The organism is uncultured Roseobacter sp., assembly GCF_947492555.1.
Classification (GTDB): Bacteria; Pseudomonadota; Alphaproteobacteria; order Rhodobacterales; family Rhodobacteraceae; genus Roseobacter.
In genome coordinates this window covers 1,186,104-1,240,845 of record NZ_CANLNE010000001.1, presented here as the reverse complement: position 1 = coordinate 1,240,845, position 54,742 = coordinate 1,186,104, and the positions used below count along the sequence as shown (strand labels likewise).

58 protein-coding genes and 1 tRNA gene (2 of these 59 only partly in view) are annotated in these 54,742 nt (G+C 59.2%); 31 read left to right on the top strand and 28 right to left on the bottom strand.

All coding sequences use genetic code 11. The features are described 5' to 3' along the window. From Q1A07_RS06050 to Q1A07_RS06040, 3 genes are all read right to left on the bottom strand, one after another. Positions 1 to 1,364 carry the 5' portion of a TRAP transporter fused permease subunit gene (locus Q1A07_RS06050; RefSeq protein ID WP_299778709.1) on the bottom strand. Its footprint begins 394 nt before the window's first position, so the window shows 1,364 of its 1,758 coding nt (coding positions 1-1,364); its start codon is at positions 1,362 to 1,364; its stop codon lies beyond the left edge, outside the window. A gap of 96 nt (positions 1,365 to 1,460) precedes the next feature. After that, complete coding sequence (locus Q1A07_RS06045; RefSeq protein WP_299778707.1) at positions 1,461 to 2,411, bottom strand: TAXI family TRAP transporter solute-binding subunit; 951 nt, start codon at positions 2,409 to 2,411, stop codon at positions 1,461 to 1,463. Positions 2,412 to 2,620: 209 nt separating this feature from the next. Beyond that, positions 2,621 to 3,430 carry a formylglycine-generating enzyme family protein gene (locus tag Q1A07_RS06040; protein ID WP_299778704.1) on the bottom strand — a complete coding sequence of 270 codons (810 nt, stop codon included), beginning with the start codon at positions 3,428 to 3,430 and terminating at the stop codon, positions 2,621 to 2,623. On the opposite strand from Q1A07_RS06040, the gene Q1A07_RS06035 reads away from it, so the two are divergent. After that, the gene (locus Q1A07_RS06035) at positions 3,429 to 3,638 is read left to right on the top strand and encodes a hypothetical protein (RefSeq protein WP_299778702.1); all 210 of its coding nucleotides are present in this window, start codon (positions 3,429 to 3,431) and stop codon (positions 3,636 to 3,638) included. The genes Q1A07_RS06040 and Q1A07_RS06035 overlap by 2 nt on opposite strands. Before the next feature lie 86 nt (positions 3,639 to 3,724). Here the strand turns inward: Q1A07_RS06035 and Q1A07_RS06030 are convergent, their stop codons facing one another. Beyond that, complete coding sequence (locus Q1A07_RS06030) at positions 3,725 to 4,624, bottom strand: hypothetical protein (protein WP_299778700.1); 900 nt, start codon at positions 4,622 to 4,624, stop codon at positions 3,725 to 3,727. Between the two features lie 337 nt (positions 4,625 to 4,961). Between Q1A07_RS06030 and Q1A07_RS06025 the strand changes: the two genes are divergently transcribed. The 9 genes from Q1A07_RS06025 (at position 4,962) to Q1A07_RS05985 (ending at position 12,158) form a co-directional block, all read left to right on the top strand. Further along, positions 4,962 to 5,660 carry a hypothetical protein gene (locus Q1A07_RS06025; RefSeq protein WP_299778698.1) on the top strand — a complete coding sequence of 233 codons (699 nt, stop codon included), beginning with the start codon at positions 4,962 to 4,964 and terminating at the stop codon, positions 5,658 to 5,660. Between the two features lie 73 nt (positions 5,661 to 5,733). After that, positions 5,734 to 7,053, top strand: a complete 1,320-nt coding sequence (locus Q1A07_RS06020; RefSeq protein ID WP_299778696.1) for a sulfatase-like hydrolase/transferase — start codon at positions 5,734 to 5,736, stop codon at positions 7,051 to 7,053. A gap of 40 nt (positions 7,054 to 7,093) precedes the next feature. Next, positions 7,094 to 7,987, top strand: coding sequence for a glycosyltransferase family 2 protein (locus Q1A07_RS06015; protein ID WP_299778694.1), 894 nt, complete (start codon positions 7,094 to 7,096; stop codon positions 7,985 to 7,987). A 151-nt stretch (positions 7,988 to 8,138) separates the two neighbouring features. Beyond that, a complete protein-coding gene (locus Q1A07_RS06010) occupies positions 8,139 to 8,525 on the top strand; it encodes a transcriptional repressor (protein ID WP_299778692.1) in 387 nt (128 codons plus the stop codon). A 33-nt stretch (positions 8,526 to 8,558) separates the two neighbouring features. Then, positions 8,559 to 9,191, top strand: coding sequence for a DUF2796 domain-containing protein (locus Q1A07_RS06005; RefSeq protein ID WP_299778690.1), 633 nt, complete (start codon positions 8,559 to 8,561; stop codon positions 9,189 to 9,191). A gap of 1 nt (position 9,192) precedes the next feature. After that, positions 9,193 to 9,888, top strand: coding sequence for an ABC transporter ATP-binding protein (locus Q1A07_RS06000; protein WP_299778688.1), 696 nt, complete (start codon positions 9,193 to 9,195; stop codon positions 9,886 to 9,888). Continuing rightward, the gene (locus Q1A07_RS05995) at positions 9,885 to 11,135 is read left to right on the top strand and encodes an ABC transporter permease (RefSeq protein WP_299778686.1); all 1,251 of its coding nucleotides are present in this window, start codon (positions 9,885 to 9,887) and stop codon (positions 11,133 to 11,135) included. Before Q1A07_RS06000 ends, Q1A07_RS05995 begins: the two co-directional genes overlap by 4 nt. Positions 11,136 to 11,154: 19 nt before the next feature. Continuing rightward, positions 11,155 to 11,655 carry a DUF3299 domain-containing protein gene (locus Q1A07_RS05990; protein ID WP_299778684.1) on the top strand — a complete coding sequence of 167 codons (501 nt, stop codon included), beginning with the start codon at positions 11,155 to 11,157 and terminating at the stop codon, positions 11,653 to 11,655. Beyond that, a complete protein-coding gene (locus tag Q1A07_RS05985; protein ID WP_299778682.1) occupies positions 11,649 to 12,158 on the top strand; it encodes a DUF3299 domain-containing protein in 510 nt (169 codons plus the stop codon). Before Q1A07_RS05990 ends, Q1A07_RS05985 begins: the two co-directional genes overlap by 7 nt. Before the next feature lie 16 nt (positions 12,159 to 12,174). Here the strand turns inward: Q1A07_RS05985 and Q1A07_RS05980 are convergent, their stop codons facing one another. The 4 genes from Q1A07_RS05980 to Q1A07_RS05965 all read right to left on the bottom strand — a co-directional run bounded on the left by Q1A07_RS05980 (position 12,175) and on the right by Q1A07_RS05965 (position 15,414). Continuing rightward, positions 12,175 to 12,753: a dihydrofolate reductase family protein gene (locus Q1A07_RS05980; protein WP_299778681.1), complete on the bottom strand. Its 579-nt coding sequence runs from the start codon at positions 12,751 to 12,753 to the stop codon at positions 12,175 to 12,177. A 163-nt stretch (positions 12,754 to 12,916) separates the two neighbouring features. After that, on the bottom strand, positions 12,917 to 13,402 hold the full coding sequence (locus Q1A07_RS05975; protein ID WP_299778679.1) for an SRPBCC domain-containing protein: 486 nt from the start codon (positions 13,400 to 13,402) through the stop codon (positions 12,917 to 12,919). Then, positions 13,395 to 13,733: a metalloregulator ArsR/SmtB family transcription factor gene (locus Q1A07_RS05970; protein ID WP_299778677.1), complete on the bottom strand. Its 339-nt coding sequence runs from the start codon at positions 13,731 to 13,733 to the stop codon at positions 13,395 to 13,397. Before Q1A07_RS05970 ends, Q1A07_RS05975 begins: the two co-directional genes overlap by 8 nt. Before the next feature lie 208 nt (positions 13,734 to 13,941). Further along, a complete protein-coding gene (locus Q1A07_RS05965) occupies positions 13,942 to 15,414 on the bottom strand; it encodes a hypothetical protein (protein ID WP_299778675.1) in 1,473 nt (490 codons plus the stop codon). Positions 15,415 to 15,946: 532 nt separating this feature from the next. Here Q1A07_RS05965 and Q1A07_RS05960 point away from each other — a divergent pair. After that, entirely contained in the window at positions 15,947 to 16,999 is a 1,053-nt protein-coding gene (locus tag Q1A07_RS05960; RefSeq protein WP_299778673.1) for an alpha/beta fold hydrolase, read from the top strand. A gap of 319 nt (positions 17,000 to 17,318) precedes the next feature. Here Q1A07_RS05960 and Q1A07_RS05955 read toward each other — a convergent pair. Continuing rightward, a tRNA-Thr gene (locus tag Q1A07_RS05955) sits at positions 17,319 to 17,393 on the bottom strand. A gap of 232 nt (positions 17,394 to 17,625) precedes the next feature. Between Q1A07_RS05955 and Q1A07_RS05950 the strand changes: the two genes are divergently transcribed. The 8 genes from Q1A07_RS05950 to Q1A07_RS05915 all read left to right on the top strand — a co-directional run bounded on the left by Q1A07_RS05950 (position 17,626) and on the right by Q1A07_RS05915 (position 22,931). Beyond that, positions 17,626 to 17,805, top strand: a complete 180-nt coding sequence (locus Q1A07_RS05950; RefSeq protein WP_299778671.1) for a hypothetical protein — start codon at positions 17,626 to 17,628, stop codon at positions 17,803 to 17,805. Between the two features lie 4 nt (positions 17,806 to 17,809). Next, complete coding sequence (murA, locus tag Q1A07_RS05945; RefSeq protein ID WP_299778669.1) at positions 17,810 to 19,078, top strand: UDP-N-acetylglucosamine 1-carboxyvinyltransferase; 1,269 nt, start codon at positions 17,810 to 17,812, stop codon at positions 19,076 to 19,078. Then, positions 19,075 to 19,542: a DUF2948 family protein gene (locus Q1A07_RS05940; RefSeq protein WP_299778667.1), complete on the top strand. Its 468-nt coding sequence runs from the start codon at positions 19,075 to 19,077 to the stop codon at positions 19,540 to 19,542. Before murA ends, Q1A07_RS05940 begins: the two co-directional genes overlap by 4 nt. Before the next feature lie 72 nt (positions 19,543 to 19,614). Further along, a complete protein-coding gene (gene hisD, locus Q1A07_RS05935) occupies positions 19,615 to 20,916 on the top strand; it encodes a histidinol dehydrogenase (RefSeq protein ID WP_299778665.1) in 1,302 nt (433 codons plus the stop codon). A gap of 81 nt (positions 20,917 to 20,997) precedes the next feature. After that, entirely contained in the window at positions 20,998 to 21,477 is a 480-nt protein-coding gene (locus Q1A07_RS05930; RefSeq protein WP_195819790.1) for a UPF0262 family protein, read from the top strand. After that, positions 21,478 to 21,939 carry a low molecular weight phosphatase family protein gene (locus Q1A07_RS05925; protein ID WP_195819791.1) on the top strand — a complete coding sequence of 154 codons (462 nt, stop codon included), beginning with the start codon at positions 21,478 to 21,480 and terminating at the stop codon, positions 21,937 to 21,939. Between the two features lie 9 nt (positions 21,940 to 21,948). After that, on the top strand, positions 21,949 to 22,341 hold the full coding sequence (locus tag Q1A07_RS05920; RefSeq protein WP_299778661.1) for a ketosteroid isomerase-related protein: 393 nt from the start codon (positions 21,949 to 21,951) through the stop codon (positions 22,339 to 22,341). A 2-nt stretch (positions 22,342 to 22,343) separates the two neighbouring features. Continuing rightward, positions 22,344 to 22,931 carry a GNAT family N-acetyltransferase gene (locus Q1A07_RS05915; protein WP_299778659.1) on the top strand — a complete coding sequence of 196 codons (588 nt, stop codon included), beginning with the start codon at positions 22,344 to 22,346 and terminating at the stop codon, positions 22,929 to 22,931. Positions 22,932 to 22,972: 41 nt separating this feature from the next. Here Q1A07_RS05915 and Q1A07_RS05910 read toward each other — a convergent pair whose 3' ends face one another. Both Q1A07_RS05910 and Q1A07_RS05905 read right to left on the bottom strand, forming a co-directional pair. Then, a complete protein-coding gene (locus Q1A07_RS05910; RefSeq protein WP_299778657.1) occupies positions 22,973 to 23,353 on the bottom strand; it encodes a hypothetical protein in 381 nt (126 codons plus the stop codon). Positions 23,354 to 23,437: 84 nt separating this feature from the next. Further along, the gene (locus Q1A07_RS05905; protein ID WP_299778656.1) at positions 23,438 to 24,535 is read right to left on the bottom strand and encodes a porin; all 1,098 of its coding nucleotides are present in this window, start codon (positions 24,533 to 24,535) and stop codon (positions 23,438 to 23,440) included. Positions 24,536 to 25,122: 587 nt separating this feature from the next. Between Q1A07_RS05905 and Q1A07_RS05900 the strand changes: the two genes are divergently transcribed. The 6 genes from Q1A07_RS05900 to Q1A07_RS05875 all read left to right on the top strand — a co-directional run bounded on the left by Q1A07_RS05900 (position 25,123) and on the right by Q1A07_RS05875 (position 31,020). Next, a complete protein-coding gene (locus Q1A07_RS05900; RefSeq protein ID WP_299778654.1) occupies positions 25,123 to 25,419 on the top strand; it encodes a hypothetical protein in 297 nt (98 codons plus the stop codon). A 3-nt stretch (positions 25,420 to 25,422) separates the two neighbouring features. After that, positions 25,423 to 26,019 carry a helix-turn-helix transcriptional regulator gene (locus Q1A07_RS05895; protein WP_299778652.1) on the top strand — a complete coding sequence of 199 codons (597 nt, stop codon included), beginning with the start codon at positions 25,423 to 25,425 and terminating at the stop codon, positions 26,017 to 26,019. 298 nt (positions 26,020 to 26,317) lie between these two features. After that, positions 26,318 to 28,117 carry a translation elongation factor 4 gene (gene lepA, locus Q1A07_RS05890; RefSeq protein ID WP_299778650.1) on the top strand — a complete coding sequence of 600 codons (1,800 nt, stop codon included), beginning with the start codon at positions 26,318 to 26,320 and terminating at the stop codon, positions 28,115 to 28,117. Between the two features lie 11 nt (positions 28,118 to 28,128). Next, positions 28,129 to 29,544: a hypothetical protein gene (locus tag Q1A07_RS05885; protein ID WP_299778648.1), complete on the top strand. Its 1,416-nt coding sequence runs from the start codon at positions 28,129 to 28,131 to the stop codon at positions 29,542 to 29,544. A 961-nt stretch (positions 29,545 to 30,505) separates the two neighbouring features. Further along, on the top strand, positions 30,506 to 30,829 hold the full coding sequence (locus Q1A07_RS05880; protein ID WP_299778646.1) for a TraR/DksA C4-type zinc finger protein: 324 nt from the start codon (positions 30,506 to 30,508) through the stop codon (positions 30,827 to 30,829). An 11-nt stretch (positions 30,830 to 30,840) separates the two neighbouring features. Next, entirely contained in the window at positions 30,841 to 31,020 is a 180-nt protein-coding gene (locus tag Q1A07_RS05875; protein WP_299778644.1) for a CTP synthetase, read from the top strand. Positions 31,021 to 31,026: 6 nt separating this feature from the next. On the opposite strand, the gene Q1A07_RS05870 is transcribed toward Q1A07_RS05875, so the two are convergent. The 9 genes from Q1A07_RS05870 to Q1A07_RS05830 all read right to left on the bottom strand — a co-directional run bounded on the left by Q1A07_RS05870 (position 31,027) and on the right by Q1A07_RS05830 (position 37,924). After that, positions 31,027 to 31,143: an entericidin, EcnA/B family gene (locus Q1A07_RS05870; protein WP_299778642.1), complete on the bottom strand. Its 117-nt coding sequence runs from the start codon at positions 31,141 to 31,143 to the stop codon at positions 31,027 to 31,029. Positions 31,144 to 31,261: 118 nt separating this feature from the next. Continuing rightward, a complete protein-coding gene (locus Q1A07_RS05865; protein ID WP_299778640.1) occupies positions 31,262 to 31,381 on the bottom strand; it encodes an entericidin A/B family lipoprotein in 120 nt (39 codons plus the stop codon). 64 nt (positions 31,382 to 31,445) lie between these two features. Continuing rightward, the gene (locus tag Q1A07_RS05860) at positions 31,446 to 31,925 is read right to left on the bottom strand and encodes a class I SAM-dependent methyltransferase (RefSeq protein WP_299778638.1); all 480 of its coding nucleotides are present in this window, start codon (positions 31,923 to 31,925) and stop codon (positions 31,446 to 31,448) included. Further along, positions 31,922 to 32,683 (bottom strand): polysaccharide deacetylase family protein, encoded by a 762-nt coding sequence (locus Q1A07_RS05855; protein WP_299778637.1) that lies wholly within the window; start codon positions 32,681 to 32,683, stop codon positions 31,922 to 31,924. The genes Q1A07_RS05860 and Q1A07_RS05855 overlap by 4 nt, the downstream gene beginning before the upstream one ends. After that, the gene (locus tag Q1A07_RS05850; protein ID WP_299778635.1) at positions 32,673 to 33,818 is read right to left on the bottom strand and encodes a glycosyltransferase; all 1,146 of its coding nucleotides are present in this window, start codon (positions 33,816 to 33,818) and stop codon (positions 32,673 to 32,675) included. Before Q1A07_RS05850 ends, Q1A07_RS05855 begins: the two co-directional genes overlap by 11 nt. Continuing rightward, positions 33,815 to 34,399, bottom strand: a complete 585-nt coding sequence (locus Q1A07_RS05845) for a histidine phosphatase family protein (protein ID WP_299778633.1) — start codon at positions 34,397 to 34,399, stop codon at positions 33,815 to 33,817. The genes Q1A07_RS05850 and Q1A07_RS05845 overlap by 4 nt, the downstream gene beginning before the upstream one ends. Further along, positions 34,396 to 35,469, bottom strand: a complete 1,074-nt coding sequence (locus Q1A07_RS05840) for a glycosyltransferase family 4 protein (RefSeq protein ID WP_299778631.1) — start codon at positions 35,467 to 35,469, stop codon at positions 34,396 to 34,398. Before Q1A07_RS05840 ends, Q1A07_RS05845 begins: the two co-directional genes overlap by 4 nt. Further along, positions 35,466 to 36,713: a glycosyltransferase family 4 protein gene (locus Q1A07_RS05835; protein WP_299778629.1), complete on the bottom strand. Its 1,248-nt coding sequence runs from the start codon at positions 36,711 to 36,713 to the stop codon at positions 35,466 to 35,468. The genes Q1A07_RS05840 and Q1A07_RS05835 overlap by 4 nt, the downstream gene beginning before the upstream one ends. Next, positions 36,710 to 37,924, bottom strand: a complete 1,215-nt coding sequence (locus Q1A07_RS05830; protein ID WP_299779200.1) for a glycosyltransferase — start codon at positions 37,922 to 37,924, stop codon at positions 36,710 to 36,712. Before Q1A07_RS05830 ends, Q1A07_RS05835 begins: the two co-directional genes overlap by 4 nt. Before the next feature lie 346 nt (positions 37,925 to 38,270). Between Q1A07_RS05830 and Q1A07_RS05825 the strand changes: the two genes are divergently transcribed. Next, positions 38,271 to 40,574 (top strand): mechanosensitive ion channel family protein, encoded by a 2,304-nt coding sequence (locus Q1A07_RS05825; RefSeq protein ID WP_366944026.1) that lies wholly within the window; start codon positions 38,271 to 38,273, stop codon positions 40,572 to 40,574. A gap of 66 nt (positions 40,575 to 40,640) precedes the next feature. Here the strand turns inward: Q1A07_RS05825 and Q1A07_RS05820 are convergent, their stop codons facing one another. Together Q1A07_RS05820 and Q1A07_RS05815 are read right to left on the bottom strand one after the other, a co-directional pair. Continuing rightward, positions 40,641 to 40,964 (bottom strand): LysR family transcriptional regulator, encoded by a 324-nt coding sequence (locus tag Q1A07_RS05820; RefSeq protein WP_299778625.1) that lies wholly within the window; start codon positions 40,962 to 40,964, stop codon positions 40,641 to 40,643. Between the two features lie 408 nt (positions 40,965 to 41,372). Continuing rightward, positions 41,373 to 42,179: a helix-turn-helix domain-containing protein gene (locus tag Q1A07_RS05815; RefSeq protein WP_299778623.1), complete on the bottom strand. Its 807-nt coding sequence runs from the start codon at positions 42,177 to 42,179 to the stop codon at positions 41,373 to 41,375. A gap of 111 nt (positions 42,180 to 42,290) precedes the next feature. Between Q1A07_RS05815 and Q1A07_RS05810 the strand changes: the two genes are divergently transcribed. Both Q1A07_RS05810 and Q1A07_RS05805 read left to right on the top strand, forming a co-directional pair. After that, positions 42,291 to 43,181, top strand: a complete 891-nt coding sequence (locus tag Q1A07_RS05810) for an SRPBCC family protein (protein ID WP_299778621.1) — start codon at positions 42,291 to 42,293, stop codon at positions 43,179 to 43,181. Between the two features lie 156 nt (positions 43,182 to 43,337). Continuing rightward, entirely contained in the window at positions 43,338 to 43,811 is a 474-nt protein-coding gene (locus Q1A07_RS05805; protein ID WP_299778619.1) for a GNAT family N-acetyltransferase, read from the top strand. A 37-nt stretch (positions 43,812 to 43,848) separates the two neighbouring features. Here Q1A07_RS05805 and Q1A07_RS05800 read toward each other — a convergent pair whose 3' ends face one another. The 5 genes from Q1A07_RS05800 to Q1A07_RS05780 form a co-directional block, all read right to left on the bottom strand. After that, positions 43,849 to 45,024: an MFS transporter gene (locus tag Q1A07_RS05800; RefSeq protein WP_299778617.1), complete on the bottom strand. Its 1,176-nt coding sequence runs from the start codon at positions 45,022 to 45,024 to the stop codon at positions 43,849 to 43,851. A 144-nt stretch (positions 45,025 to 45,168) separates the two neighbouring features. Next, positions 45,169 to 46,323, bottom strand: coding sequence for an ABC transporter permease (locus Q1A07_RS05795; protein WP_299778615.1), 1,155 nt, complete (start codon positions 46,321 to 46,323; stop codon positions 45,169 to 45,171). Then, positions 46,320 to 47,348, bottom strand: a complete 1,029-nt coding sequence (locus tag Q1A07_RS05790) for an ABC transporter permease (RefSeq protein WP_299778613.1) — start codon at positions 47,346 to 47,348, stop codon at positions 46,320 to 46,322. The genes Q1A07_RS05795 and Q1A07_RS05790 overlap by 4 nt, the downstream gene beginning before the upstream one ends. After that, a complete protein-coding gene (locus Q1A07_RS05785; RefSeq protein WP_299778611.1) occupies positions 47,345 to 49,264 on the bottom strand; it encodes an ABC transporter substrate-binding protein in 1,920 nt (639 codons plus the stop codon). Before Q1A07_RS05785 ends, Q1A07_RS05790 begins: the two co-directional genes overlap by 4 nt. Next, complete coding sequence (locus tag Q1A07_RS05780) at positions 49,257 to 51,029, bottom strand: ABC transporter ATP-binding protein (RefSeq protein ID WP_299778609.1); 1,773 nt, start codon at positions 51,027 to 51,029, stop codon at positions 49,257 to 49,259. The genes Q1A07_RS05785 and Q1A07_RS05780 overlap by 8 nt, the downstream gene beginning before the upstream one ends. A gap of 172 nt (positions 51,030 to 51,201) precedes the next feature. On the opposite strand from Q1A07_RS05780, the gene Q1A07_RS05775 reads away from it, so the two are divergent. Then, positions 51,202 to 51,687, top strand: a complete 486-nt coding sequence (locus Q1A07_RS05775) for a class I SAM-dependent methyltransferase (RefSeq protein ID WP_299778607.1) — start codon at positions 51,202 to 51,204, stop codon at positions 51,685 to 51,687. A gap of 105 nt (positions 51,688 to 51,792) precedes the next feature. Then, positions 51,793 to 53,883: a 3-hydroxyacyl-CoA dehydrogenase NAD-binding domain-containing protein gene (locus Q1A07_RS05770; RefSeq protein WP_299778605.1), complete on the top strand. Its 2,091-nt coding sequence runs from the start codon at positions 51,793 to 51,795 to the stop codon at positions 53,881 to 53,883. 14 nt (positions 53,884 to 53,897) lie between these two features. Here Q1A07_RS05770 and rpe read toward each other — a convergent pair whose 3' ends face one another. Further along, positions 53,898 to 54,587, bottom strand: a complete 690-nt coding sequence (gene rpe / locus Q1A07_RS05765; protein ID WP_299779198.1) for a ribulose-phosphate 3-epimerase — start codon at positions 54,585 to 54,587, stop codon at positions 53,898 to 53,900. 153 nt (positions 54,588 to 54,740) lie between these two features. Between rpe and Q1A07_RS05760 the strand changes: the two genes are divergently transcribed. Then, a protein-coding gene (locus Q1A07_RS05760) for an ABC transporter substrate-binding protein (protein WP_299778603.1) crosses the window boundary here: on the top strand, positions 54,741 to 54,742 show a 2-nt sliver of it. Its footprint extends 1,018 nt past the window's final position; only 2 of the gene's 1,020 nt are visible here; the start codon is cut by the window's right edge — 2 of its three bases fall inside, at positions 54,741 to 54,742; its stop codon lies off the right edge, out of view.

The following is a 54,742-nucleotide window of genomic DNA, read 5'->3' as shown; positions in this document are numbered from 1 at the left end:
ACGCAGATCACGTAGGCCGCGGTGGTGGGCACCTCCATGCCGAGGATCAGGCAGGCGAGCGCCGTCAGTAACAGTGCAGGCCACAATCTGCCGCCTGACCCCGAGAGGATCAGGGATGTGATCTTGACCCCCAACCCGGTGATTGACAGAACGCCGATGATGATAGAGGCGCAGATGATGATGGCGGCGATCAATGACACCTGACGCGCGGCATTCAGGGCCGCAGTTTCGATGCGGTCCCGCGTTTCCGGCCACGATCCCAGGCCTTTGGTGTTGAAAAACAGCAGCAGAACGCCCGTGAGAATGGCGAGGCTTGCCGCGTATTGCGGCGTCACCTTGATCCAGAACATGCCCACCAGCAGAACGGTGAAGGGCACGGCAAAAAACGCGGATGTGATGATCACATCCCGTGCGGGCGGTTGATCCCTTTTGTCGATGCCAGAGAGGTGTTCGCGCGCGGCATAGGCATCCACACCCACCCAGACGGCCAGAAAGTAGAGCACGGCCGGGAGCAGCGCCGCCGCCATGATGGAAGTGTAGGGAACGCCTGTCAGTTCGACCATGACAAAGGCGCCAGCGCCCATCAGGGGCGGCATGATCTGTCCGCCAGAGGACGCAACGGCTTCAACCGCTGCTGCCAGTCGCTTGGGGTATCCCAAACGTGTCATCGCGGGTAGGGTGATCGCCCCGGTGGAGGCAACGTTGGCGGAGGCGGACCCGGAGATCGAGCCGAAAAACGCGGAGGAGAGCACGGAGACTTTTGCCGCCCCGCCCTTGAGCCGGCCTGCAGCGGCAGAGGCGACGTTCATGAACCCTTGCCCGGCCTCCCCGGCATTCAGCACGGCGCCGAAAATCACGAAGATCGCGACCACGTTTACCGAGACGCCCGTCAGGCTGCCCCAGATGCCGCCCTCTGCGATGGTCAGCGTGCCCAGAAAGCTGGGCAGCGGCGTGCCAGAATGACCGAACTCGCCTGGAATGTACTGGCCAAACAAGCCGTAGAGCAGGGCGGTCAGCGCAACCATCGGCAGGGGCCAGCCAATCGCGCGCCGCGCAGCCTCCAGCACGACGACCAGCAGTGTCACGGCGATCACCGTCTGAAAGCTGCCCTCCAGAAACCCGTATTGATCGGACAGCGCGTCATGCGACCAGGCCACCCAAAGGGACGCACCAACGCCTGCAATGGCGAGAGCTGCCCCGCTAAGGCGCATGATGCGGGACTGCGCCCCAGCCAGCAGTATCCATGGCAACGCCAACGCCAGGTGAATAGGGCGGCTGACAAGGTTCGGGACCAGACCGGAAAAGATTAATGCCAGGTGAAATGCTACCAGACCGAACGCGGCGGCAAAGATGATGAGGCGCATGGCAAAACCCTTGTGGCCCAGGCGATTGGAGCCGCAGCACTAAAGAGGAAAGCCGCAGGCATGCCCGGGCTTCCCTGATGTTTCATCGCTGGTGGATCACATCTGCGCCTCGGTGAGCGCGTATCCGATTTCCTTATAGTAGCGGATGGCACCGGGGTGGAGCTTGCTTGTAATGCTGCTCATCAGACCTTCATTCACACCATTCCACCAGGGTGCGGCTTCCCCCATCTTTCCACGCTGCTCCCAGAAGGTTTTGGTCAGCTGATAGGCGACATCATCGCTCATCGCGGTTGTGGTAAAGGCCGCCACGGGCAGGGAGGTCGTGGTGATGTCGCCATCTTGACCGGCGTAGGTGCCTGCGGGGATCACCAGCTTGGTGCGCTTTGTCTGGCCGATCTGGTCGTCATCCAGCGACAGGACCGTCACACCGGTGGTTGCCGCCGCTTCGATGACATTCGGGGCGGGGTAGGACCCGGCAGTCACAAAGCCGTCGATCTGACCGTTCTTGAGTGCGGCGACCGCGTTGGAAAGTTCCACATCGGCAAGATCGACCTTCCCCTCAAGTCCGAACAGCCCGAGATATTTTTCACCCTCACGCGCGCCAAAGGATCCCTTGCCAAGCAGGATGGTCTTGCCTTCCAACCCGCTGAAATCGGTGACGCCACTCGCGTCGGATACCACGAAATGCATGGTCAGCGAGGGGATCGGAAACAGGGCGCGAATGGTGTCAAAGGCCGGATCGCTCTTGCCGTCGAACATCGCCTTGCCCTGCTGCGCAAGACCGATCAGCGCCGGGGGTGTGGTGAAGACATAATCCGCGCCCCTTGCGCGCACTTCCATGACGTTCTGGACAGAACCTTGGCTTTCCTCGACTGTCACGATCACGCCACCGTCCGTGCCTTCTTTCATCGCCTCGGCAATCTGCACGCCCATCTGGTAGTAGGACGACGTTGATTTGGCCGACTTGTAGGTCACGCGCTCTTGCGCGGTGGCAAAGCTCGCCGTCACAGCCACGGCGGCGCTCAAAAGAATGGTTGCAAATTTCATTTTTCCCTCCCTTGGAATTTCGATTTTTGTTTCGGTACCGTCGGTCTCCGGCCTTTTGAGACGGGTGACACAGGTTTTGATCGTACATCTGGTCGCATGTTCTGGAGAGCGAAAACAACCTGCTTTTGCCTGCTTGATCAGAATGATGCTTTGTCACAGGTCTCACTTTGAGCATGGATTGAACGCAGAGACACACGCGGATCTGCGGATCAAAGCGCGACACGGAACCCGGTATGGCCCGTGGTACTGTCCGGCGTATTCCAGGTCCGCGAATGCACAAAATACCGTTCGCAATAGGACGCATGGCAAAGATACGATCCTCCTCGGATCACGCGGCCCGGCCCTGTTGGTAAACCCTTCGGGTCATGCGGGGGGCGCGCTTTGGGGCCGTCGGGCAACGCGCCAAACCAATCGGCACACCACTCCCAGACGTTGCCCGTCATATTGAAAAGCCCAAATTCATTGGGTTGGTATGTTTCTGCCGGGGCAGTCCCGCAATAGCCATCAAGCGCGAGATCCGTTGCAGGGAAATCTCCTTGCCAAACGTTTTGAGCATGACCGGAAGAGGGGACCAGGGTGTTTCCCCAAGGATGCCGCGCGCCGCGCAAACCGCCGCGCGCGGCATACTCCCATTCCGCTTCGGTTGGCAGGCGGGTGCCTGAGTATTGGCAAAAGGCCATGGCATCATCCCAACTGATATGGGTGGCTGGATGATCCATACGGTTGGCGATATTGCTTTCCGGACCTTCAGGGTGAGACCAGCAGGCCCCGTCCACCCGACGCCACCACGGCGTTCCAGCCGCATGATCGGAATAGTCTTCCCTGGGATTCAGAAAACCTTCGAACACATAGGACCATCCTTCACGCTCCGCCGTGGTCTCGTAGCTCGTCTCTTGAGCAAAAGCTTGAAATACGGCGTTTGTGATCGTTGTGCGGGAGAGTTGAAACCCGGAAATTTTCACCTTTCGCTGAGGGCTGTCCAAGTCGGCTGCGTATTGCGATTTTCGCGCACCCATCATGAAAAACCCACCTTTGAGGGTCACCATGTTGCGCATGAGTGTTGTTGTTAAGGGCTCAGACGCGCCTCCGGCGGTGACGGCTTGCGCGCTGCTTTGTGCCGAGACAGTTTGCCTGCCCGGCGCGCAGCAGGATTTTTCGGCGGCTGAAGATGCATCGCTGGTCAATTCAAACTTCCAAGATCAGTGGCGACAATACTCGCAGCGATGAGCCGATTGATCGGTGCGCTGTCCGACAGGGGTTATTCATGACGCTTGCATCCCGTCCCATCCAAGAGCTCTGACATCGTTATAGGATCAGTAGTCCGGGTTCGGTGTAATTCCATCTGGTAGGGCCTTGTCTCGAATATTGCTGACCCGGCGGGCGCCCACCTGCCGTCGCAACCCCTTGTAGCCACGCTCCGACAGTTCGTTTTCCTTGAGCACTTCCCACTTGCGATAGTGGACCGTGAAGATCTCGCGCTCCTTGGGAAAGGGTTTGCCGCGCAATCGTCCGCCCAGAATGTAATGCTGTTCTTCCGGGAGCTCATTCCACGCCAGACCAGAGCGTTGAATGGCCAATGGCAGGCTCATTTGGTCTAGATAAGGCCGCTTGCAGTGCAACCCCTCTATAGCGTCAATCCGCTGAGCCGTATCCATCCAGACCTGCGGAAAGCTCAAACCATCGGCGGTGCGATGGGCCTCGGGAAATAAAACAAAACCCGAGCTGTAGTAGGGCATCACGGGGGCGCGTTTGTCGCGCATCATGGTGACACGCTCCTCAGGAAGCTCCATGCCCAGCGCACCGTAAATAGTCGTCCAGACGGATTGTGGTGCCCAGTGCATAGAGGCGGCGACCGAAGCCGATACATGGTCGGGCTTCACGAGGTTTTCGATGCTGTTTTCCCGGATCATCAGAACGTCGGAATCCATAAAGCCGGAGTATTCCGTGTCGCGAGGTTCAAGACAGGCCAGAAGCTTGTTGCCATGCGGATAGGCGGGATCAAACCGGTCATCAGCATCAATGGGGCGGACCTCACAGCGCATCCGCCGCAAGGCTTCGACGGCATTCGGATCGACCTCCGTCATGCGGTGGGCGGGACAGTACCCAACCAGTTTCACATCCTGTGGCATGTTTTCCCGGATCGAAGCCGCCAGATAGCATGCCAGATACTGGTAAGCGGGTGGCTCGACGATGAAAAACAAGGTGAGTGACATCAGAGAACTCTCTATCGCCTAAAATCTGTCAGGGAGAGCAGGAAAAGCAAACCGGATCAACGTGATGCGGGCCTTGAACTTCTGTGCATTTTGAATTCCTGCAGGGCTGGTTCTCTGTCGCCACGCTAGCATCAGCAATAAGCTGATCGCAACTTGTTCTTCGCTGCAGAGCTCTTTCGATCTCTATGGCCATTTTACCGCGTTGAGCGATTTTCTTGAGGGCGCCCTTGTCGCGCGGCGCAGGCCGTATGAAAAGAATTTGTGCACCAGGGCAAGATGAGCCTTGCTGTGCGCGACCGAAGCCAGTTTTGCGCCAACAACCGGAATAGAATGTGCCATGGGCATCAGCATAAATATCGCCACGCAACTCGCCCGGATTGCGCCCCTGCTATCCGAGTGCCGGAATGGTGTCATGCTCGGGCGGCAAAAGATGCACTTTAACCCGCGTGGCTGGACGCCGCGGCTGATCGGAAACCTCGATAGGCTAGGGATCAATGCAACCCCTGAAAATATCTTTCAGCCGGATGGTTTTTGCGAAACCTATCTGGAAACGATTGGCTGGCCAAAATTGGAAAGCCTCGATTTCACGGATGCCGAAGGCGCGGAATACATTCACGATCTGAGCCTGCCCCTCGGGGATGATCTGAAATGTCGGTTCGATCTGGTCTATGACGGTGGCACAACCGAGCATGTCTTCGATATCGCTCAGTCCTTTCGCAATGTGGATCAGCTGCTGGCAGAGAACGGCATCTTCATTTCTTGCGTCGGCTCTGATGGGTGGTTTGGCCATGGCTTCTACCAGATTGGTCCGGATATTCCGTGGCGGTACTGGGTGGCGAGCATGGGGTACAAGATGCTCGGGTGCTGGACTTTTGATCGTGCGGGCAGGGAGCCGCCGAGGGTAATCGAAGACCCCACCAGCCGGTCGAGGGGCGGGGAGCATCGCTATCAGAACCCTCAGTTCATCTTCTACGTGGTTCAAAAGCAGGCGCGCGCGGGAGACTCGCTGCCGGTGGTCCAAAGTCACTATGTTTAGACGGATGATGGAGTAGTCTTGTGGCGGCGCAGTTCGCATACGGCCTTGGGCACTGGTACTGGATTGTCTTACGATGACGCAAACGACGCGGAAAAACATCCTGCTGATCAGCTTTGACGACTGCTTTGCCTATCATCACTATCGCTCGGTCTTTGGTGAGCCACTTCAGGTTCCGAACCTGGACCGGATCGCCGGGGCGGCGACGCAGTTTAAATCCGCATATTGTCAGGCCCCGATATGTGGTCCTTCCCGTGCCAGCCTGATGAGCGCACGTACCCCCCATCAACTGGGCCTTTTCAACAACGACATCGATGTGTTTCAAAAGGTGGGCCCAAAGGACATCTGGTCCTACAAACTGAAGGAAAACGGATATTTCTGCTCGTCGGGCGGGAAAGTGCACCACGGGTATGGCCCGCTGCCGAAACCTATCCATGACGTGCTGTACTCCGATGAGCGCAAACGTTTTGGCAGTGATTTTTCCTTGCCACCTGACGTCGCCAAACGACGCTACCAAGGAATCCGTGGCGGATGGTCAACAACCGACCCAAAAGACGACGACATCTACTACGATGCCAAATCCGCCAATGCCGCCATTGAGTTTCTGCACTCCTTTGAAGGTGACGAACCCTTTTACCGGGAAGTCGGTTTCTTTAGCCCGCACGGCCCTCGTTTTACGCCCGCCCGTTTCAAGGACATGTACGATGTCAACAATTTTGACCAGCCGGAGGCTTGGCGCGATGGGTTTGATGATCACGCCTATACGGATGAAAACTGGCCGCAGACGCCCGCCCTGGTGTCGGGAGACGAAGACTGGTGGCGATACAACGTGCGCAATTACTTTTCCGGCCTCAGTCACGGAGACTACCATCTTGGTCGGGTCTGGGATGCGCTTCAGGCCTCCAGATTTGCGGAAAACACGGTCGTCGTCATTCTGACAGACCACGGCTTTCTTCTCGGCGCGCGCAACCGATTCTACAAAAGCACCATTTGGGAGCAATCCGCCGGTATTCCGCTGATCATTTACGACCCGGATAGCGACGGGCCAAGGGTTGTCGACGATCCGGTCGCATTGCTCGATGTGGGGCCAACCGTTCTGGATTACGCCGGTGTCGCGCCGCTGACAAACACGGTTGGACGATCGTTGCGCGAACAGGTGCTGGGGGCGGCCGGTCCAGACCGCGCAATTCCCACGTTTCGGTATGACAATGTGTCGATCCGGAAGAACAACTACAGGTTCGCGCGGTACATGGACGGCAGCACACAACTCTTCGATCTGACGGATGATATCTGGAACCTGAAGGATCTCGGGCCGGAGCATCCGGCGTTTCCAGAAATGCAGGACGCGTGGATTTCATGTACGGCGGAGTATGGGATGGAATATGAACTGGAATAGGCCGCTGATCGGCCAGTGCGGCAAAGCCTGAGGGATCGGTATGGACAGCTCGAAACGTCCGCTGGGTGTCGTTGGGATGGTCTTTGGAGACTATGCCATGTTGAAACGGTGGTACGACTACTACGGAGCGCAGGTTGGGGTCGAAAACCTTTTCCTTTTCAGTCACGGGAACGATCCCCGGCATCATGAAATAGCCAAGGGCGCAAATGTCATCGGGGTTCCGCGTGACGCGGAAATTGTGAAGTTCGATGCGCGTAGGTGGCGAATGATGAGCCATTTCGCCAGCGGCTACCTGAACTACTATAATTGGATGCTGGTCACTGACATCGACGAGATGGTGGTCGTGGACCCGGATGTGGCGCCCTCCCTCGTCCGCTATCTCGATCAGAAGTACCCGGATATCTCCGCGGCTCCGACCAGTATCAGCCCGCTCGGGCTGAACATCGTGCACGTGCCCGAGGAAGAAAAACTACCCATTCTGGGCGATGAAACGATTTTGTCACGGCGGCGCTATTTTTATCCCAGCAGAGTGTACAGCAAACCGATTCTGGTGCGCGCACCAGTTTTCTTTGGTCCGGGCGGGCATCGCAACAACCTTGGACTGCGTACGTTGTCCGATGATCTCTATCTGGTGCATCTCAAGTTTTGCGACATGACCGATATCATCGCCAGAACGCAGCAGCAGAATGGCCTGATGGATGACGCAGCCCCGCAGGACCCTGATAACATCGATACCATCCGCCGGAACAAAACGCTTGCCTCCTACCAGTCCCTGCGCGACGAATTTGCCCTTGCGGACGAAGATATCCGACTGCCCGAGTTCCGCGCGAACATGTTGCGGCAACGCGAGAAATACACCGACAGTTACATCTGGGGTAAGGCCCGAACAACGAAGCTCTACCAGATGCCCAGCCGGTTCGCTGGGTTGGTTTAACGTCGAATATCTGCATGCCTTGGCCCATCAGGAGGGCGGTTCATCAGGGGCGTTTCGGGCGTGTCTGCGGTGATCAGCCGATCGCAGAATTTGCCCGTTGCGTCTTGTTACTTTATAAAATAACAAAATTGGAAACACCGGAGAGGTTCTGATGAGAAAGCGGGCAACGGCGCGGCAGGATGACGTTCTCACCGTCTTGCGCGGTTGTGAAAAGCCAATGACGGCCTACCAGATCCTTGAAACGTTGCAGGCGGATGAACCGGACATCGCGCCGCCGACAGTGTATCGTACCTTGTCGGCGCTGACAGATCAGGGGCGCGCGCACCGCCTTGAATCCATCAAGGCATTTGTGCCCTGTCGCTGCGACCATGTTGAAAGCGTACCGGTGCTTGCGATCTGTGAAGACTGTGGATCGGTCGAAGAGCATGACGGCAGCGACCTCTTGCCAAAACTGACAGTGCTCACCGCATCCAGCGCTTTTCATCCGGAACGGCACATCGTTGAAATTCACGGGCGATGCAGCACCTGTGCCATCTGATCACCTCTCAAACCAGTAACAGCGGAGAATGACATGAAACGGACACTCCTTTTGCTTCTTGCGGTGAATGCCGCCCCCGCTCTGGCGGAAGACACGCGCCAGCTCGACGCCCATGAACACGGGGTCGGCGCTCTGAACATCGCGATTGACGGCACAACCGTTGCGATGGAGTTTCATGCGCCCGGAGCAGATATCGTAGGGTTTGAGTATGCTGCGGAAAGCGAAGCGGATCGTGCCGCCGTTGATGCCGCCGTCGCAACGCTTGCCCGGCCGCTTGATCTTTTTGTTTTGCCCGCCGCGGCAGCCTGTTCGGTGACGCAGGCAAGCGCGGAGCTCGAAAGTGAGCACGCCCACGACGACCATAATGATCACGAACACGCCGCGCATAAGGATCACGACGACCACGCGGAGCATTCCGACCACGAGGAGCACGCGGAGCACTCGGATCATGCTAAACACGCAGAAGAGGCCGGCCACTCGGAGTTCCATGCGGAATACACGCTGACCTGCGCGAATCCGACGGCGCTGACGGAAATCACATTTGCCTATTTCGACACCTTCGAGAACGCTCGCGAAGTGGAGGTGCAGATCGTTGCAGGTTCCGGTGCGCAGGCCTTCGAGGTCGAGCGCGACGCGCCGACACTGGACCTGCGGAGCCTGTTTTGATGTGACGGATGCCATCCTGCATCTTGCGACTGTCGATTTTCGCTGGCGCGGTCGGTCGGGATTTTCCTTGTCCGTGCCGGATTTCGCAATGGATGCGGGCGAAACGGTGCTGCTCTTGGGCGAAAGCGGGTCCGGTAAATCCACGCTCCTGTCGCTGATCTGCGGCACGATGCTGTCGGATACCGGGCGGGTAAACATTGCGGGCCAGGATTTGGCTACGCTGTCGAGCAGCGCGCGCGACAGATTCCGGGCGGAGCAGATTGGTGTGATTTTTCAGCAGTTCAACCTGCTGCCGTTTGGTACTGTGGTCGACAACATCCTGTTGCCACTCCGGTTCGCGCCCGAGCGACGCAAGCGGGCTGGGGATGCGAGGGCCACTGCGGCCACACTCTGCACAGCGCTCGGCTTGCCAGCAGAGATCCTCGCCCACCGCGCCAACACGCTGAGTGTCGGGCAGCAGCAGCGCGTTGCTGTGGCACGGGCGCTGATCGGTCAGCCGCCGCTGATCATCGCGGATGAACCCACATCGGCGCTGGATGCCGACAGCCAGGCGGCATTCCTCGATCTGCTGTTTCAGCAAACTGCCGCGAACGAGGCTTCGCTGCTGATGGTCAGCCATGATCCGCGTCTGGCAGAGCGGTTTGACCGGGTGGTGCGCATGGAAGATATCGCCCGCATTGATCGGGCTGCTGCATGATTCTGCGACTGGCCATCGCCTCGCTCTTCGCGCGGGCTCTGACCGTGGGGATGACGATCCTTGCGATCGCCCTTTCCGTGGCCCTCTTTCTGGGCGTGGAAAAGGTGCGGACCGGCGCCAAGGAAAGTTTTGCCGATACGATCTCCGGCACCGACCTGATCGTCGGGGCCCGGTCCGGATCCGTGCAACTGCTGCTCTACTCGGTGTTCCGCATCGGCAACGCGACGAACAACGTGAGCTGGGAAAGCTATCAGGACATCGCGGCGCGCCCGGATGTAGAGTGGATCGTGCCGATCTCGCTGGGCGACAGTCACCGGCAGTTCCGGGTAATGGGCACGACGCGGGCTTTTTTTGACCACTACAAATACCGTCAGGGCAGATCGCTGGAGACGGCGGATGGCGTCATCATGGATGATCTTTTCGACACGGTCATCGGGGCCGATGTGGCAGCGACCCTTGGCTACAGCGTCGGCGACCCCATCGTGGTTGCGCATGGTCTTGCCTCCTTCTCCGAGCACAAAAATCAGCCTTTCCGCATCTCTGGCATCCTCGCCAAAACCGGCACGCCGGTAGACCGCACGGTGATCGTCAGCGTGGAAGCGATTGAGGCCATTCATGTGGATTGGCGCAGCGGCGCGCAGATCCCCGGTCAGGTCACCCCGGTCGATGTCATCCGGCAGATGGATCTGACGCCCAAGGCCATTACGGCCGCGCTCGTGGGGGTCGAAAGCCCGCTGCAGACCTTTGCTCTGCAACGGGCGATCAACGAATACCGGCAAGAACCGTTGCTGGCTGTGCTGCCCGGTGTGGCGCTGCAGGAGCTATGGGGGATTGTGGGCATTGCCGAGACCGCCTTGCTCGCCGTCTCTGCGATGGTCGTGGTTACGGCGTTGATCGGCATGATGGCGACGATCTTTTCCAGCCTGAACGAACGCCGCCGCGAGATGGCGATTTTCCGGGCGATGGGCGCGCGGCCCACAACGATCCTGGGGTTGCTGGTGCTGGAGGCGATGCTGATGGCGGCCCTTGGCGCGCTTCTTGGTCTTGCGCTGCTCTACGCGGGTCTGAGCGTCGCGCAACCGATGATCGACAGCGCCTTTGGGCTGTGGCTTCCTGTTACCGCGCCGTCGCTGCAGGAGCTGTGGGTGATACTGGTGGTTGTCGGTGCTGGCGCGATTGTGAGCATGGTTCCGGCCCTGCGCGCCTACCGCATGTCGCTGGCAGATGGTATGATGGTGAGATCGTGACGCATGAAGTGAGGTTGAAATGCTGAGCCGCAGGTCTGCCCTTACCCTTTTCTCGGCTTCTGCCCTTGTGCCGACATCGGCGGTTGCCGCCGCACCCAGAGAGGTGATGTGGGATGATCTGATCCCGCCCGGCATCCCCTATTCCGAGATCATCGGGGAGGGGGAGATCGACGAGATCAATGACACGTGGAACCCGATCTACGACGCCAATTCGACAAAGCTGAACGAGACGCTGAATGGCGCCTATGTGCGGATGCCCGGCTACATCATCCCGCTTGATTTCAGTGCCAAGGGTGTGAAGGATTTCATCCTGGTGCCCTATGTCGGGGCTTGTATTCACACGCCGCCGCCGCCCGCCAATCAACTGGTGATGGTCAATGCAGACAGCTATTGGCCGGGGAACCAGCTTTGGGACGCGGTCTGGGTGACGGGCACCATGCACACGCAGCTGCAATCCACTGAGTTGGGGCAGACGGGCTATGCCATCGTGGCCGATGAGATGGAGGCCTATGAATGGTGAGGGGGCTGCTGCAAAGGCGCACGGTTCTCGCGGGTCTCGCAGCCGGTGTCTGCCTGCCGCAGGCTGCGGTGGCTGAGGATTTTGTTGATCTGGACTGGGTCGATCTGTTGCCCGAGAATGAAACGGCCATTCCAACCTTCCTGCGCGGCATTGTGGATCATGACGCAGCACCCCTTGCCAGTCAGCAACCCGCCTCCAGCGGTGTCAGAACCGATTGGAACGGTCAGATCGTGCGTCTGCCGGGGTTCATGGTTCCGATTGAACATCGCGGAACCGGCGTCGTGGCCTTCATCCTGGTGCCTTATGTTGGGGCCTGCGTGCACGTGCCGCCACCGCCTGCCAATCAGTTGGTGTTCGTCACCACGCAGCAGCCCTACGAAAGCGCGGGCCTCTTCGAGGCCATCAATGTGACTGGCATGTTCGGCGTGTCCTCCGTTTCCACACAACTGGCTGAAATCGGCTACGCGCTGTCGGCGGACAGGATCGAGCCGTTTCGGGCATAACCCTACGCGCGGGGCGCTAAGCACGTCTCAGCGTTTGCCCAACTACGCCGTTGCTGAGGGGTTCTGAACTCACAAGCGTCAGCGTCGCCGGTTTTGTCCCTGTTTCAAACAGTCTTTTGCCTGTGCCCACGACGACCGGAAACGTCCATAGTCGAAACTCGTCGATCAGGTCATTTGCCAGCAGCGTCTGGATCAACTGCGCGCTGCCATGCACCTGCAAAAGCGGGCCGTCTTGGCGCTTCAGTTCCTGAATAGCCTCTACGACATTGCCCGTGATCGGATGGGAGTTCTGCCAGGTCAGAGGGTCCAGATGTGACGTCACAACATGCTTTTGCGCCTGGTTCAGCCGGTCCGACTGATCCGATTTGGGCGCATTTGGCCAATGCCCGGCAAAGATGTCATAGGTTTTTCGACCGAACAGGATGTCGTAGGGTGCCGCCATGGCGGTCGCTGCAACGCGCGGCATGGTCTCTTCCCAAAAGGGTGCGGCCCAGCCGCCATGTGCAAAGCCATTGCTAGGGTCTTCCTCAGCCATGCTGGGGGACTGCATGACCCCGTCGAGCGTTACGAAAGTCAAGATTGCAAGATCACGCATGATAGTCTCCTGATTGTTTCTTGTCCGTGAATGCCACGCCGGATCAGACTCGCCCGGACCGAAACGCCGCAGCATCCAGATCGTTGATCGTTTGGACGCCGTGGCCTTGGATTTTCTCAAACGAAACGAATACCCCACAAGAACCGCAAGGCGTGCGCCCTGATCAGCCCGCTGTGCCGATCAAATCCTCAAGCTTGTCGAAGGCCTGGTGCCATCCGCCCGCGCCTGCCGTGCCTTCTTCGACGCCGACATGCACCATGACCATGCGGGTTTTGCCACCGATTTCCGTCAACTCCACAATCACTTCGGTGATGTCAGGAAAGGTGTCAGGCATGCCCATGCTTTGCGGCGGAATGATCGTGCCCTCCGCGTCGCACATGCTTTCCGTGTAGACGAGCCGGTGGGGCGGATCGATTTCCTTGTAGACGCCGGTGAACCACATTGTCATCGACCGCTCGGGGCTCTGCATGGCCATGCAGATTTTCCGCGTGCCGCCGGGGGTCACATTCATTTCTGCGGTCGGAACGGACATGCCTTTAGGACCATACCATTGTTTGAACAGTTCCGGGTCTGTCCACATCCGCCAGACCTGTTCGACCGGGGCGTCAAAGTCCCGTTCAATACGAACCCATTCCTGTTGATCAGTCATTTGGTGTATCCTTCAAGTCATTCAGTAGCTTGCCCATCATGTCAAAACGCCTTTCCCAGATGTGCCTGTATTGATCGGTCCAGCTGGAAACAGCTTCGAGGGGCTTTGTGTCGAGCGTGCAGGGGCGGAACTGGGCATCCCGACCGCGCTTGATCAGGCCCGCTTCTTCCAGCACTTTGATGTGCTTTGAGACTGCTGGCAGAGACATATGGAAGGGTTCAGCCAGGTCGTTGACCGTCGCTTTGCCCTGCACCAGCCGCGCAAGGATCGCGCGCCGCGTCGGGTGGGCCAATGCAGCAAATGCCGCGTCGAGTTGGTCGCTATCGGTCATGGGCCTTTATTTAACTGCTAAGTTAATTAGTCAAGTAGTTAAATACATGATTTCAACACCCCACTCGGAAGTGGAGATCTTGGTGATTTCCCTTATGGCAACAGGTCGATTGCATTCCTCCAGTCTTTTCCCGCGAGGGGTGAGCCAAGAGCAAAACCGTCCGGTTCTGTCGGTGACGCTGAGGGGGGCTGCCACAAGGGCGCCGCTATTAATCAGTCCAACCACAAACGTTCTGCGCGAATGCATCTGCGTCTTCACGCATGTCAAATGGCGCAAGCGCATTGGCTGTTGTCAGAAATTCCGCCACCGATCCATACGGGCGGTCGCATGAAGTCTCACCGTCCAAATAGAGCTTCTCATCCAGGACATCCAACCAGAAGCCCCAGGCTTGGGGGTCCTGCGGTGCATCCTTGGCCCACAGCTTGGCGTCCGCCAAGGCGTCGTCGATGTTCTGATCCGTGGCGTGGTAGCGCAGCAGAAATGGATCATCAGGTGCAAGGCTTTTGGCGATCCTGAAATTCTCCGCCGCCTCATCCGGTGCGTCGGCCGCCAGCAATGCACGGCCCAATTCGCTCCACGCGTAGGGGTCGAGTTTGTCCACTTCCACGGCCATTTGATAAAAGGCAATGGCGTCGTCGTATTGTTCGAGGTCCTCCATGGTGCGGGCCTGCGCCGTCCGGATAAACCCGTAGTCAGGCGCGAGCGCCGCCGCTTGCTCAAAGAGATCCATCGCCTGCAGTTGCATCTCATCGTGCTCAAAAAAGTATCCTTTTTCCGAGAGGACCTGCCCTTTCAGCAAAAGAGACTGCGCTCTGACTGCCTTCCAGTCATCCTTTCTGCGTGACCAGAAGCCTTGCTGCTGTCGTGCCTCATCTCCAACGGCAATCGCCGCTTCGCTGTATGCCAGGGCCTGATCGTACTCCTGCCGGTCCAGCGCGGCAAATCCCAGGAGGGTTGCGGCTTCTTCAGCGGTCTCCCCCCGCTGCAGCAACAGCTCGGTGGAGATTTTGACGGCGTAGGCGCTCCAGTCGTCCGAAGTGTCGAAATAGTAAAACCGCGCCGCGACCAGAGGATCGATCTCCTCTTCCAGCAAGTGCAGGGCGGTGTCATGGAAATATTCCTCCATTGTCCGGCCATCTATGGCTCCGGCGGAGATGACACGCGTGCCGTCACCTGAAAAAATCCGAATTCTGAGAGACATGTCGTCATGGGCACAAGTGCTTTCCAGGCAGACAAACTCCCCGGCGATGCGCGTTTGCGGCAGGTTGAAAAGCGACCGCAATACCTTTGTTATGCGTTGCAGGGACAAGCCTGAACCCGGCTCAACCACGTCCAGCTGGCGTGATGCCGTCTGGATGCGTACGTTCTGCTTGCTGTCGCCGGTAAAGCTCCTGATCTCTTCGATGGCGTCCCAAAGCATGTTCGAGGCGACAAGTCCCGTGTACCCCTCTTGGCTCAGGGAGGTCGTAACTCCGATCTCTTCTAGAACAATCGGCGCGCGGGTCAGGTCTCGAATGGCGACAACCAGCATGGCGACGACCGCCAGAACGGCAACCGCGCTCAGCAGCCCGGATCTTAGAAACGCCAGATTTGTCAGAATGCGTTCTCTGCGCGAAGGTCCCTTGGCCGGATCGGAACTTTGATCCGCATTGGCAGCGATTTCTTCGTTTCCATCTGGCATATTCGCATCCTGAGGTGAGATTCCCGTCGCTGGAAGGCACCCAAATACTGGACGTCTCCATGGGCTTGGTGTCGCCGCTGGATTTGACCATAGACCACGTTAGTCGTGCGCGCCAAGTCTTGTGCCTCCAGACCTCGGGAGCGCTCCACCCGCCCCAAATGAAGTGTTGGGATCAGTGGCACGCCGAGCTTTGATCCAATGTTGCCTTTGCCGTCCGGTTGCGGCTTCTCGCTGTCATCGACCCACAAAGCTGCTGATCCGGTACCAAGGCCCGCTTGGCTCGAGTTGCCGGGGATATGCTTGCGATATCGACGTCGCCTGTCACGAAAAGCATCAGGTCTGTTGCGTTTCAACCAGAAGAAGCAAAAATTGCGGGATACCCTATACAAATTTTGTTCGCAGCAGGGCGTACGAAGCAGGCGTCCAATTTAGTGGACCATCGGCCATCGCTTGCGTCGGTGCTGATTGATCTCTATATGTTAAAAAGATTTACATGGAGGCTGGTGCAATGCTCAGGTCACTTCTCTGGCGTATGCTTTCGATCCTCATACTGTCGTCGAATCCCGGTCATCTCGTCGCTCAACCCAGCACATTTGACGGCGGGCGCGTCGTCGAACTAGAGGTGCCCGCGCCTGCGTTGAAGGGCAACCTTCTTGACACTCCCAGCATTCAGAGAGCGGCGATTTATCTCCCGCCTAGCTACGATCAGGAGCCGGATCGCAGCTTCCCGGTTTTGTATCTTCTTCACGGCATTTTCGATGAATATGATGTTTGGATCGAGCACTTCGAAGTTCCAAAAATACTCGACCGGCTAATTGAAAATGAAAACCTGCCTGAACTGATCGTCGTGATGCCAAATGCTGGCAACGTTTACGGAGGAGGGTACTACCGGAATTCGCCAGCAAGCGGAAACTGGGCGGATTACATCGCGGACGATCTCGTTGAGTTTGTCGATGCGCAGTTTCGTACTCTTAAACATGCCGAAAGCCGTGCCGTTGTTGGCCATTCTATGGGAGGCTATGGAGCCCTGAACCTGGCAATGAGCAAATCGGGCGTTTTCTCCGTGGTATGGGCGCTCAGCCCATGTTGCCTCGCTCCAATCGAAGACCTCGGTTTTGGTAACCAAGCATGGCGGCGCGCTTTCGCGGTCACGGAACCGGGCGACCTTAGAGACTTGGTGGATGGTCGGGATTTCTATACGCTCGCTATCCTGGGAATTGTGACTGCCTTCAGCCCCGATCGCAATGCGCCGCCGACCTACGGCAGCTTTCCTTTTGATATTGTGCGTGGAGAGGTTGTTCTTGATGACGCGGCTTTCGATCAGTTCAGGGACGCGTTCCCGGTGCGACAAGTGCGCGACGCTCGCGATTCACTCCGCGATCTTCGAGGCCTCGGCTTGGGCGTCGGCCTGGGCGACCAGTTTTCGCATATTCCAGCCGGTACGCTGGAGTTTTCGCAACTGCTCGGCAGCGAACGCATACCTCATCGATTGGATTTCTATGTCGGAGACCATCGCCAAGAGGTCGGCGAGCGCCTGGAGACTATTGTGTTCCCATGGGTGGTCGAGCGGTTGATTGCTAAGTAATACATCACCGTCAGAGGATTCCGCTATGTTTGTCAAATATCACGGTGGTGGCTAGCACTGACAGACCTGCAATTGTCTCTTTGGGCGTCCAACCGCAGGCTAGCCACGGCCCATGGCTTTGGCCCGAAGCAATGCCGTGATCGTGTGCACCATCAAGAGTACCTATTGAATTCGCGAATGCAGCGAACGGCAGGTTTGGCGGGCCGCACCGCAGCGACGAAATCCTTAGGTCAACGGCAGCTGTGCGCCGGTTGCTGCCTAAATTGCGATGGATAATCACCAAGCTTCAGTGTGAAAAAACTGCGGCATGGTCGCTTGATGGTGCTGCCGCGGAGATTTGAACTCCGGACCTCTCCCTTACCAAGGGAGTGCTCTACCCCTGAGCTACGGCAGCCTATCATTTTTCGAGCTTGCGAGCATATGCCCTACTAATGCCCTACTAGTTTTTCCTCCACGCCGCTAACTCAATGTTCGAGCACTCAATTTTGGAATGGACCCACCCATTACCAAGGGAGTGCTCTACCTCTGAGCTACAGCAGCGCCGATCGATGGGGTGATTAGACCCAAACCCTCAGCGGCGCAAGCCCAATCTGGACGCTTTGTGCCACCTGCGATAGACAGGCGCCATGGCACAGAAAGCAGACCCGAAAGAATCCGCCAAAGCGAATGAAGCGCGCGCAGATCGGCTCAAGGCAGCGCTGAAGGCGAACCTTGCCCGGCGAAAGGCACAAGCCCGCGCCCGTGCACAGGATCAAGGGGCAAAAACAGGCACTTCGGCTCTGGCCGGACCAAAAAAGGACGCATAAGCGCATGGACTCCATTCTTGTTAAAGGCGGCGGCCCGTTGAGCGGGCAAATCCCCATTGCAGGGGCAAAAAACGCTTGCCTCACCCTGATGCCCGCGACCCTACTGACCGAAGAGCCACTGACCCTAATCAATGCGCCGCGTCTCAGTGATATCCAAACGATGACGCAGCTCTTGCAATCTTTGGGGGCAGAGGTCACTTCCTTGCAGGGCGGGCAGGTGATCGCCCTCTCCAGCCACGACATCAACAACCACACCGCGCATTACGATATCGTGCGCAAGATGCGCGCCTCCATCCTGGTGTTGGGGCCTATGCTGGCGCGTATGGGCCATGCGGTCGTGTCGCTGCCCGGCGGCTGTGCCATCGGGGCGCGGCCGGTCGATCTGCACCTCAAGGCGCTTGAGGCGATGGGGGCGGAGCTTGAACTGAAAGACGGGTACGTGCACGCCAAGGCGGCCAAGGGCTTGAAAGGCGGTACAGTTGACTTCGAATTCGCCTCCGTTGGCGCCACCGAGAACGCGCTGATGGCGGCGACACTGGCCAAGGGTACAACCGTGATCAACAATGCCGCACGGGAGCCGGAAATCGTTGATCTGGCTCAGTGTTTGCGCGCGATGGGCGCGCGCATTGCGGGAGAAGGCACGTCCATCATCACCATCGAAGGGGTCGATCGGCTGGGCGGGGCGACACATACCGTGGTCACGGACCGGATCGAACTGGGTACCTACATGCTGGCTCCGGCAATCTGTGGCGGCGAAGTGGAGCTTTTGGGTGGCCGGCTCAACCTTGTCGAGGCGTTTTGCGAAAAACTCGACGCTGCCGGGATCGACGTGACCGAAACAAAAGGCGGCCTGTCCGTCAAGAGGCGCGGGGAGGGCATTTACGCCGTTGACGTTACGACAGAGCCTTTCCCCGGGTTTCCCACCGATCTGCAGGCGCAGATGATGGCACTCCTCTGCACGGCCAAGGGCACATCGGTTCTGGAAGAAAAGATATTTGAAAACCGGTTCATGCACGCACCGGAGTTGATGCGCATGGGTGCGGACATCGAGGTGCACGGCGGTACGGCAACTGTCACGGGCGTGGAAAAGCTCAAGGGCGCGCCTGTGATGGCGACCGATCTGCGCGCTTCGGTATCGCTCATTCTGGCGGGGCTGGCCGCTGAAGGTGAAACCCGGGTTGGCCGCGTCTACCACCTTGATCGGGGGTATGAGCATGTGGTGGCCAAGCTCTCCGGCGTGGGTGCAAACATCGAACGGATATCAGAAACATGACCGACGCGCGTTTTGAAGACGGCCGCGAAGCACCGCTCAATCTGGGCGCAATGGATGTGGATGACCTTTCGGTCATTTCCGCGCTGACCCAGGATGCGGTTTTCCCGGCGCAGGAAATGCGCTGGGACCGGCAGGCCAACCGGTTTGCGGTGCTTCTGAACCGCTTCCGCTGGGAAGAGGGACCCGCCAGAGAGACAGCGCCGGAACGGGTGCAATCCCTGCTGGTGTTCGAGACGGTCACAGGTGTGGCCAGCAACGGCATCGACCGCAAGGATGCCGAAACTGTTTTGTCGCTGTTGTCCGTTACGTTCTCTGAAACCGACGCGCCGGCGGGCCATGTCGAACTCACGCTCGCGGGCGATGGAGCCATTCGTCTCAGTGTCGAGGCGCTGGAGGTCACTTTGAAAGATGTGACGAAACCCTATATGGCCCCGTCAAAGAAGACGCCCGATCATCCGGCCTGACGGATTTCAACATCAGACAAACATTTGCCGAAAGCCAAACAGCTTTCGGCCTGACCCTCAAAGGTTCCTGCAATGCCCGTGTTCCTGAACGCTACCGACGCCGATTTCGAGGATGATTTTCAAAGGCTGTTGACCGCAAAGCGTGAAGACAGTCCGGACGTCGACGACACCGTGGCGAACATCATCGCGCAGGTCCGCGCTGACGGGGATACCGCAGTGATCGCCCTGACCGAGAAATTCGACCGGCTGACACTCACCGCTGATACCCTGCGTATCTCGCAGGCGGAGGTGACAGAGGCTGCGGCGAGTGTTCCGGCCGATCAGCGGGCAGCATTGACGCTCGCGGCAGAGCGAATCCGTGCCTATCACGAACGTCAGCGTCCCGAGAACGCGGAGTGGACGGATGAGTCCGGGGCGACCCTCGGATGGCGGTGGACCCCGGTTGCCGCTGCCGGGCTTTATGTGCCGGGAGGGCTGGCATCCTACCCATCGTCGGTCCTGATGAATGCGATCCCCGCCAAGGTTGCCGGTGTACCGCGTCTGGCCATGGTGGTGCCGACGCCTGATGGCGTGCTGAACCCGCTGGTGCTGGCGGCGGCAGAGCTTGCCGGTGTTGATGAGATTTACCGCATCGGCGGGGCGCAGGCCGTCGCGGCCCTGGCCTATGGGACCGAAACCATTGCGCCCGTGGATAAAATCACCGGGCCGGGCAATGCCTTTGTCGCCGCTGCCAAGCGCCGCGTCTTTGGTAAAGTCGGTATCGATATGATCGCCGGGCCTTCGGAGATTCTGGTGATCGCGGATGGTGACAATGATCCTGATTGGATCGCCCTTGATCTGCTCAGCCAGGCGGAACATGACGAAAGCGCGCAATCGATCCTGATCACCACCGATGCGTCTTTTGGTCAGGCCGTGGCGGCCGCAGTGGATGCGCGGCTGGAAACGCTGGAACGGCGTGCCATTGCAGGTGCCAGCTGGCGCGATTTCGGGGCGGTGATAACGGTGCCTGATCTGGAAACTGCGGCCTCCCTCAGCGACCGCATCGCGCCCGAGCATCTGGAGCTTTGCGTGGCGGACCCGGAGGCATTGAGTGCCCGGATCACCCATGCGGGCGCCATTTTTCTTGGTCAGTGGACACCGGAGGCAATCGGCGACTACGTGGGTGGTCCGAACCATGTGCTGCCGACCGCCCGATCCGCCCGGTTTTCCTCCGGTCTCTCGGTGCTGGATTTCATGAAGCGCACGACGCTTGCCCGCATGACGCCCGGCGCCCTGCGCAGCATCGGTCCCGCAGCGGAAACGCTTGCGCAGACGGAAAGCCTTGAAGCGCACGGGTTATCGGTGACGGCGCGGTTGCAGAAGCTGAATGACTGACGTCGCCTCTTGCGTGTTGCCCTTGGCGGCGAACCTGCGCTAAGCATCTCCAGTTGTTTGTTCGTGTAAAGAATCCGTATCATGTCCCGCATTTCACACATCGTCCTTGATGATGCCGGGTTGCCCCCGGCCACCCCCGAGATCGAACAGGAGCGTCGCGTGGCGATGTTCGATCTGTTGGAAGACAACAGCTTTGTGCTGCCGCAGCGCGACGGGCGCGCGGTGCCCGACGGGCCGTATCACGTGGGGCTTGCCATTCGGGAAAAGCGGCTGGTCTTTGATGTGAATACCGAAGGGGCCGAAAAGGCGGCGGAATTTCATCTGTCGCTCGGACCCTTTCGGCAGGTCGTCAAAGACTACTTCCAGATTTGTGAAAGCTATTTCGAGGCGGTGAAGAAACTGCCGCCGAGCCAGATTGAAACCATCGACATGGCCCGGCGCGGCATCCACAATGAAGGCAGTCGGGTGCTGCAGGAACGTCTGGAGGGCAAGGTCGAGGTGGACAGCGACACCGCCCGCCGTCTCTTTACGCTGATCTGCGTGCTGCATTTCGGAGGCTGAATGGACGACGAGTTGCCAGGGTCGGTTCTGTTTTGTTGCGACCACAATGCTGTGCGCTCTCCTATGGCCGAAGGGATCATGAAAAAGCTCTATGGCACGGGCACCTACGTGCAGTCCGCCGGGGTGACCAATGATATGGAGATAGACGGGTTTTCCATCGCGGTCTGCCAGGAGTTGGATGTCGAACTGTCCCGCCACCGCAGCCGCAGTTTCGACGAGATGGAAAACTGGGGCGATGATCTGGGGTCCTTTGATCTTGTCATCGCCCTTAGCCCCGCCTCGCAACGTCGGGCATTGGATTTGACGCGGTTTTACCACCTCAAGGTCGAATATTGGCCGATCCTCGATCCTACAGGTCTGGGGGAAGGGCGCGAGGCGAAACTCGCCAGCTACCGGCAGGCGCGTGATCAGATCATGGAACGCCTGATCAACCGGTTCGGCCCCCCAACGGAAATCATTTGAGGCGCTGCCATGTCTAATGTCATTAAGATCTACTTCGACGCTTTCAACGCCAAGGATATCCAGGCCATGCTGGCCTGCCTGTCAGACGATGTGGCGCACCATGTGAATGAAGGGGATGTGCGCATCGGCAAGACGGCATTTGCGGATTTCTGCGCGCATATGAGCCGCTGCTACGACGAGACACTGGTGAACATGGTGATTTTCGACGCGCCCGATCACGGGCGGGCGGCTGCAGAATATGTGGTCAACGGTCGGTATCTCCAGACCGATGCGGGGTTGCCCGAGGCGCACGGTCAGCGCTACACGCTGCCTGCCGGATCGTTCTTTGATGTCTCGGACGGGCTGATCACGCGGATCACGACGCGCTACAATCTGAATGACTGGATCAAGCAGGTTTCCTGATCGTGGCGCTGGAGTTCCATGTTCTGACCGGTGACGCTCTGACCGACGCCCTGGATGATGTGGCGCGGCTGCGGATCGAGGTCTTCCGGGATTGGCCATACCTCTATGAGGGCGATCTGGCGTATGAGCGCCGCTATCTGGCACCCTATGCAGAGAGCGATCAGGCGCTGATTGTCGGTGCTTTCGCCGAGGGCCGTCTTGTCGGGGCATCAACCGGCGCGCCGTTGAGCGAGCATGCTGCGGATTTTGCAGCGGCCTTTGAAGAGACTGGCATCGATTTGGCACAGGTCTTTTACTGTGCCGAAAGCGTCTTGTTACCAGACTGGCGTGGCCACGGGGCAGGGCATCGTTTCTTTAATTTGCGCGAAGCGCATGCGCGGCGGCTGGGATTTCGAAAGATTTGTTTTTGTGCCGTGATCAGAGATACCAATCATCCCCATTGTCCCGCCGACTACCGCCCTCTCGACAGGTTCTGGCGGCGGCGCGGCTATGAACCTTTGCCCGGCGTAATCGCCTCTTTTTCATGGAAGGATGTTGGTGCGTCGGAAGAGATAGCCAAATCTCTGCAGTTCTGGATGAGAGACCTGTGATCCGTCTCAAGTTGGCCTGAAGCCCAACCTACCTGCCGGTATCAGACCCGCCCACAGAGTTTCTCTGCCGTTTCTGCAAACTGCTTCCATGCCTCCCAAAACCGTTCATTGGCGGGCGCATCCGATTGCCGCACATCCTGCAGGCGGCCGGGTTCGCTGAAAAACAACGTGCTGCGTTTCTGCTGTGATTGGCTCAGCGTGTTGTTGGCGGCGGCCTGGATGCAGCTACAGCGTGCCGGGGTGGCGCGCGGGCGCTGGTGCGCAAGACAGGCGGTACTGATTGGACCTGCGGCAAACTGCGGCGCGTCGTCCGAAACAGGCAGTGTCGGCGGTCTGACGTTGGCCTGTTGTCGGGGCGCATCCCGCCCGCCACAGGCGGAAACGGCAAGCAAAAGACAAAAGAAAACCGAAAGACGCGCCATAAACAGATATCTCAATCCAGATTTATCTGTTTATGGCGTATTCTCCGGAGCACTTCAATTGTGCGCCCGCGGTCATTCGCGGTGTCAGAACCGCCAGCGGGCCCCCACGAAGGTCACGTCCTGATCCAGCAGGTTGGCGCCGGTGCCGTCGAAGTCAAACGTCCGGTAGCTGGCGTAGAGTTCCGTGTTCCAGGCATCAACTTTCTGTACCACGGCGATGCCGACAGATTCGGAGTCCGACCCCGTTACGCCGAAGTCCTCGCCCGAGTAGTAATCAACCGAAAAGCGGGTTTCTCCGAGGGCAAACCAGTCGCGCTTGATCCCGCCCTTGATGTAGACATAGCTGTCATCACCTTCCTGCTGGCGCCCGGTCGCGACGGCGAGGTTCAGGCCGGTGGCATTGTGCAGCACGGCAACGGACCCCAGCAGCAGTTCCTCATCGGAATCGCGGATCGAGAGACCGACCCGCGCGGCCACCTGATAGGCACCATAGTCCTGATCATACTTCAGGCCGATGTCGTAGAACTCATCGTCGTTTCCGCTTGTCAGAACCTCTTCACCCGCACTGACCGCCAGCGAAAAGCCCATGTAGGTCGGCGTGTCATAGCGGATGCGGAAACGCCGCCCGCCGTCGAAGGCGTTGAAAGCGTCGCCCACGTCAAACCCCGATGCGCCGCCGCCGGCAAGCTGGAACACCTGGCTGCCCGCTTGATCCTGAAGGCTGGAATAGGCGATCACCGAGGTGCCCGAGAAGTCGGCCTCTGCCGTGCCATCCGTCGCAATGCTGCCTTGCCCGAACGACAGGGTGCCCCATGTGGGCGACCGGTAGATCGCCTCGAACTTGCGCAACTCCGTCCGGCGGTAGTTGAGCTCCAACCCGTTGTCGTCCCCATTGATGCTGGACGACCCGGTGAAGCCCAGAGCGGTCTCGAAATGCAGGCGGAACTCGCCGCCATTGCTCAGCCCCTGCTTGTAGATCAGCCCGATGCGGCTGTTGGAGTTGTCGTTATCCGTGAGCGCGGTTTCGCTATCGGCACCGTTGTCCACGTTGATGATGCCGAGGTTGATGTGACCGTAGAAATCAACCTCCGGTCCGGTCTGCTGGGCGGTGGCAACTGCAGGCAGGCCAAGGGCGAGGAGCCCGGCGGCAGGGAGGATGCGGGAACGGGGAATACATGTCATGGGAATGCCTTTCGGGAAGCGGCGCCGAAGCAGCGTCTGCTTACACTTTACGCGTGTATCGCGACATGTAAAACTCACGAACGGGGGAGAGAGGTGCGCAGGTGCACAGGGGGACGTGCGGAATTGTGGACCATTCGGTCTCTAAGTTGAGCGCCGCGCGCTGCGTCTCAGGACCGCGCGCGACGTGCGATGTGGTTCCGGACTGGCATAGGCGTCCGAACCGGAGGGTAGCGGCGCCTTGGACACTGTCCAGATTTTCTTTAGCCGCCCACGGGCGGAGCCCAGGGGAAGCAAGAACTACACGATATGCTTTTAGTATGGCAGCGCGCTCGAACCGAGGGGTGGACGCGAAGCGCCCGCGTCACGCCGCAGGCGTGCCTTGGGCACGACGGGGGCGGTTCGGGCGCTGCCCAATCGCAGATTGGGCATCCTTCATATCATTGGATTTTGCGCAACAAAGTCTTAAGGCCTTTACACTACATATCGCGCCTAGTTCTTGTAGACATACATGAAAAATTGATCCATAGTCAACTTTATTGGGGCAGTTGTCTGCAAAGTTGAAATCGCTCGCGCAAGGAAAGCGAAATATGGAACGCACGAAATATAAAGATGAGCAGCTATGGTTGCACGAGTATTTTGACTACATCGGCATCCTCGACGTCGACTTAGATGCTCAAATACAAATGACCCATTCCGGAACTTCACTGCCAGAAGTTTTGGATGTTCTTAGAAACGGGACCGTTGTATGCGCAGAACGCGACTACAATGGTTGCGAGTTCACGGTAAAAGGGAGGAACTGTGATGGAAAAGATATTATCGTTAGGGGGGTTTTCCATGCGGACATGTCAATGGTTCGCGTAGTGGCTATCGAAAAAACTAGGTGACATATGGGAAATCAAAGTGGACATAAATGTAGCGAAATGCATGTCAGAGAGTGCGTAGGCTTTGATGCATCGCATTTACTGGGTGCCCCGTTTCCTGTTACTTTGTACGGAGGCGTGGGCGAAAAGTACTGTGGCAAATGCGGTGCGGTGAAGGGGCATATCATAAAAGACCCCATGGAGCTGATAGCTATGGTCGCAGTGCTTAGAGCTTGCGATGACATGAAGCTGAACGGCTCTGAGGTCAAGTTTCTGCGAAAAAGTATGAGCTATAAAGCGAAAGACTTGGCGCACAAGCTGGACCTAGACCCAGCGCACCTATCGAGGATCGAAAATGATAAAAAACCTATGTCGCTGGTCTACGAAAAACTCTTGAGGGCAGCTGTGTGCCTCAAGTTTATCGAGACAGCTAAGTTCATAGGTGTTGATGTAAGCCATGTGCTTTCGATGAACATTACGAGCGCGAAGTGCGTTTCCAAAATTTTCGATCTGCATCTTTGTTTGGTTGAAAAAGATAATGTTCTGCGGCTTAAGAGCCACGGCGCCGCCGATGGTGATTTGGTGAGGTCTTGGGAAGGTGGCGACCCGAAACTGGCGATTTAATAAGATGCTGGTGTTCTGCTGTCAGTGAAACATCGTTCTGAGCGCTGCAAAAAAGTTAATGGACGGCTTTAGCCGTCCATTTGCTGCGCCGGGGTATCTGCCGCACAGTAGGAAGTGAGAGCTTTGCCAAACTGACCCATGTTGTTTTGCCCAACCTTTACTTGTCTAGTGAAATGCGGTTTCAAATAGACCCTTCGCATCAATTCTTTGCAGTCACGCCGTCACGGGTTTTTGACTGCGAAATGCGGCCTATTCAACCCACCTTGACCGCCCCGCAAAACCCCTACATATCCTCAGCATGACACCGCTTTCACATATCCGCAATTTCTCCATCGTGGCGCACATCGATCATGGGAAATCCACGCTGGCCGACAGGCTCATCCAGTCCACCAACACCGTGGCCGACCGGGACATGAAAGAGCAGATGCTCGACAGCATGGACATCGAGCGCGAACGCGGCATCACCATCAAGGCGCAGACCGTGCGGATCAATTACACCGCCGCGAATGGCGAGGATTATGTGCTCAACTTGATTGACACGCCGGGCCACGTCGATTTCGCCTATGAGGTGAGCCGTTCCATGCGCGCGGTCGAGGGCTCGTTGCTGGTTGTGGACAGCACGCAGGGTGTCGAGGCGCAGACGCTGGCCAATGTCTACCACGCCATCGACGCCGATCATGAGATCGTGCCCGTCCTGAACAAGATCGACCTGCCTGCGTCCGATTGTGACCGGGTGGCAGAGCAGATCGAGGATGTGATCGGGATTGATGCGAGCGGGGCCATTCAGGTCTCGGCCAAAACCGGGCAGGGCATCATGGAGACGCTGGAGAGCATTGTGCAGAACCTGCCCGCGCCAAAGGGGACGCGCGATGCGCCGCTCAAGGCCATGCTGGTGGACAGCTGGTACGACAGCTACCTCGGCGTCATCGTCCTGGTGCGGATCATGGACGGCGTGCTGAAGAAGGGCGAGCGCATCCGGATGCTGTCGAACAATTCGACGCATCACGTGGACCGCATTGGCGTGTTCCGGCCTGAGATGACGGTGATTGATGAACTAGGGCCGGGGGAGATCGGATTCCTGACGGCCTCGATCAAGCAAGTGCGCGACACGCGCGTGGGCGACACGATCACGCACGAGAAGAAGGGCACCGAGGAGGCACTGCCGGGGTTCCAGCCGTCGCAGCCGGTGGTGTTCTGTGGGCTCTTCCCGGTGGATTCAGCCGAGTTCGAGGAGTTGCGCGACAGTATCGAGAAGCTGGCGCTGAATGACGCGTCGTTTTCTTACGAGATGGAGACGAGCGCCGCACTGGGCTTTGGCTTCCGCTGCGGGTTTCTGGGGCTCTTGCATCTGGAGGTCATCCGCGACCGGATCGAGCGCGAGTATGACATCGAGCTGATCACCACGGCGCCCTCGGTCATCTACCACATCCACATGAAGGACGGGGAGATGATGGAGCTGCACAACCCCGCCGACATGCCGGACCTGACGCTGGTGGATCATCTGCAGGAGCCGCGCATCAAGGCGACGATCCTGGTGCCGGATGACTATCTGGGCGACGTGCTGAAGCTGTGCCAGGACCGCCGGGGCATCCAGCTGGACCTGACCTATGCGGGCTCGCGGGCGATGGTGGTCTATGACCTGCCGCTGAACGAGGTGGTGTTCGATTTCTACGACCGGCTGAAGTCGGTCACCAAGGGCTATGCGTCGTTTGATTATGCGATGATCGGCTACCGGCAGGACCAGCTGGTGAAGATGTCCATTCTGGTGAACGACGAGCCGGTGGATGCGCTGTCAACGATGGTGCACCGCGATCGGGCAGAGCAGCGGGGCCGTGCGATGGTCGAAAAGCTGAAAGATCTGATCCCGCGGCACATGTTCAAGATCCCGATCCAGGCGGCCATCGGCGGCAAGGTGATCGCGCGCGAGACACTGTCGGCGATGCGCAAGGACGTGACGGCCAAGTGCTATGGCGGGGATGCCACGCGCAAACGCAAGCTGCTGGACAAGCAGAAGGCAGGGAAAAAGAAGATGCGCCAGTTCGGGAAAGTTGATATACCTCAAGAAGCGTTCATTTCGGCGCTCAAAATGGATGGCTAGCTTATTGGTCTATGATTGACATAAAGCAATTTATTGATTTTCTTCAGGTATTATCTGGTTTCGTCGTAGTGGGAGGCGTTCTTGATGCCGTCACGAAAAGCTACCGCAAAAATACTGAAGCCGATGCCGCCTCACCAAGTATCAGGTACTTCCTTGCCGTCTACTATAACGCCGTTTACAAAAGCTTCTTCACCGAGAATCCATTCTCGAAAAGATATATACTACTATCCTCTTTTTGCGCAACAATTCTATTAGTATTTTGGATTTGGATAATAGGTTTTGTTTTTAACAGCGTAAGATATGACTTGCTAGTCCCTCATCCGTTACTTGGCTTTGTTATGTATGCTGGATATTTGGGGATGGCCTGGTTGTCACTTTGTCAGACTGGCATTTTTACATTCGAAGCTCTAAGCGCAAAGCTGGGGATTAGTCGATGGATCTTTATTGCATCTGACATACTCGTGTCTACCAACCTTTTTCTTTATCTTTACGCGCTCGTTCTGACATTATCTTTTTCAATTTTTGGACTATTTATCCTTAATCCGCAGTCGAAAGATGTTGAGAACTCAACGAGGATCGTAGTTTCAAAGAAGTACTTCGACTTTTCAAGTTCTGACGTGACTTGCCATGAGGTCAATGGCTATTTTCGCTACTGGGTTGTTTTCGAGAGGCGACTTGACGGAGTGCTGGTCGAAGAGCAATTCCCAAGAGCTTCAGTCTTGTTACATTCATGCAACCCAGCGATAGTGCCGTCGGATCTCGTCGTTAAGCCATTTGAAGAGGTTCAAACTGTTTCGCATGCTTTGCTTGGAGAAGGCCCGCTTGCAATCGATGATTTGACGGCCGATGGGCTAGAAAATGCGCTTTTGGTTCATCCGGAAGTCCGCTACTTTAGCGAAGTCCTTTGGAAGCCACAAAACTATTTTTTACGATCAGGTGCTTATCAAGCTGCGTTCTCTGAGATAGATACAATAGAGGATGAACTATTTGACCTCGATGAGGCGATTGCTAAATCTGCAGAGCAGGTTTTTGGTATATCAACGGGATATCAACCCTATAGTGGCGATAAGTGGTGTACGCTAAACAATGGCGGAATATTCTGGGAATCAGAAATTCAGGGATTTAGATCTGCGACCTGTTATGACGATACAGTAGTGGTGCAAGGTCGCACTTATGGAAATAATCAGTACTTCCACACTACTGCTCACTCTATGATCCCAATGTTCGTCTGGGTTTCACCGATTTTCATGGGAGTTATTACACCTAGTTTGATTTTCTATTTCGTTGTTGCAGCCAGTTTTTTTCTTGAGTTTTTCCGCTCTTTTATTACGAAGAGTAAGCTTTTGCGATCAATCTATACCACTGTTCCTTTTAGCGCGTCGGCCGTGTTGCTGTCCATGTTCTTTTGGTTCTTTGTTTTAGCCTAACGAATACTAGGTGGAGCTCACACTAGTCGCTTGTCTCGACCGTGTTGCCTGGGCGGGATGAAACCTCATCCTAGCGACCGGCGTCCCGCATACTTTAAATAAATCGAACTTGGATGACTGGGCCTCCCCAGTTGCCCCGCCCAATCACTGCGAATGACCTCTGCTCTGTCGGCTGAGCCAAAGCAGTACTCGGGTCAGTTGCTCTTGCCGCCATTCCTGCCCGCAAGTACGCTTGGGCTATAACACCTTCGGCAAACCTCTCCGCACCTTGCCTAAGAAACAGCGGACAGAAAAACACCTTCCCTCTGGAAACCTGCCAAAACAAAGGAAAATTCGGGCTTATCCCCAGGTTACCCACAGTTGAAACCGAAGTAAATTCAATAGGTTATCCACAAGAAATTTCCACAATACGTCATTTTTCTGTTGCGCGACTCACCCCGGAAGACGCAATCTGTAATCACCGCAGCGGAGTTCACTGAACGAAACTGAGGTCGCAAAGGCCCCTCGGGGTGGTGGCGAGACGGGATAGGCCTTCGGGTCAGGTTCGCATCGCAAACCCCACGAGGAAGCAGGTCGGGTCGCGTGGAGGCGAAAGCCTCGTGGCGAAAGGGCAGCGGAGGTCGGGCGCGGAGAGGTCGGGGAGGCTCGCAAGGGTTGCGTCGGCAAGGATGTGTCAGGCAGGGATGATGCGGGGGAGGATCGGTCTTCGGACGGGTCGTCTCGGCGGAGAGTGGTAACGCTCTCAACGCAAGCTGGGCCTGCTGTCGCCCTCTGGGGGGATATAGAGGTTCAAGAAGGCGTCAGGATGTGCTTCGGCACGGAACGGACCTCGGTTCGATCCCCTGACGCCTTTCGCTATTGCGGCACGGCTTTTCCCGCGTTTCCTCCAAGAATTGACCCATATCAAGGCATCCGGGCGGTGCCCGTGCGATCACCCTGTCCGAATGGAAGGAGTGATGCGATGGATGATGCGCAAGCCAAGCAGACCCTGCTGGCCCGCCGGGCGGAGTTGGTCGGGCATCTGACGGAGGTAGAGCAGCAGCTTGACGAGACGCCGACGAAGGATCTGGAGGATTTTTCGACGGAAAGGCAGGGCGATGAGGTGCTCGAAGCGCTTGGACAGGCGGAGTTGAACGAGTTGCGCCGTATCGATGCCGCACTGGCACGCGTCGCAGCGGGGTCTTACGGCATCTGCCTGGAGTGCAGCGACGATATCTCTGATGCGCGTCTCGCCATCCTCCCCGATACACCGCTGTGCAAGACCTGCGCAGCCAAGGCAGCCTAGGAGGGTTTCCCATGCTACGTTTGACCGCAATTCTTTACTGTTTCGTCGCCGCGACCATGGCTGGCATCGGGGTGATCACCGTGCTGAGCATGGGGTATACGGCTGTGATGCCCATCCTGATCGCTGCTGGAACGGGCGCGGTGCTGGCGCTGCCCGTCTCCTGGATGATCGCGGCGCGTATCTCCGCCTGACCCGGATCAGATGGCGTCGTCGAGCGCCTGACCCGCGTTGGTCACGTCGCGGCCTATGCCTTTGGTGGTTTCACAGGCCGTCAAGGCGAGAATGGCGGCAAGAGCAAAGGCGAGTCTGATCATAGTAACGGTCCTTCATCTGGATGTTGTCCCGTTTAGATATACCGATTTGCGCGACCAGTTCACGCAAAAAAAGAGGTGGCACAAGGCCACCTCGGAATTCTTGTCTGATTGGCTTGGCTTAGGTCGCCGCATCCTGAATTGCCTCACCGGCGTCTTCTACGTCGCGGCCTACGCCCTTTGTGGTCTCGCAAGCGGCGAGGGCTGTCAAAACCGTGATTGCAGCAATAATTCTTAGCATGGTGTATCCTTCCTTTGTTCTGGGAAAGAACGCGCCATTCCGTTAGATGGTTCCGAAAGATTTTTCAGGCCGCGCGGTAAAAGAGATAGCGGTCCGGATCAATGGTGTCCGGTCCGGTAATCTGCTCGAACCCGGTGAGCGGTTGTTGGCTAACGATCAGCCCGCCGGGCACCATCAATGGCGCGATGAACGGCGACAGGCGCGCGCCTTCCTCTACGTCTTTTTCCTTGACCCCATGACCAAAATCGTAGTGGGCAAGAGCGATCTTGGTGGTCGCGTCGGCGAGACGGGTCAACGCATCTTCTGCTTCGCCCATCACAAAGCAATCTGCGGGCGGAATGCAGGACGGGTGAGGTTGCAAAACCCGGTCGATCACCCAAATCCGGCGGTCCGGCAGGCGTTCGCGCAGGTGATCATAGGTGCGCCCGTTCCCAAGACCCAATTCGAGCACATCCCCGTCAACTTGGGCAATCTGGGACGCGGCCCAATCGAGCCCGTCGATCTGCGCAGAAAGTCTGCGGCGCATGGATTCCAGCCGGCTCATGGTGCCTCCTTCAGGGATTGGGTCAAGGGTTTGCTTACCGCGCCGCCCGCCAGCAATTCGCTGAGAAAGACCCGGGAAAAGGACCAGATGTCCGGCGTGTGGACAAGGTGATGGGTAAGGTATCCGAGGGGTTCTGTCGCATCTTCCGCGCCTTGCCTCCGGGCCTCTAGGTGCTGAACAGTTTGGGCAATGATGTTGTCAGGGCTGACCAGATCGCGGGTGCCGCGCCAGTTAATCGGATCAATGTGAGTGTTGACCTGAAGCAGCCCCGGAACCGGATATTGATTCACGCGCGGCGTGAAGGTGGAAACCACCTTGTAAGAGGCCTGCAAAAGCAGCGGCAATACATCGGGATGCAGCCGATTCCACGGTGCAACGAGGGCAGGCACAAGGCGCTCGCCAAAGAGGTCCCTCAGGCGGGACAGCCCGTGCGTCAGTTGTTCGGAGGTATGCGCATAAACCTGCCCAAACTCGGCTTTCTTCTGGCCTTCTGGTGCGCGGTTCTCATGGGCCCAACCATGCACAGTGGGTACCAGAAGAGGCTGTTGGGTTATGCAGTCCGCTAAGGCCTGTTGCGCGAAGGCCGGGATAACGGCCAGATGGACCGGCATGTCGAGGTCCGTTGCCAGCTGAGACAGCTCATCAAGCGCAGGTGTCGTGTCGACGGCGTCATCGTCCCGCCACCAGATGGGCAGGACCCTGTTCTCGGCGCGCCACAGCGCCAGTTCCGCGCGCAGGGGGGACCAGTCAACCTGCATGGTGTTTGTTCGCCAGTTCTTGCACGATGCGTACCGAATTTTGCGCACCGTCGAGGCCTGTGGCACGTGCCGCGCGCTGTGGCGCGCTGATCGCCTGTTGTACCCGTTCCAAAAGCATCTGACCGTTGAGCGCAGCGCTGGTCAGCACCTCTATGCCAGGCAGGCGCTCAAGAGCCGCGGCGCGCAGGCTCTGTTCGGTCTCGTCACCGGCATCGAAGGGCACCAGCACGGCGGGCGTTTGTGTTTGCAGCAGGTCAAGCGCGGTGTTGTATCCGGCCATGGAAACGGAGACTGCTGCATGGTGTAGCATCTGCCGGAAATCCGGACGTGCAGGTTCGAGCATGGCGTTCGGCGGTGCATCCTGGCGGAGTGCGACAATTCGGTCAGCGGCCGTGTTGCCCCCGATCAGCAGTCGCCAGCGTCGGCCTGAATCCTGTTGTGCCGCTTGCAGTGCGGCGTCAAAGACATTGCTGCCTACGTTCCCACCACCGGCGCTGACCAGGACTTCGCCTGTGCCTGCTCCATCCGGATGCGGTGGCGCGGGCGGGGGGGCGACAAATCCTGTGTAATGAAGATACGGGGCCAGCGTTTTTGTGACAGGCCAACTGACCTCCAGCGGAGTCACATCGGCATCGGAATGCACAAGAACCGCATCATAGAAGCGGGTGATGGTATCCTCCGTCATTGCGGCCTTGGCCGGTTTGGAGGGCGGCGCAAGGATATCCCGCACGGAGGCACAGATCAGCGGTCGCCGCGGTAGTGAAATGGCTGTCTCCACAGCTCCCAGAAACTCCGTGCGCAACACACGCCTGCCAAAGGGGAAAAGCTCTGTGATCACCACATCCGGTGCAATGGATTGGAGGGTGTCGCGCAGGCGCGTTGCGCGCCTCTGCATCAGATCTTCGCGGGCCTCACCCCCATCGGCATCAAGCAATCTGGTGAAATTTACGCCATCAGACTGCAGGGGGGGCAGTTGCACGAGCCGGATGCCGGCACTATCAAGTTGCTGCGCCGGCATGCCGCCTGACAGGACGGTCGCCTCATGCCCCGCCATCGAAAACGCACGCGCGAGCGTCAGTGCCCGCGCAAGATGTCCGGTGCCCAGCAGATGCGTCACGAGGATCACAACCTTCATGTCTGGCGTACCTCCAGCCTGACAGGGGTAGGTGCCGCGTGCCAGTCTCCGCCTTCAATCGTGAGGATGTAGAGCCGGTTGCGCTTGATCTGGAACGGAGCGGGGCCGTCGAAATCCCATCCCGTCGCCTGCGCCATGAGCACGCGCATGATCCCGATGTGGCAAACGGCGAGACTGTCTCGTTGCAACCCGTCGATCCATGGTCGCAGGCGCGCGCGCAAATCCGCAGGGCTCTCTCCGCCCGGCGGGCGGTACGCCCAGCCCCAGTCCTCGATGTCGCGGTATCCGCTGTCCGGGTCCGCACGCAGATCGATACCTTTCAGACCTTCCCATTCGCCCCAGTCCATTTCCGTCAGTGCCGGGTCTGTTCGGGGCGCTCTGCCAGCAAGCAATTCGGCTGTGTGCCGCGCGCGGATCAGTGGGCTGGACCAGAGGTCGGCCGACAGCCACGGGGCGGGAAGGGTCAGGGCGGCCAGGTCTGCCTCGGCCTCCGCATCAAGTGCGATATCCGTGCGGCCCTGAATACGCCCGGCGCGGTTCCATGATGTGCGCCCGTGGCGCAAGAGAGCCAGTTGGATCATGCCACCGCCTCCGCAATCGCGTCGCAGAGGGTACGGCTGGCCGTTGGCAGCAAGTGATGTTCGCCTGTGTAGTCCCTGGCGCGATCGCCAGCAGTGAGGCGCGCGCATTCATCGCTCAGCAGCGCGTCGATTTTCGTGGCGAGCGCTTCGGGACCGTCTTCGGGGGCGGGGTAGCTGTCCGGTGCAAGCACATCACAGACGCCCGGGCGACGCTGCGCCACGACGGGTAAGCCGGCGGCCTGCGCTTCCAGAAAGGTCATGCCGAAGGCTTCGTTCACGCCGGGCCAGAACAGCAGGCTTGAGGAGGCATAAACGTCCTGCAACGATGCCTGATCCAATGACCCACGCAACTCGACCCGCGCCCCAAAGGGGTGCATCATTGAGGCAACCGCATCGAGCGCTGGCCCGTCCCCGGCGACAACAAGTTTCCAGTCTGGTGTTTTCAGCACATGCAGCGCGTCTGCAATCAGTTGATAGGACGCGAACTTGTCCCCGTGGCGCAGCATCCCGACACTTAGCATCGAACCGTTTCGCGGGCCCAGTGGCGGCAATTCGGTTCGGGCCAGAAAAGGACGCAGATGGATGATCTTCTGCTTCTGGGGCGCATAGGCCAGCAAGGATTCCCCATCGCGGTGGGTCAGGTGAAAAATGGCGTGCGCCGCGTCGCTCGCAGCCTCTGCCGCCTGCGCGAAGGCTGCCCATGGACCCTTCAGCCTCTTGCGCGCGCGCGTGGCCTCGATCTGGAAATAAGGAATGTTCAGGGCTGCCGCGACGGTGGGGCCCAGCAAATCGGGAACCTTGTAATAGCTGTGGTAGGTGACCCAGATGCGCCAGTTGGCATACCGTCCTTGCGTGATCAGGCGGGCGATTTCCACCTCTGCCTGTGCAAAAAGCCGCGCCTGAACATCCGTGTCTCCGGCCTTGTCGCGGGTCTGCAGGGTCGAAACCAGTTCCCAAGAAAGCCCCCCGTGATCCAGTGCCATGAGAAGCGCGCGCGCCATGGTCCTGTCCCCAGAGGGCACCGGATGAAACGGCGGCTTCATCGGGGCATAGAAGGCGACCGTGCTCATTTCGTTGGCCCCATCATCGCGCGCAGGCGGCGGGACAGTTGTGTGATCCCCGGGGCCATGCGGAACTCCGTGATCAGACGGGTGTAGGCGGCATCCGCCATATGCGCCGCGGCGGCGGGATCGTTTGCAAGTGTTTCGATGGCGTGGGAAAGGCTGGCGGGGGCATCATCGCTCAGCACGCCATGCACGCCGGTGTCGATGAATTCCGGAATGGCCGAAACCGGCGTGGAAAGGATGGCAAGCTTCTGGCTGGCGGCCTCCATCAGCACATTGGGCAGGCCGTCGCGGTCGCCATCCTCGGCAACCCGGCTTGGCAGGACAAAGAGATCGGCAGCACGCATCGTCTCGATCACTTCGGGTTGGTCGCAAGGGCCGCGCCACGTGATCCTCTCGGCCACGCCCTTGGCCTGCGCCATGACCTTCAGGTCTTTTCCCAGCGCGCCGCCGCCGATATGGGTCCAATGCCAGTCGATGGTGTGGGGCAGGAGCGCCAAGGCCTCGATCAGGCGGTCAAAACCCTTCTTTTCAACCAGCCGACCAACGGACATCAGATGCAAGGGTGCCATTGGGTTCCGCATGTCCCGTTCAGGCGGTGCCGGGAACCGCGCCAGATCAAGCCCGTGGTAGACCAGATCTACCCGGTCGGGCCGATCTGCCAGGGATTGCAGATGCGCTGCGCCAAACCCGGTGCAGGTCGCCCCGAAGGTGGCCCCATGACTGTCGGGGTGCAGCTTTTCGCGGAGTTCCCATTCCGGCGAGGTCCAGATGTCCTTGGCATGTGCCGAAAAGGACCAGGGCAGCCCGCGCAGGATGGCCGTGTAGCGTGCAACCGAAGAGGGGGTGTGCAGGAAGTGCGCGTAGAGGCCCAGGCTGCCCGGCGGCAGTTCCCGTGCGAGAACGCAGGCTTGTCCAAAGCGGCGCAGGCGGTTTGGTGTCCGGTCACGAGCATAATCTGCGCGGAAGACCCGCCATGCAGCCGCAAACCCCGGACGGTGCAACGCGCTCAGAACACCGCGCAAAACCCGCAGCGGTTCGTCCTTGAGGTATTCCGGCAGGTAGTGCACCCGGGCGCGCAACCGGTCATGCAGTGGATGTGTCTTGGGGTCTGTAGGGTGTCGCAGCGACCAGATCTCGAAGTCGATCCCGGCTTCTTCGAGCGCCACAAGCTCCTGTGCAATGAAGGTTTCAGACAGCCGTGGCCACCCTTTTAACACTACCGCCAACCGGCCCCGCCTTGGTGTCATTTCTCGGCCATCAGAGCGGCTGCGCGGGCCACGACCACATCCAGCCCGTCCAACAATCCATTGGCCCCGGCTTGTGACGGTTTCTTCTGCGTTGGCAACGCGCGGATGAAATCGACCATCGTTTGCGGGGTCATGCCGTCCCGGTCCTCGTCCAACATGCGCACAAGACCCAGCTCCTCGGCGCGCGATGCGCGGATCCACTGTTCCAGACGGGGAATGGTACGCGGCACGATGACTGCGCGTTTGTCAAAGGACAACACCTCGCAGAAGGTGTTGTACCCGCCCATGCAGACGACACCCTCGGCCCCGGCGAAAAGCGACTCGATACGCGATTCAAAGCCGACGGCGGTCACGCGACCGTCAAGTTTGGCGACCCGCGCTTCGAAGCCTTCGCGGGTTTCACCGGACAGAAATGGCCCGTACACAAGCACGGCATTGGGTCGCAGAGTTGGATCAAGCTCGTAGGCTTCCAGAACCAGATCAACCATCGCCTGTCCGTCACCGCCACCACCTGGGGTGATCAGCACGTAGGGCGTATCCGGCGTTTCAGCGACATCCGTGACCTCGCGGCGCAGGTACCCGGTCCAATGAATCCGCGCGCGGGTTTCCTGCGATAGGGGCAAGCCTTGCGTCGGGTCGTAGATGGAGCGGGGGCCGTAGACCCAGATCTGGTCATAGAACCGCTCCGTTGCGATCGTCGCTCCTTTGCGCTCCCATTCCGCGGCCAGAACCGTGGGTTCATCCAATACGTCACGCAGCCCAAGCACGCAGCGCGTTGTTCCGCGATCAGACAGCCATTCAAGGGTGGGCAGCAGCTCGCCGCGAAACCCTGTGGGTTCCTTATCGACGATCAGCAGGTCGGGCTCGTATTGCTCCACCGCCGTCTGGATCAGCCCGGACCGCAGGCTGGTGGTCTGGTCGATGTCCAGCCCGAGCGTCTGGCTGATATATGTGCCATCAGGCAGTTTTGTGACGCCGGGCAGGCGCACGTGGTCGACCTTCTCGGGAAAGGTAAAGCGTCCGGCAACGGGTGATCCCGTGAGGATGATGGCGGAGGCATTGGGGTTATAGGCGGTAAGGGCAGAGGCCAACGCGCGCGATCGCCGCAGATGGCCGAGGCCAAAGGTGTCGTGACTGTAGAGCATCACCCGTTGGGGGGGCTCCTGCTCCGCACCTTCAGGCTTGGGCGCGGAGTCGTCACCCGTACCCATGGCGTTCAGGACATTCATGTGGCGCACCCTTGCGGAACACGCCACATCAGCGCGCCGTTTAGAAGGGTGGGTGCCTGCGTGTCACCGGCCGCGGTGAACAGAGGGAGTGTCAGCCGCATCGGCCAGTCCTTGCGTCTTTGCTGGGGCGTTGCCCACGGTCTTTCCCTCTTTGGCATAAAAGTTATTCAGGTGCAAAACACGACTGATCGCCAGAGTTTGCGATGATGTGCAATTGCAATGGTCCTTCGCCTCCCCTACCGTTCATTCCCAATTGTTAACGTTTCGGGCCGTTTTTATGCGCGTTTCAGATTTCCTGTCCTTGGTTTGCTGTTTTTTGCTGGCAACAGTGCTCTTTATCGCTCCGCTGCATGCGCAGGGTGTCGGATCCTTGTTCAGCGGCGGTTCTGACGCGGCTGCCGAAAGCGGCGACCAGATATCGGAAATCATGAAGCAGGCAGCCGAGAATGGGGTCGGCGTGGTGGTCATAGACAGCGATGGGCAGGTCCTGACAACACCCACACCTGAGGCGGTGCCGGATGCCGAAAGCTCCGAGGGCTCCAACCTGATGAAAGCGCAGGATGCGCTTGTTGATTTCCGCGCAGCACTGGTAGAGCGGGTGCTCGACCTGCCGAATGCCTTTAACGAAGTGCTCTATATCCTGCGCGCCACCAGCCCGGATGGCACGATCTGGGCCTTTACCAAGGCGTTGCTGGTCTCTCTTTTGCTGTTCGCCATCGGGATGGTGTTTGAAAGCCAGGTCTATGGCAAGCGGATCGTGAAGAACTTCGTGGTCTCCCGCATTCGTGAAAAGCCGGTGGGGTATTCGGAAAAGATGCCCTTCCTCGTTTTCCGCTTTTTCATGGGCGTGATAGGCATTCTTATCTCCATGCTGGTCGCCTATATCCTTGGCGCGCTCATCTTTGGCCCGCTCGAAGACAAGGCGATGCAGTTCACCGTCAGCGTGATCAACACCGGGTACTTTGTCTGTCGTCTGGTGGCGAACCTCTGGCGTATGGTCCTGTCGCCCTACCTGGAGCAATACCGCATTCCGGTGATGTCCACCCGGGATGCCAAGCGCCTCTATTTCTGGCTGTGGGTGCTGGCGACGGTGGATGTCACCGCGATCCTCTTCGGCGTCTGGATCGGTGAGCTGGGGCTGAACTACGACGTTTACGCCTTCCTGTCCTCGGTGATGTCGGCGGTGGTCGTGCTGCTCAACATCCTCATGGTCCTGGTCAACCGCCAGGCCATTTCCAAGGCCATGCGCAACGGCACACCGGTGGGCGAGTTGAGCTGGACCATCAAACTGCTCACCACGATCTGGGCACCTGTGGTGGTCTTCTACGTGATCTTCGCGTGGTTCGAACTGACCTATGATCTGGTGCTGGGCAACCCCTCGTCGATCCCGCTGATCGGCGGGGCGTATATGATCCTGATGTCGATCATCGTGGTCTACGGCGTCATCAACTACATGATTGAGCGCAGTTTTCAGCGCGCCCGCGCCCTGCGGGAGTTGAACGAGGCGCAGGCAGAAGACAATCTGACGCCTGAGGAGACCGCGGAACTGGCGGAGGAAGCGCGCCAACTGCGCCCGCGCCACGCACTGAGCTCCTTCGAGGCGTTGGCGCGACGGGTCGCGGGTATTCTGGCCTTTGTCGCGGGTGTCTACGCGTTCTTCTACATCTGGGACAACAATTCCGCCGAGATGGTCGAGAGCGCCGCGACGCAGCTGCTCGACATCATGGTGATCATCTTCATCGGGTACATTGTCTATCACGCGTTCCGCATCTGGATCGACAACAAGATCCTTGAGGAGCAGGGTGATGTGAGCGAGGAGGACCTGGGCGGCGATGGCGGTGGCACAGGTGCCAGCCGGTTGGCGACATTGCTGCCCCTCTTTCGCAATTTCATCCTGATTGTTGTTCTGGTGACCATTGGGCTGATCATCCTGCTGGAAATGGGCGTCAATGTCGGCCCGCTCTTTGCGGGGGCCGGTGTGGTGGGCGTCGCCGTTGGTTTTGGCTCTCAGGCGCTGGTGCGGGATATCTTCTCGGGCGGGTTCTTCCTGTTCGACGATGCCTTCCGCAAGGGCGAATACCTCGACATCGGCGGGGTGAAGGGCACGGTGGAAAAGATCTCTGTGCGGTCCTTCCAGCTGCGCCATCACCTGGGCGCGCTGCACACCATTCCCTTTGGTGAAATACAGGTGATGACCAACTATTCGCGCGACTGGGTGATCATGAAACTGCCGCTGCGTGTGACCTATGACACAGATGTGGAGAAGGTGCGCAAGCTGATCAAGAAACTGGGTGTTGAATTGCTGGACGATCCGGTGATCGGTGAGAATTTCATCCAGCCGCTGAAATCGCAGGGCGTGATCGAGATGCAGGATTCCGCGATGATCATCCGCGTGAAATTCATGACCAAGCCGGGCGACCAGTGGTTGGTGCGCAAGAAGGTCTACGAAGAAATCCGCGCGCTCTTCGAGCGTGAGGGGGTCAAGTTCGCACATAAGGAAGTGACAGTGCGTCTGGCCGACGGCAAGGTCGAAGAGCTCTCTGAGGAAGACAAGAAGGCCGTCACCGCAGCAGCGCAGGCGCAGATCGAAGAAGAGCTGCTTGATGGCGACGACGGCGGGGACGACAGGTAGCACCGTGGCGCCGGTATAGATCACCAATCTGCGTTGCGGCCCCTTTCTTGGCAATGAAGAGCGTCATCAGGGACGTTGTTTTAGTTTGCCTGCGATGGCGTCGGGTGCTGCGCGTATGCACACACACAAACCGGACCGTCCAACCTGTCCCGGCCAGTTATCGATCTGGGCGCGGGCCTTTTCCATGCTGCGGGTATGTTGCACCAGCGCCCGACCACCTGAGGTCAGCGTGTAACCGTCGGATCTATGCAGGAAGAGCCGCCGCCCGAGACCGGCCTCAAAGGCCTTCACCCGGCGGCCGAGGGTTGCTGCGCTGACGCCCAGGGTCTCGGCAGCGCGGGCAATGGCAGAGAAATAGGCGAGATCTTTCCAGTCAGGTCCGGTTTTCATGTGTGCAAGTCCACCTCCGGTTTCGGAGGCTGATGGGCCGTAGGGCCGCAGATTAGCTATGAGGCAGTCTTGCAAGGAGATCCCTCATGATGCCCGCCCCAACGCCTGCACGGGTCATATACTAAGCTCACGGCATATCAAAAGGAACGTGCAGGCTCTACAGAATTGGACGTCGAGTTGCGTCAGCGCAAAGGCGGCGCACGCCCTGTTGTTTCTGGTGTCCGCCGTCCGCTGGCAGCGCTGTGCCGCATTAGTCTGCGTGTACCATTGGCAAGGGCGCGCTTGGCTCGGTGATCCGGCGTGAGATGGTTGCGCCTGATCCACACTGACAGCATATCCTGACCGCCTTTCCGTCCGGTTCTGACGGGCTCGCGCAGGCATATGATGTCTGTCGCAAAAGCCGGGCTGTTAGGAAGCCGACCGCCGCAAACCGTCAAACCAGCGCCGGGTCTTTTCGTCCGCGGGAAGCAGGGTTTCGATGCGCAGATCGTCCAGTGTTGCGTCCATGCTCATCCCGATGGTTGCAATAAGCGAAAACAGGCGCAGTTCTGCGCCGTCGATCAGAAACTCCACAGTAACAACAGGCGCGGGGTGTTCTCGCGGCTGGTCCGCAATGGCATCCGCTACGCCGGGCAGTGATTTCAGCTGATCCAGAAGCCGCCTGCCATCCATATCATGGGGGCGGCGGGTAACCTCCAGATCGACCAACCGAAACAGGGCCTGCGTTACCTCTGCCCAGTTGGTGATGGTATCGCGCAGCAGGCCCGGAGACATGATCTCCAGCAGCAGATTGGCTTGTCCGGTTCCTCCCGCGCGCGCAAAGAAGATCTCAGCACTCTTGTTCGCCTTTTGCAGGTTCCAGATGCGATCAATTGCAACGGCGGGAAATGGGTCGTGCCCTGCCAGGACGTGATCAATGGAAGCGTGCACCGCAGCCCGGACATCCGCATTCCAGGTGGCATCTGCGGCCTGGGGCGCAAACCCTGCGGACACCAGCATCACATCATGTTCAGCTGCGGGCATTTGCAGGGCTTCACAGATCTGGCGCACGGCATAGCGGCTGGGCTGCGATCTGCCGGTCTCCAGAAAGCTGATGTGCCGCTGCGACAGACCCGCATCCAGGGCGAGGTCAAGCTGGCTGAGGCGTCGCCTGTTGCGCCACGACCTGAGCAAGGATCCGAAAGCGCCCTGAGGTCTGTTTATCGTGATGTCCATGCCCCGTTATCGCATCCAAAAATCCGTCGATCCATTACATTCGAGGTAATTGAGACCGCGCGCCATCGATGGGAGCCATGTCAGCGAATTTCAGTTTTTGAAGGATACGTCATGACCCATTCGGCAACCGCGCGCCTGTTCCTGAAACTCAACAGCCAGTATTCGGCGCTTTGCGGTCTTGCCTTGCTGGCCGCTGCTGGCGCTTTGTCGCCATTGATTTTTACGCAGCCGCCAGACTGGGCACCAATTGGCCTTCGTGTTTTGGGTGTCGGGCTGCTCGGTTTCGCAGCGCTCCTCTTTTTGTTGGCGAAGAACCGATTTGTCAGCAGGCGATCGGTGAACGAGATCGTCCTACTGGACGTGCTGTGGGTGATTGCCAGCGTCGTCATCATCGCCTTCTTCGGCCCGTTGCTGACGACGGCCGGCATTTCCCTGATCACCGTTGTCGCCATGGCCGTCGCATTTTTTGCAACTGCGCAATTTGCGGGAGCGGCAAAAATCGTGAAACCAATCCCTGTCGCGGATGTCAGGTCAAAGAACGGAACCCTCATCGCGACGGTCAGACGGGAGGTGAAGGCGCCAACCGAAACCGTCTGGGACGTTATGACCGATCATCCTGGCTATGCTGACGTCGCCGACAATATCACCAAGGTCGAGGTGTTATCTGGCCAGGGGATGGGCATGAAGCGACGCTGTCACGGTCCAAAAGGCGAGAGTTGGGAGGAGACATGCGATCTTTTCGTGCCGGGACGTGCCTTTGGATTTCGCATCCACACCGAGGTCGAAGACTATCCCTATCCCATATCGGAGTTATCCGGCAAATGGCTGGTCAAACCGGTCCGGGACGGATCGGAATTCAGCATCGAGATCATTGCAAAGCCAAAGGGCAACATCCTGACCAGATGGCTGTTTACCCTGATCGCCAGACAACAATTCAAGACCGTTCTGATTGATCTGGCGGACGCCTGGGCGTCGCGCATGGAGCGTGAGGCGCAGGGATAGTTTCGACATCCGAGACCCAAGTCGGGCGTCATCCCGGCTTTGCGCATCCGCGTAGCGCCGGACGCCACGCGGCTAAATCGTTCCGGTTTCTTGGCAGTGCGTGCTTGCAAAGTGGCCAAATCTCGCCTTGAAGCTTGAGCGTGGCTGGAGGTTGGTTTGAAACACGAGATTAAATTTGCGCGATTATCCGAGGTCGACCCGCAAGAAATTGCGGCGCATATGTCTGACCGGCGGGTTGCGGAACACATGCCGTTGCTGACCTCTACGTGGGATGCCAAGGCTGCGCGTGAGTTCATTGCCAACAAGGAAGCGTATTGGGCGCGGGATGGACTTGGGCATTGGGCCTTCCTGTCCGGCAACCGGTACGTTGGGTGGGGCGGCTTTCAGAAAGAGGGTGATGAATGGGACTACGGTCTGGTCTTGAAACCGGACGCCTTTGGGCTGGGGCTGCCCATCTCAAGAAGGGCGATGACCTTCGCCACTGCGGATGAGCGCATCCCTTTCGTGACCTTTCTGTTGCCTCCGTCTCGCGAACACCTCGGCGGGCTTCATCGACTGGGGGCCGTTTTCGTTGGCGAGATCGAATATGACGGTGAGCCATTTCGCAAGTACCGCCTGGAGACGTCCTGACCGTCATTGCAGACGCCGGACACAGGATCTTGGTGCGCTACGTTGCGACCTCCGCACGCGGTCGGCTGAACAGCAGCACGGCGCAGGCGAGCAGAGCAACGCCGGATGCGAGGCGCACGACGGTTTGAAAATCATAAGCTTGTGCCACAAGACCGACCACCGGGCCGGCCAGCAAACCGCTGACCATGAGCGTGTTCCAATAGAGTGCTGTAGCGCCGGCGGGGCGATCCTTGGCAAAGGACTGCACGTAGCTGATGCCAAGGCTGGCGTAGAATCCGTAGTAGAGGCCTTCCAGCGCCGCGCCGGCCAGCATCTGCGGCAGGGATTGCACCGAGGCCAGCAACTGGATCGTCACCACGGCGAGACAGGCGGTGGCCAAGAGCGCGCGGCGTATGCCGAACCGGGCGATGATCATCGGCGTGCAGAAGATCGCGATGACTTCGACAAATGTTTTGACGCTGAACGCGACACCGGGCGCGTAGCCCGGCAAGCCGACTTCCTGTACATAAAAAATCGGCAGTGCGGAGAATGTCAGCGAATGCGCCGATGACAAGCAAAAGATAAATATCGCTGCCAGCCAGAGACGGCGCGATGCGCCTATGACGCTGCCCGCCTCTTGCTGTTTGGGCTTTGCTTCTGCCGTGATGTCGCGCGGCAGCGTCAACCACCAAAGGGCGATCCAGATCATCGACGTGCCGAGAGTAGCGACAAACACTGCCTCGGTAGTGATAAGATCCGCGATGAGGAAGGTCGCGGCCGGGCCCAGCATCCAGGCGGTGGAGGAAGTCGCGCGCATATAGGCGTTGAAGCGACTGCGCTCGATGTGGCGCCGCTCTGCAAGGCTGCCGCCGAGGCTGAACATCGTCGAGACCGCGCTTGAGCTGATGCCAAATCCGATAACGCCAAAGGTCAGGACCGTCCAAAGCGCGGGGGAGACAGCAAGCGCGGAAGATGCCACCGCATATCCCAGGGCCGCCAGACCGACCAGCGGAAAGACCCGGTCACCGCGATCAATGCGGTGGGCGAATTGTCTGTTGGCAGTCAGCGTCAGACTGATCGCGAGGACAGAATAGACACTGATGATCCAGGGTTCGTACCCCAGGCCTTCGACCAGAAAGAAGCCCATGAAGGGTATGATCATCGCACTGCACAGCGTGCCGCAGAACAGCAGGGTCAGAAATGTAAGAAGCGCTGTGTATTTGGCATTCAACATGATCAAAGACCGCTCGTGCAGGGACCTGCTCTACCTCACCGACCAACGCGGAGAGCGCAACGACAGAATGAGGCCGAAACGCAAAAACTCGGCCACTGCTTCAGCTTCGGGCTGAAGAACCTACGTCCAAGGTTGGGTAAAGCTTCAGCTTTTGTAAGGATCGAGCGAGGCGCGCAGCCCGTCGCCAAGAAAGTTGAACGCCAGCACCACAAAGATGATCGGCAGCATCGGGATCGCCGTCCAAGGGTAGATTTCGATGGAGGCGAGGTTCTGGGCATCGTTCAGCATCACGCCCCAGCTGACCGCCGGTGCGCGGAGACCAAGGCCAAGAAAGCTGAGTGCGGTCTCGCCGAGGATCATGGCGGGGATCGACAGCGTCGCTGAGGCGATGAGGTGCGACATGAAGTTGGGCAGCAGGTGGCGCCGGATCACCCGGCCCGGCTTGGCCCCCATCATCTCAGCAGCGCGGACATATTCCTCCTCTCTCAGCGAGAGGAATTTACTTCGAACAGCCCGCGCGAGCCCCGGCCAGTCAAGGATACCGAGGATGATCGAGATGATGAAGAAGACGGCGACCGGCCCCCAATTCGAGGGCACAGCAGCGGAAAGGGCGAGCCAGAGCGGCAGTTCCGGCAGCGAGCGTAGGATTTCAATGGCGCGGTTGATGATCCAGTCGGTCTTGCCGCCGAAGTACCCGGCGATGGAGCCAAAGAAGATGCCCAAAGCAAAGGAAACCGTGATGCCGATCAGGCCCACAGTCAGCGACAGTTGCGCGCCGTAGAGAATGCGGCTGAACACATCGCGGCCCAGCCGGTCGGAGCCCCAGAGAAAGACGGTGGCGCCTTCGGGGGCGCAGAAGAGATGGGTATCAGACGGGATGAACCCAAAAAGGTTGTAGCGATCGCCTTCGCAGAAGAACTGCAGCGGCATTGGCCGCGTCGTGTCGGTCTCGTAGGTCCAGCGGTAGTTGACCAGATCGGCGGTCGCCGTGGTCGGGTAGACATAGGGCCCGATGAAGTCGCCCTCGTGCCAGAAGTTGATGGATTGCGGCGGCGCATAGAGATACTCGGCGCTGCGTTCGTTCGGCGTGTAGGGCGCGATGAAGCCTGCGATGGGTAGCATCAGGTAGCTCAGCAGCAGGAAGATGCCTGAGATCAGGCCGAGGCGGTGCCGCTTGAACTTGCGCCAGACAAGCACCCAGTTTGGCGCGTCCATGTCTGAGCGCTCAAGCGCCGAAAGGTCCTGGTCGTCGGACCAGGGCGCCTCGTCCACATAGCGGCCATCGGGCAGTTTCTTCATGAGCCGCGCGCCCCGTAGCGGATGCGCGGATCAAGCAGGACCAGCAGAAGGTCAGAGATCATGGTGCCGATCAGCGTGAGCAGGGCCACGAACATCAGCACGAAGCCTGCGAGGAACTGGTCCTGCGACTTGAGGGCTGTGAGCAGCGAGGGACCGATGGTCTGCAGGCCCAACACCACGGAGACCAGCACCGAGCCCGAGACCATCGCGGGCAGCAGATTGCCAATGTCGGCCACGAAGGGGTTGAAAGCCATGCGCAGCGGGTATTTGGCCAGCAGTTTCGAGGGGCCGAGACCCTTGGCCTTGGCGGTCTCCACGTAGGGCTTCGACAACTCATCGAGCATATTGGCGCGCAGACGCTGCATCATCGCCGCTGCCCCCGAGGTGCCGATCACGAAGGTCGGCACGATCAGATGCACGAGGATGGATCTGACTTTCTCCCAGGACATCGGCGCGCCCTCGAATTCGGGCGCCATCAGCCCGCCGATGGGCAGATCGAAATACTTGTTGCCATAGTAAAACAGCATCAGCGCGAGCAGGAAGTTCGGCGTGGCCAGCCCAAGATAGCCGACAAAGGCGGCGGTGTAATCGACCCAGGTTTCGGACTTGGCGGCGGCGATCACGCCAAGGGGCAGGGCGACCATATAGACAAAGAGCACGGCGGCGAGGTTCACCAGCACCGTCAGCCAGAGCGCGTCGCCGACGACTTCGCTGACGGGACGGTCGAACTCGAAAGACCAGCCGAAATTGCCCTGGATCAGCCCGTACCAGCCCTGTGGTCCCGGCGCCATGCCGACCCAGATCAGGTATTGCTCCCAGATTGGACGGTCGAGTGCGTATTCGGTGCGCAGGAACTCGGCCTTGGCCACCCCTTCGGCCTGACCTGTGGCGCGCAGTTCGGCAATCTGGTTGGAGAGATAGTCACCGGGGGGCAGGTTGATGATCACGAAGATCAGGATCGAGACCACCCAGAGGGTGAGCAGCATCGTGATGAACCGATAGATGGCATAGCGCAGAAACATCATTGGATGAGCTGCTGGAACGGTTCGTCGTAATAGAATTCATCCACCCGGTGGATACCAAAATGAGCGCCGGGGTCCCAGGCCCATTTCGCCTGTTCGGGCACGTTGCGCAGCCGGTTCGAGACCACAATCGGTTGCGGGGCTTCGGCCAGAATGCCGATGCCGAACTGGTTTTCCGCGTGAATGGCCAGCATCTCTCGCCAGATGCGTGCCCGCGCGTCGGTGTCTTCGGTGTGGTCCCAATCCCAGCTCAGCTGCATCAGCCGTTCCGCTGCGGGCATGTCCGGCGCCTCGCCGACCTCGCCGCCGGTCTGGTAGTATTGGCCCCATTTCGGCCAGGCAAAGAACTCCTGATGCGTCGGCGCGAGGTATTCCGGCGGCGTATAGGTCTGCGGCAGCCCGTTGTCCCAACCGAACCAGACCGCGGACATGCTGAGGCCGGAATAGACCCGGTTGCGCAGAATATCCCGATCCAGCGGGCGCATCACCAGCTTGATCCCGATCTCGCGCCAGGTGTCGGTGACGATGGCGAGAGCGTTCTCGACCTCCTGCCGTTCCCCTGCCGTCTCGATCACGAATTCCATCGGGCGTCCGTCGGGCAGCTTGCGGATCCCGTCAGGCGTGCGCTCGGTCAGGCCCATCTCATCCAAAAGCGCATTGGATTTGGCCGGATAATAAATCGACCATTTGAAGAGGTTTGCCGGATCGAAAAACGGGCTTTTGGCCAGCGCGGTCATGCCGCCCTCCTTGGCCAGCCCGAAGTACAGCGCCCGGTTGATCATGCGGCGGTCGATGCCCATCGACAGCGCCCGGCGGAAGCGCACATCGCGGATCACCTCACGCCAGACCGGGTCGGCGAAATTGAGGTTGGGGTAGATGGCGATCTGGTTCGCCGCCCCATTGGCCCAGAGCAATGTGCGATAGCCCGCGCCATCCGTCTCGCCCTTCTTCAGGATCGAGATATCCGGGAAATCGAGGCCGCGTGCCTGCAGATCGACCTCGCCAGCATTGGCCTTGGCGGCGATCAATCCGCCGCCGACGATCGTCATCTCCACCACGTCGATGTAGGGCAGTTGCAGCCCCCGCGAATCCACGCGGTGATAGTAGGGGTTGCGCACAAAGACATGGCGGCTCGACTTGGTGCCGGAGGCATTCATCCAGGGCTGCAGTGTCGGCAGGTCCGGATTATCGAATTTGAACATGTTGTCGCGGTCATTGTGCAGCGGGGCCCAGGCCCTCACCCGCGCCTTTTTGATCTTTCTTCTCAGGGTCTTGGCGTCGGTGAATTCCGCATGAAACTGCTTGAGATAATGCGCGGGGCGGTAAATGAAAAACGGGCTGGCCTGGGCCAGAAGCTGGAGGAATTGCGGGTTCGGCGTGGGCCATTCGATCACCACCGTATGGGCGTCGGGGAAACTCATCTCCGCCAGCACCCCATCGACGATCAGGTTTTGCGGCGGGCCCGCGGGGCTGAGCTCCTCGTTCAGCGCCACGTGTTTCCAGTAGTATTCGAAATCGGCGGAGGTGAAGGGGTGACCATCGGACCAGCGATGGCCTTTGCGCAGGTGCAGGGTGAACTTGCGTCCTTCCTCGACCTCAATATCGCGCAGGATGTCGGGGTAAAGCTCGTAGTTCTGGTCGTAGCCCATCAAACGGGCGTAGCCGTAGACAACCATCTGACGCACGTCCTTAGAGCGGGACACCAGCGTGCGCAATGTGCCGCCATGTTCGCCAAAGCTGCGCCCCTTTGCCTCCAGATCAACGACAAGCGGTTCTGTCGGCATGCGCTGGGTCACCGGTGGCAGGATGCCGTTTTTCACTTCGCTTTGCCAAAAGCTGCTTTCGACCATGATTGGTTGTTCCGCCCGCGCAGTAAGAGCAAGAAGGGTCAGCAGGAGAATGGCAAAGGCTCTAGACATGGCAGCGTACCTTGTGACCGGGTTCCAGTTCCGTCAACGCAGGCGCGGCGACCCCTTCAAACCGGAAGGCTTCGGGCCAGCTTGACGGTTTGCCAGCACCCTGCGACACCAGCCCGAGGTCGATGGGCCGGTTCACATCCGGCTCGGGTTGTGCCGCGATCAGTGCGCAGGTGTAGGGATGGCGCGGGTTGTAAAAGAGCGTGTCGGGTGGCGCCTGCTCAACGATCACGCCCTGGCGCATCACGGCCACCTCGTCGGCGATACGGGCGACCACCGCCAGATCGTGACTGATGAAGAGATAGCTTAGCCCCACACGGTCGCGTATGTCCTCAAGCAGGCAGAGAATCTGTTCCTGCACCGAGACGTCCAGCGCCGATGTGGGCTCGTCGCAGACAAGCAGAACCGGATCGAGCGTCAGCGCGCGGGCAATCGACAGCCGCTGACGCTGCCCGCCGGAGAAGGCATGCGGATAGCGGCTGAGCATGGACGCATCGAGTCCGACCCAGCGCAACATCTCTGCGGCTTTCTCGCGGCGTTCGGCGCGGGTGCCCAACTGGTGGATTTCCATGGGTTCGGTCAGGGCCTGTTGCACCCGCATACGCGGCGACAGCGATGAATAGGGGTCCTGGAACACCATCTGCGCCTGGCGCTGAAAATGGATACGTTCTAGCTGCGACATCGCGTTGATTTTCACCTGATCCGCATCTTTGGTCGGGCGGAACAGGACCTCGCCACCGGGGTCGGGCAGCTCTGCGCCCAATGCGATCCGCGCACAGGTGGTTTTGCCGGACCCGCTCTCCCCCACAACGGCCAGCGTTTTACCGCGTTGCAGTGAAAGGTTCACCTCGTGACAGGCAGTTATGGTCACCGGTTTGCGCCAGCCGCCCGCCCGCATGGTGTAGGTCTTCGAGACATTGCGCAGATCGAGAATGAGATCGTCGCTCGTTTCCGCCCGGGCGGGTGCTGCCACCTCGGGGATCATGGGCGCTGCGGCAAAAAGTTTCTTGGTGTAGCCATGCGCGGGGGATCCCAGCACGGCAGGCGCCGGGCCGCGTTCCATCACCCGGCCCTTGTTCATGACCACAACGGTCTCTGCCATGTTGGCCACCACACCCAGATCATGGGTGACCAGGATCACCGCCATGCCGGTTTCCTGCTGCAACTCCTTGATCAGCCCCAAGACCTGCGCTTGCGTGGTCACGTCCAGCGCCGTCGTGGGTTCATCCGCGATCAGCAGTTCCGGCTTGGCCACCATCGCCATGGCGATCATCGCGCGCTGCCGCATGCCGCCTGACATCTCAAACGGATAGGAGCGCCAGACCCGCGTGGGATCGGGGAAACCAACCCGTTCGAATGTGTCCAGAACCGTCTTTTTCGCCTCGCCGGGGCGCATGTCCCGGTGCAGCCGCAACACTTCGCCGACCTGATCCCCCAGACGGTGCAGCGGCGATAGCGACCGCATCGGTTCCTGAAAGATCATCGAGATTTGATTGCCGCGGATCGAGCGCATGGTGCGGCGCGACTCGGTCAGCAGGTTGCAGGTCTTGCCACCGGCGCTGTAGTTGATGACACCGCTGCGGATTTGTGCCGCCTGGGGCAGGATGCGCAGAACGGACCGGCAGGTGATCGTCTTGCCAGACCCGCTTTCGCCCACAAGCGCCAGTGTCTCGCCGGGCATCACCTGAAAGCTGACGTCGCGCACAACCGCATCCGCCGACCCGAAGCCGATGCTCAGATCGCGCACATCCAGCAGGGGCGTTACCACGTCCTTGTCTCTTCCTTGTTACGCATTCGTCCCTAAAACCCGTCGTCCAGTTCAGTCAGTCAACGCGATTTCCCGCCTCGCGTCCAGCACACAGATGTTTGAGTGCCTTTCTACTACCAATTTTGATGGAAAAGAGGCATTTGAACATGACATTTCTGCAAAGGGAGACCTCATGAGCCGCCTCGACCTCTTCATCGACCGTATGGTGTCGCAACGCGCCTGCCTGAACCACGCCGCCGCGTTGACGCAACACATGGCGGGGCCGGTTTACGAGTTGGGGTTGGGCAATGGGCGGACGTATCATCACATGTGCAGCATCCTGCCTGCGCAGGATATCTATGTGTTCGAACGGGCGGTGGCCTCTCACCCGGACAGCACGCCGCCGGATGCGCAGGTTTTTCTGGGCGATGTCTTTGACACGCTGCCCCAAGCGCTCGCGCGGTTTGGTCCAACCGCGCGTCTGATCCACGCCGATCTGGGGGGGCACAATGCGGAGAAGAACGATACATTCGCGCGCAAGCTCTCCCCTGTTGTCGCGCCGCTGCTGGCCCCCGACGGGTTGATGGTATCCAGCGACCGGATGTATTTCGATGACCTGCAGGAGATTGCCTTGCCACCGGATGCGGTGCCGGGACGGTGTTTCATCTATCAAAGGTGAGCCGCAAGGGGCCTTGCGCTTCGCCGGTTTCTGCGAAACCCTGACGCCGACGCGCGGCATGAGGGTCCTGTGCCGCGCCCTCCCTTCGCAGCCGGAAAGCGCGCCATGACAGATATGATCGCCTACGAACGCCACGGCAATATAGCCGTTCTGCGCCTCCAAAACCCGCCGGTCAATGCGCTAAGCCACGCCGTGCGCAGCGGGTTGATGTACTGCATGGACAAGGCCGAAAGTGATCCAGAGGTGCGTGCGGTACTGCTGGTCGGGGCGGGGCGGGCCTTCATCGCCGGGGCCGACATCAAGGAGTTCGGCAAGCCGCCGCTTGAGCCGCATCTGCCCGATCTGTGCAACCGGATCGAGGCATCGCCGCTGCTGGTGGTCGCCTCCCTGCACGGGGTCAGCCTTGGGGGTGGGTTGGAGGTGGCGCTCTCGGCCCACTACCGTATCGCCCAACCGGGCGCCCGCGTGGGGTTGCCGGAGGTGCATCTGGGGTTGATCCCCGGTGCAGGTGGCACCCAGCGCCTGCCGCGATTGACCGGAGCAGAGGCCGCCATCGAGGCCATCACCACCGGGCGTCATATCCCGGCGAAAGAGGCTGCAGCGCTTGGTATCATCGACCAGGTTGAGGAAGGTGATCCACAAACCGTGGGTCTGGCCTATGCAGGGTCGTTGCTGGCCTCCGGGGCAGAGAGGCGGCCCGTCAGTGAAATGCCCGCCCCGGATGCCATCGACTGGGATGCCACCTATTCTGCGGTTTTAAAGAAAGGTCGTGGCCAGCTTTCCCCCGCACAGGCGGTGCGCGCGGTGCAGGCCAGTGCCGAGCAGCCCTTTGCCGAAGGGCTGCAAACCGAGCGTCAGATGTTCCGCGATCTGATGGAAACGGATCAGCGGCAGGGCATGATCCACGCCTTTTTCTCTGAACGCGCCGTGAGCAACCTGCCGGAGCTAAAGGGTATCGATCCCCGCCGCCTTGAGAAAATCGGCGTGATCGGCGGCGGCACCATGGGCGCAGGCATCGCGACGGCGGGTCTGTTGAGCGGCCTGTCTGTAACGTTGATCGAGATGGCGCAGGCGGCGGCGGAGGCGGCGCGGGACAGGATTGCGGGGAACCTCGCCGGTGCGCTGAAGCGCGGCAAGATCACGGCAGAGGCACATGACAGCCTTCTGAGCGACCGTCTTCATATTGCTACCCAATATGATGCGCTGAGTGATGCGGATCTGGTGATCGAGGCCGTTTTTGAAGACATGGCGGTCAAGAAATCTGTTTTCGGGCAGCTTGACGCCGTCTGTAAACCCGGTGCGGTGCTGGCGACCAATACGTCCTATCTGGACATCGACGAGATTGCCGCCAGCACCTCGCGGCCCGGTGACGTGATTGGCCTGCATTTCTTTTCGCCCGCGCATGTCATGAAGCTGCTGGAGGTGGTGGTGCCGGAGCAGACCTCTGTGGATGTGGTGGCCACTGGTTTCGCACTGGGCAAGAAGCTGGGCAAGATCGCCGTGCGATCGGGCGTTTGCGATGGCTTCATCGGCAACCGCATCATGCGCGCCTACCGGATGGCGGCGGATCACATGGTGCTGGAGGGCGCGACCCCCTTCGAGATCGACACGGCGCTGACCGATTTCGGCTTTGCCATGGGGCCGTTTGCGGTGTCCGATCTCGCCGGGCTCGACATTGCCTGGGCCATGCGCAAGCGTCTGGCCGCCACCCGTGACCCGCGTGAACGGGTGGGGCGCTATCCGGACAAGCTTTGTGAAGCGGGACACTTCGGGCGGAAATCAGGCAAAGGGTTTTACCTCTATGATGCGAACCAAAGGGGCAGAACGCCCAACCCCGAGGTGCTCGACCTGATCGCGGCGGAACGCGCCGACCGTGACATCACCCCGCGCAGCTTTACCGCAGAGGAGATCCAGCGCCGCTACATGGCGGCCATGGTCAATGAGGCCGCGCGGATTGTAGGCGAAGGCATCGCCCGCCGTCCGCTTGACGTCGATATGGTACTTCTCTTTGGTTATGGATTTCCGCGCTACTACGGCGGGCCGCTGAAATGGGCCGATCTTCAGGGATTGGATGCTTTGCTGGCGGATATCGACAGGTTTGCGCGCGAGGATGACTTCTTTTGGCGACCTGCACCGCTCTTGCAGAAACTGGTGGCCGAAGGTCGGACATTCGAGGATTTGAACAAGACTGGCTGAGGCCGAAGACGCAGTTACACGTAAGTGCCGCTGGCCGCCTCACGAATGGCGCGGATGTTCTCACCGTAAGGTGCCGGATCGTTGACCGATCCACCACGAAACACGGCAGAGCCCGCAACCAGCACATCCGCCCCGGCCTTTGCCACCAGAGGTGCCGTGCTCGGGTCAACACCGCCATCGATCTCGATATGTACCGGGCGATCCCCGATCATGCGGCGCAATGCGCGGATCTTGTCCGACATGTCGATGAATTTCTGCCCGCCAAAGCCGGGGTTCACGGTCATTACGCAGATCAGATCCACACTGTCGAGAAGCTCTGACACCGCGCTTGCCGGTGTGCCGGGGTTCAGCGCCACACCCGCCTTGGCCCCCGCCCCGCGAATGGCCTGCAGCGTACGGTGAATGTGAGGACCCGCCTCGACATGGGCGGTGATCACATCCGCGCCCGCCTGAGCAAAAGCGTCGATGTAAGGGTCAACCGGCGCGATCATCAGATGCACGTCCATCACGCCTTTGATGTGTGGGCGGATCGCGGCGCAGGTGGCCGGGCCAAAGGTGATATTGGGCACGAAATGCCCGTCCATCACGTCTACATGTACCCAATCGGCGCCCTGCTCTTCGATGGCTTCGCATTCCGCCCCGAAATTGGCAAAATCCGCAGCAAGGATCGACGGGGCAATTTTGATGGATCGGTCGAAAGACATGAGTGCGGCACCTTTTGCATCGGGAAGGGACATGCGCGCTATACCGGGGCGGACGGGCGCGAAGCAAGAGCGTTCGGTGCTTGCAGCCGGGGCGGTGTCAGGTAATTGTTGGTCAAAGGGCCGGTGGGCCGTTTGAATTCCAGGGAGGATCAGAT

Excerpts from the sequence above, each read along its gene's own strand:
- Q1A07_RS05965 (WP_299778675.1), bottom strand. The coding sequence starts at position 15,414 with ATGCCAGATGGAAACGAAGAAATCGCTGCCAATGCGGATCAAAGTTCC.
- Q1A07_RS05810 (WP_299778621.1), top strand. The coding sequence starts at position 42,291 with ATGACCCATTCGGCAACCGCGCGCCTGTTCCTGAAACTCAACAGCCAG.
- Q1A07_RS06020 (WP_299778696.1), top strand. The coding sequence starts at position 5,734 with ATGACGCAAACGACGCGGAAAAACATCCTGCTGATCAGCTTTGACGAC.
- Q1A07_RS06045 (WP_299778707.1), bottom strand. The coding sequence starts at position 2,411 with ATGAAATTTGCAACCATTCTTTTGAGCGCCGCCGTGGCTGTGACGGCG.
- Q1A07_RS05950 (WP_299778671.1), top strand. The coding sequence starts at position 17,626 with ATGGCACAGAAAGCAGACCCGAAAGAATCCGCCAAAGCGAATGAAGCG.
- rpe (WP_299779198.1), bottom strand. The coding sequence starts at position 54,587 with ATGTCTTTCGACCGATCCATCAAAATTGCCCCGTCGATCCTTGCTGCG.
- Q1A07_RS05875 (WP_299778644.1), top strand. The coding sequence starts at position 30,841 with ATGCTACGTTTGACCGCAATTCTTTACTGTTTCGTCGCCGCGACCATG.
- Q1A07_RS05840 (WP_299778631.1), bottom strand. The coding sequence starts at position 35,469 with ATGAGCACGGTCGCCTTCTATGCCCCGATGAAGCCGCCGTTTCATCCG.
- Q1A07_RS05870 (WP_299778642.1), bottom strand. The coding sequence starts at position 31,143 with ATGATCAGACTCGCCTTTGCTCTTGCCGCCATTCTCGCCTTGACGGCC.
- Q1A07_RS05865 (WP_299778640.1), bottom strand. The coding sequence starts at position 31,381 with ATGCTAAGAATTATTGCTGCAATCACGGTTTTGACAGCCCTCGCCGCT.
- Q1A07_RS05905 (WP_299778656.1), bottom strand. The coding sequence starts at position 24,535 with ATGACATGTATTCCCCGTTCCCGCATCCTCCCTGCCGCCGGGCTCCTC.
- Q1A07_RS05880 (WP_299778646.1), top strand. The coding sequence starts at position 30,506 with ATGGATGATGCGCAAGCCAAGCAGACCCTGCTGGCCCGCCGGGCGGAG.
- Q1A07_RS05835 (WP_299778629.1), bottom strand. The coding sequence starts at position 36,713 with ATGACACCAAGGCGGGGCCGGTTGGCGGTAGTGTTAAAAGGGTGGCCA.
- Q1A07_RS05775 (WP_299778607.1), top strand. The coding sequence starts at position 51,202 with ATGAGCCGCCTCGACCTCTTCATCGACCGTATGGTGTCGCAACGCGCC.
- Q1A07_RS05850 (WP_299778635.1), bottom strand. The coding sequence starts at position 33,818 with ATGAAGGTTGTGATCCTCGTGACGCATCTGCTGGGCACCGGACATCTT.
- Q1A07_RS06005 (WP_299778690.1), top strand. The coding sequence starts at position 8,559 with ATGAAACGGACACTCCTTTTGCTTCTTGCGGTGAATGCCGCCCCCGCT.
- Q1A07_RS05940 (WP_299778667.1), top strand. The coding sequence starts at position 19,075 with ATGACCGACGCGCGTTTTGAAGACGGCCGCGAAGCACCGCTCAATCTG.
- Q1A07_RS05800 (WP_299778617.1), bottom strand. The coding sequence starts at position 45,024 with ATGTTGAATGCCAAATACACAGCGCTTCTTACATTTCTGACCCTGCTG.
- Q1A07_RS06040 (WP_299778704.1), bottom strand. The coding sequence starts at position 3,430 with ATGATGGGTGCGCGAAAATCGCAATACGCAGCCGACTTGGACAGCCCT.
- Q1A07_RS05855 (WP_299778637.1), bottom strand. The coding sequence starts at position 32,683 with ATGCAGGTTGACTGGTCCCCCCTGCGCGCGGAACTGGCGCTGTGGCGC.
- Q1A07_RS05990 (WP_299778684.1), top strand. The coding sequence starts at position 11,155 with ATGCTGAGCCGCAGGTCTGCCCTTACCCTTTTCTCGGCTTCTGCCCTT.
- Q1A07_RS05975 (WP_299778679.1), bottom strand. The coding sequence starts at position 13,402 with ATGACTGATCAACAGGAATGGGTTCGTATTGAACGGGACTTTGACGCC.
- Q1A07_RS05910 (WP_299778657.1), bottom strand. The coding sequence starts at position 23,353 with ATGGCGCGTCTTTCGGTTTTCTTTTGTCTTTTGCTTGCCGTTTCCGCC.
- Q1A07_RS05790 (WP_299778613.1), bottom strand. The coding sequence starts at position 47,348 with ATGATGTTTCTGCGCTATGCCATCTATCGGTTCATCACGATGCTGCTC.
- Q1A07_RS05995 (WP_299778686.1), top strand. The coding sequence starts at position 9,885 with ATGATTCTGCGACTGGCCATCGCCTCGCTCTTCGCGCGGGCTCTGACC.
- Q1A07_RS05830 (WP_299779200.1), bottom strand. The coding sequence starts at position 37,924 with ATGGGTACGGGTGACGACTCCGCGCCCAAGCCTGAAGGTGCGGAGCAG.
- Q1A07_RS05985 (WP_299778682.1), top strand. The coding sequence starts at position 11,649 with ATGGTGAGGGGGCTGCTGCAAAGGCGCACGGTTCTCGCGGGTCTCGCA.
- Q1A07_RS05960 (WP_299778673.1), top strand. The coding sequence starts at position 15,947 with ATGCTTTCGATCCTCATACTGTCGTCGAATCCCGGTCATCTCGTCGCT.
- Q1A07_RS05860 (WP_299778638.1), bottom strand. The coding sequence starts at position 31,925 with ATGAGCCGGCTGGAATCCATGCGCCGCAGACTTTCTGCGCAGATCGAC.
- Q1A07_RS05795 (WP_299778615.1), bottom strand. The coding sequence starts at position 46,323 with ATGAAGAAACTGCCCGATGGCCGCTATGTGGACGAGGCGCCCTGGTCC.
- Q1A07_RS05885 (WP_299778648.1), top strand. The coding sequence starts at position 28,129 with ATGATTGACATAAAGCAATTTATTGATTTTCTTCAGGTATTATCTGGT.
- Q1A07_RS05895 (WP_299778652.1), top strand. The coding sequence starts at position 25,423 with ATGGGAAATCAAAGTGGACATAAATGTAGCGAAATGCATGTCAGAGAG.
- Q1A07_RS06035 (WP_299778702.1), top strand. The coding sequence starts at position 3,429 with ATGAAAAACCCACCTTTGAGGGTCACCATGTTGCGCATGAGTGTTGTT.
- Q1A07_RS05920 (WP_299778661.1), top strand. The coding sequence starts at position 21,949 with ATGTCTAATGTCATTAAGATCTACTTCGACGCTTTCAACGCCAAGGAT.
- Q1A07_RS05820 (WP_299778625.1), bottom strand. The coding sequence starts at position 40,964 with ATGAAAACCGGACCTGACTGGAAAGATCTCGCCTATTTCTCTGCCATT.
- Q1A07_RS05785 (WP_299778611.1), bottom strand. The coding sequence starts at position 49,264 with ATGTCTAGAGCCTTTGCCATTCTCCTGCTGACCCTTCTTGCTCTTACT.
- Q1A07_RS05980 (WP_299778681.1), bottom strand. The coding sequence starts at position 12,753 with ATGCGTGATCTTGCAATCTTGACTTTCGTAACGCTCGACGGGGTCATG.
- hisD (WP_299778665.1), top strand. The coding sequence starts at position 19,615 with ATGCCCGTGTTCCTGAACGCTACCGACGCCGATTTCGAGGATGATTTT.
- Q1A07_RS06030 (WP_299778700.1), bottom strand. The coding sequence starts at position 4,624 with ATGTCACTCACCTTGTTTTTCATCGTCGAGCCACCCGCTTACCAGTAT.
- Q1A07_RS05845 (WP_299778633.1), bottom strand. The coding sequence starts at position 34,399 with ATGATCCAACTGGCTCTCTTGCGCCACGGGCGCACATCATGGAACCGC.
- lepA (WP_299778650.1), top strand. The coding sequence starts at position 26,318 with ATGACACCGCTTTCACATATCCGCAATTTCTCCATCGTGGCGCACATC.
- Q1A07_RS05770 (WP_299778605.1), top strand. The coding sequence starts at position 51,793 with ATGACAGATATGATCGCCTACGAACGCCACGGCAATATAGCCGTTCTG.
- murA (WP_299778669.1), top strand. The coding sequence starts at position 17,810 with ATGGACTCCATTCTTGTTAAAGGCGGCGGCCCGTTGAGCGGGCAAATC.
- Q1A07_RS05970 (WP_299778677.1), bottom strand. The coding sequence starts at position 13,733 with ATGACCGATAGCGACCAACTCGACGCGGCATTTGCTGCATTGGCCCAC.
- Q1A07_RS05930 (WP_195819790.1), top strand. The coding sequence starts at position 20,998 with ATGTCCCGCATTTCACACATCGTCCTTGATGATGCCGGGTTGCCCCCG.
- Q1A07_RS06015 (WP_299778694.1), top strand. The coding sequence starts at position 7,094 with ATGGACAGCTCGAAACGTCCGCTGGGTGTCGTTGGGATGGTCTTTGGA.
- Q1A07_RS05900 (WP_299778654.1), top strand. The coding sequence starts at position 25,123 with ATGGAACGCACGAAATATAAAGATGAGCAGCTATGGTTGCACGAGTAT.
- Q1A07_RS05925 (WP_195819791.1), top strand. The coding sequence starts at position 21,478 with ATGGACGACGAGTTGCCAGGGTCGGTTCTGTTTTGTTGCGACCACAAT.
- Q1A07_RS05815 (WP_299778623.1), bottom strand. The coding sequence starts at position 42,179 with ATGGACATCACGATAAACAGACCTCAGGGCGCTTTCGGATCCTTGCTC.
- Q1A07_RS06025 (WP_299778698.1), top strand. The coding sequence starts at position 4,962 with ATGGGCATCAGCATAAATATCGCCACGCAACTCGCCCGGATTGCGCCC.
- Q1A07_RS06010 (WP_299778692.1), top strand. The coding sequence starts at position 8,139 with ATGAGAAAGCGGGCAACGGCGCGGCAGGATGACGTTCTCACCGTCTTG.